The sequence below is a fragment of the Bacillus sp. MYb209 genome (genome assembly GCF_002975175.1).
Lineage (GTDB): Bacteria > Bacillota > Bacilli > Bacillales > Bacillaceae_G > Bacillus_A.
Genome location: NZ_PCNZ01000003.1, coordinates 170,840 through 226,332, shown reverse-complemented (window position 1 = coordinate 226,332; position 55,493 = coordinate 170,840). Strand labels below are relative to the sequence as shown.

Genomic DNA, 55,493 nt, shown 5'->3' with positions numbered 1-55,493 from the left:
GGTTAAACAGGGAGAGTAGAGAGATGGAAATTGGGGAACGTATTCGGCAAGTTCGTATGCATAAAGGATTAACACAGGGAGAGCTCGTATCAGGAATATGTTCAATAACATATTTAAGTAGAATAGAAAGCGGAAAAATAAAACCGTCATCTTCTTTTATAAAAAAAGTTTCTAAGAAGTTAGATGTTGATAGCGATTATCTTATAGATGGCAATTACGAGGAGATAAAGCTTACTATTCTTGAAATATGTAATAAATATAAAAAAGATAAAAGTATAAATGAAGCTGAATTATCTTTGTTAGAATTATACGTTCGTGAAGTGGATTCAATCCCTTTATTACTAAAGGTATATGGTGTACTTATATACTATCATGCCCGACAAAAAAAATTATTATATGTGAAGTCGCTTGTAGATCAAGCTTTGGAAATGATTCCCAGTCAGGTGAAAATGCAATATACTGAGGATTATATATTATTTAAAAGCTCGAGGTTTTTATTATTTTTATAAACAAGACTACATTGCTGCACATGATATTTATGTGCAGGCTGAGAGCTTACTTGGTGTAGAAGAAACTGAACAACATGCTCATATATACTATAATTTATGTCATGTATATAGGGAGCTTTATAAAGATAAAAGTATTAGTCGTTTGTATGCCTTAAAAGCTTACAACATATACAGAAAAAATGGTATGGAGAAAAACGTAATAAATACACTTTTAATGCTTGCAGTACTGTATATTATGGATGAGTTATATGAAAAGGCACTTGAAATCTTACAGCAAGTAGAGAATAGTGTGGATACTACTGTAGATTCAATGTATTTACCTATAATTTCTTATGATTATGGAAAAATTTATCAAGGTTTGAAAGACTATACGAATGCCATTAAATACTACGAAGAAACTTTGGAATTGAGTGAATTTTTATCGGAGAAACATCAAAAGGTATACACATTACGAAACATGATAGAGGTGTACATAGAACTTAAGGATTGGAAAAATGTTAATAAAGTTATGAATGAAGCATTTCATTTTTTATCGATTTATGATGTACCAATTGCATATGTGCAACTATATGGTTTGAAAGCTAAAATATTCAAAATACGTGGAGATTATTATGAATATGAGAAAAATATGCAAAAAGCAATTGAAGTGGGAGTAGAAAAAAAGCAACATCGCTTAGTTGCTGAATTATCCTTTGAATTAGGTAACTTTTATAATGAGAATCGCTCTTATAAATTATCTGCGAAGTATTTTAAAATATCAGCTGAAAATAAAATGGATTAACAGCAAAGTTTAGTCGAAAGCTTTCATGAATTTTAAAATTAAAGAGGTTATTCAAAAAGTAAAATATTTTATACTTTTTGGATACCCTCTTTTTATTTCTATTCCACAATAACTGGTCGATATGGTATCGGTGATGATAAAATCATCGAAGTTTTTACTGTACCAAAAGGTATAACGATATCAATTATTTCCTCTAATTCTTTCATTGAGTGAACCGCTACTTTTAAGTAATAGCTACTTTCACCTGTTACTCGGTGACATTCGAGTATCCTATGTTCCTTGTATATTTTCTCCTCAAACTTTTTGCATGGAATCTTTAAATTCTCGATTCTTAAAAATGCTTGAATTGATTTTCCAACTGCATCGAGTGATATTCGTGCTGTATACTTTTCAATTATTCCTACATCTTGTAACCTTTTTAGTCTTTCTGTAACACTAGGGCGGCTGAGGTGTAGATGCTCAGTCATTTCTGTAATTGTCATTCTGGCATCTTCTTGTAATAATAGGGTTATTTTCTTATCGATTTCATCCATAAATTATGCTCCTTTGCAAAATTGGAAGTAAATTTCTGAAATAAATACAAAATATAAAATCTCATGTTAAATTACATACACTTTTGAATGTCGAATAGACTGATAACTTTCTATAATTAAAATATAAATGGAGGTGCATGTAATGTCTAATCATTTTAATGAAACGATTTCTATTAAAAAGGGAACAGCTTTATACGTCGGAGCGGTTTTAGGATCAGGAATTCTTATATTACCTGGTATGACAGCAAGTGTAGCAGAAGGGAATGCGATTATTTCTTGGTTAATTATGATTTTACTAAGTGTTCCACTTGCATTTACGTTCGCTTTTTTATCGATTGAATATCCGAGTGCAGGTGGAATCGCGACTTTTTCAGAAAAGGCTTTCGGTAAAAATGTAGGAGCAATGATAGGTTGGTGTTTTTTTATTGCGGGTAGCGTTGGGCAAATTGTTGTATCAATGACTGTTGGAATGTATATAGTGAAAGTATTTGCTTTACCATCATATTACACTTACATTATTGCACTAATTATATTGATTATTTCTATTGCTTTCAATTTATGTGGATTAAAAATGAGCGGATTGTTTCAAGTATGTATTGGTGTATTAACTTTTTTGATTTTATTCGTAACAATTATAAGTTCACTACCTTATATTGATATGAGAAATATTAATATACATATTTCATTAAACAACATACAGCCAATTTTAGAGGCGTCTTTGTTAATATTTTGGTCGTTCTTCGGTTGGGAAGCTATTGCAAGTTTAGCTCCAGAATTTAAAACGCCCTAGAAAAAGAAATATTATTTTGTCTACGGGATTTGCGATTATTATTATTGGAGTTTTATATATTGGTATTGCATTATCAGTAATCGGAACGAAATCGTATCATATTAATGCTGATAATACTACAGCTCTAGTGCTTGTAATCAAGCAAACATTAGGTGACCAATTTGCATGGTTAATTGGATTTGTAGCTTTTATTATTTGTTTAGGGACAACAAATGCATTTATCGCAAGTATGGGGCGTTTAGGCTATTCACTAGGAAAGGAAGAAGTTGCACCTCGTTATTTAGCATGTATTAATGAAAAAAGAGCAGCGCCAACAAATGCAGTAAAAGTTGTAGGTTTTATTGCGATAATAGGTTTGTTAATAAGTTTCGTTTTTCATATTAGTATAGATAGAATCGTATTAATACCGAATTCGTTAGGGATTGTTACATATATAGTCGGTACTGCGGCCGGAATTAAGTTAATAAAGAATAGGTTAGGTAAAATTTTTTCTATAATAGCTTTTACATGTTGTGTAGCGGTTTATCCCTTTATTGGAGGAGTCATACTTATTCCAATACTTGTAGCTTTAGCGTCTTTATGCTATTTACATTTCATAAAAGGTAGACTTGTAAATGGGAGGGAGCAGAATAAGGAATGTTAAAATGCATTCGTTTAAGTTTCAATATTTAGATATATCTAAATATTGGAGATTCATATATAATTATGGAGGGATTAAATTGTTGTAACTATTTGTAAAAATAGGAGGCTATTAAAAATGAATAAGCTTATACATGCTCCAACTAACTGGGATTTATGCAGGCAATATTCCAATGAACAGGCCCCTATGTTTTCTATAGAACAGCTAAAAGTAGAATATAAAGCAACAAAAGACTCAGTAATCCTTTCACAACTTATACAGGCTATCGAAAACTGACGAACAATAATACGCTAGTCCCAAGCATTACATGGTATTAATTGGTCGGAACTAGATCATAGGAAAGGCAGGGATAGGTATGATATTATGGTTTCGAAATTTGCCACAGTCAATTGTGGATTTGTCGGAATGGAAACCTTTCATTCAAAATACTTGGTTTCGAAAGCATTATATGAAGTTTGTTTACCTATTAACGGTTACTTTTTTTCTAGTACCAAATTGGTTTGGGGTAAGTTTTAATCATATGACAAAATTCCCCCTTATTTTAATCATTTTTTTTGTTTTTTTAATACACGAAGCTCTTCATATTCTTGTAATAAACAATAAAGGTGATATTAGCTTAACGTTCAGAGGACTATATTTTTGGCTCAATACAAATGCAATTCTTTCTAAGAAGAGATTTTGGCTCTTTATGAGCTTACCTTTTATCGTATTATCGGTAATCCCAGCTATTATTTCGTTCTTTGTATCTGGTGATATCAAATCACTCATTTTACTTATTAGTTGGATAAATTTGATAATCTCCGCCTCCGATATTGTTAATTCATTTTTAATCCTAATTAAACCAAATAAATCTGTATTTTGCAGAGGCTACTGCCGAGTAAAATCATAATCCAGCAGATTAACAAGTTCGACCTCACCAATTAATGGCAGGATTGTTCAGGCCATTCAAATGTTGTGGTATATGGAGAGTGCTTGGTGGATTCATACCAATATGGATCAACATAGTATACCACCGATGCGTTTTGCAGAAGAAATGATTTGGTTAGCTGAAAATTATGGGGAACTACATAATATGCTAGCATACTTATGAATAAAAAAAGGGGACTACATACATGAACAGAATCGGTATTATCGGAGCAATGCAAATTGAAATAGACTTACTTTTAGAAAAACTACATATAAAAGAGGACCATACAATTGCGGGAATGCCTTTTTATAAAGGAAACTACATGGATACAGAAATTATTATTACGCGATGTGGTGTAGGAAAAGTAAATGCTGCCGCATGTACACAAATATTAATTAATAAGTTTGATGTAGACACTATCATTAATACTGGAGTTGCGGGTGGATTGCATCCTGATGTGAAAGTTGGCGATTTAGTTATTTCTACAAATGTTACTCATCATGATGTTAATAAAAATCAAATGAAGAATCTATTTCCGTTTCAAGAAGAGTTTCATGCAAGCGAGGAATTAAGAGATTTAGCCCGAAAAGCTGTTAATAGTAGTAGTTTAAATATTACTGTTCATGAAGGAAGAATCGTCAGCGGAGAATGCTTCGTCGAGGATTCAAAATTAAAGGAGCAATTAGTCACTGAATATGCACCACATTGTACTGAAATGGAAGGGGCAGCAATTGGGCATGTCGCTCATATAAATGACATACCATTTCTCGTTATAAGAAGTATTTCTGATAGTGCAGATGATGAGGCACAAGTTTCATATGATGATTTCGCGAAAACTGCAGCGAATTATTGTTCAGAAATTATTGTTGAGATACTTAAAAATATTTCGAGTAAAAATGTATTGTAGTTCATAATTAAAGAATGGGAGAGAATATCATGTTACAAGCACTAATTTTCGATATGGATGGAACTTTATTTCAAACAGACAAAATTTTAGAGTTATCACTAGATGATACATTTGATCATTTACGGTCACTACAATTATGGGATGCAGTAACACCAATTGATAAATACCGTGAAATTATGGGTGTACCTTTACCGAAAGTTTGGGAAGCACTGTTACCAGATCATTCAAATGAAGTAAGAAAACAAACAGATGCTTATTTTTTAGAGAGATTAATTGAAAACATAAAGAGTGGAAAAGGGGCTTTATATCCGAATGTAAAGGAAGTTTTCAATTATTTAAAAGAAAGTGGTTGCTCAATTTACATAGCTAGTAATGGTTTAACAGAATATTTGCAAGCAATCGTATCTTATTATGATTTAGAGCAATGGGTTACTGAAACGTTTAGTATCGAACAAATACAAACGCTTAATAAAGGAGATCTAGTTAAAGGCATTATAGGAAAATATAATATAAAAACTGCAGCAGTAGTTGGAGACCGTCTATCTGATATAAATGCAGCTAAAGATAATGGTCTAATTGCAATTGGATGTAATTTTGATTTTGCACAAGAAGATGAACTTGCTCATGCTGATTTTGTAATAGATGATTTGATGGAGTTGAAAGGAATATTACCCGAATTGAAGAATACTTACATAACGAATTGAATAAGTGAACAGACAAATGAATGCCCAGAATAATATATTCTTGGGCATTTTTATTTTTTCAAAAAGATACATTTAGATAGAGAAAGTAGTTGATTAAACTGGAAAATATACAAATTAAACAAATTGAAGATTTGCTAAAATATGAGATGAATCACCTTGTCGAAGAAAGTAAAGAAGAACGATTTAACTTCTTAATAAAACTAATAAATGAATATGAAAGTAAAAGAAATACATTTAGTAAAACGGGCGAATGTTTATATGGCATTTTTCGAGGTGAAACATTAATTGGAATCGGGGGATTAAATCAAGATCCGTATACGAAAGATAAAAAAATTGGTCGATTAAGAAGGTTTTACATTGCAAGAGATTACCGGCGGAAAGGATTAGGAAGGTTGCTGTTAGGGAGAATCTTAAGCGATGCAAAAACCTATTTTACTATTGTTGTCTTACATACAGATACAGAACAGGGGGATCAATTTTATACTTCGAGTGGATTTGTGAAAGGGACAATGTATGTAGGAACGAGCCATTATCTAAACTTAGATAAAAGGATGTAGTGAATTATTCTTTATCCTTCGATAAGAACATTCGTTCCTATGCGTGTGGATTAATGGTATAATTTATCTAAATCTATTATTAGAATGGGGATTAGATGATGGGAGAAAATAAAATTATTAATGATTTTAAAGATTATTCAATGTGGATAACCACATTGAAAGTTATGAAAGAAGAATTGTGGACAGCGCCAATATCAAAGGGGAAATGGACTATTGGTGAGATTGTATCTCATATTATGAATTGGGATGACTATCTTTTACGTGAGACATTATCATCAGTGAGAGATGGACAGGGAATGGAGTTTCCTGACTTTGATACATATAATAAAATAGCCTCTAATTATGCAAAATCAGGTATCTCTAAGATAAAACTTATTGAAGAAGCACAAGCTAAAAGAGATTTACTTGTTCAAGAGCTTAACCGACTGTCTATTGGAAAGCTAAAGGAACATTTAACTGCCAATGGAGTATCATATTGTCCTCATACTGGAATGCCGTACTCTCTAATATATATTATTAAAGAATTCGTAGATCACGATAACCATCACAAAAGGCAGATTATTAATTTTTTAAATGAAAATCATATTAAAAAATCAACTTGTTAACTGATTAAGAAAAATCCCACGAATGATACTTGTGGGATTTTTCTTTAATTAATTACATCTTAACATTCATTTGTTTCAATAACCCCTTCGGATTCCCTTTTACATAATAAAAATGCGGATTATTCTCATCATCGTAAAGCATAATATAAGGTTTTTCATTAAGTGGAAGAAGGATGAGGACTTCATCAATTGTTGTATGTAACCATTGATTTGTAATAGGAACAGGTTTAGATAAAGGGATTTTTATCATATGGCCATCTTTCGGAACGACATTTAAGTTTTTGAATGGACCGGTAATTGATTTTGCAAATTGAACTGCTTCTTTTTGAATGGTTGCATCTAAAGATTGTTTTTGGACTACCATTTCTTTTTTGCAATCAAATACTTCAATTTGTTTATTTGTATTTGCGAACGCATTTGTTGATAATAAAAAGAAAAACAAAGTAATGACTCCTATTTTTTTGAACATAAAACAACACCTCACACTTACTATACCCTCAAATGTTGTAAATATTTTTCTGTCACATTCATGTAACAAAGAAGTTGTATGATAAAATTGATATTTGTTTATAGGTAACGGAGGAAATGTAATGAAAGTATTAATCGCAGATGATGAACAAGATATGCTGAAAATTTTAAAAGCATATTTTGAAAAAGAAGGCTTCGAAGTTTTATTAGCAAAGGATGGAGAGGAAGCACTTCAAATATTTTACGATGAGAAAATTGACTTAGCTATTTTAGATTGGATGATGCCGAAAAATAGTGGTATTACTGTCTGTCAGGAAATCAAAAAGAATTCAAGTGTGAAAGTATTAATGCTTACTGCGAAAAGTGAAAGTGAAGACGAATTAGCAGCTCTTCAAAGCGGGGCAGATGAGTACGTGAAAAAACCATTTCACCCAGGGGTGCTAATAACCCGAGCGAAAAAGCTTGTGCAGCATGAAGATGTTATTCAAGTTCAAGATGTAAAAATAGATTTCACCAAAAATAAAGTATATAAAAATGAGAAAGAATTAGAAATTACAAAGACAGAATTACAATTAATAAAGTGCTTTTTAAATCATAAAGGCACGATTTTAACGCGGAAAAAGTTGTTAGATATCGTCTGGGGATTTGATTATTTTGGGGAAGAGCGAACGGTTGATACGCATGTAAGAAGGTTGCGTAAAAAAATAGGAGAAAATATTATAAAAACGCATCGCGGTTTAGGATACAGTTTGGAGGAAGAGTGTGAATAAGCTCGGTAAAAAGTTATTTTTCAGCATCTCTTTAACAGTCATCCTTATTTTTGCCATCTCTTTATTATTAATTAACTATTTTTTACCAAAATATAATGTGCACAAAACACGTGAAAGCTTAGAAGGCATTACAGCGCAAATACAGTCGATACCGCGTGAAGAACTTGATGATGCTATAAATCGCATTGAAAATGAAGGTAATGTTACGATTGCTTATACATCAATAAATAGTTCAGAAGATGCTATTAATGAAGAATTACGCATGCAACTTACAAAAAAGAGAGTTGCATTGAATAAACTTTGGATTACAAAAGAAGAAATTACGAAAGTGAAGAACCTCGGACAATCGAATAAAATATATGATCAAGAAAAGATAAAATCTAGTTTTTTTGCGAAATACATTGCGAAAGATGATATGTTGATTTTAGTAGGAGTTTCTATCGCACATTCCAATGAAGTAATTAAAACGCTTAACTCATTTTATTTATACATTTTGGGGTTCTCACTATTTCTTATTATCGTGCTCGTCTGGATTTTTTCAAAAACAATCACTACACCACTAAATGAATTGAGTGATGTCGCAGAAGAAATTTCACGTCTGAAATTTAAACGGACGAAAGTTAAAACGAATGATGAAATAGGTGATTTAGCAAATAGTATTAACATCATGAGTGATAAATTACATGAAGCACATCAAGATTTAACAGATCGAAATGACCACTTAAAACGATTTATGGGCGATGTAACTCATGAATTAAAAACACCAATCGCATTAGTAAAAGCATATTCTATGGGAATAAAAGATGGTTTAGATGATGGCACATATGTTGATACAATCATTAAACAAACAGATCAAATTTCAAATTTAATTGAAGAGTTATTGCGATTTTCTAAACTAGAAAGAGATATTTTACAAAAAGAAGAATTCCCTATTGAACCACTAGTCCAAAATATAATAGATAAGCATAGAATTGAACTGGAGTCGAAAGAAATCAAGTTGCAAGTGAACTATAATGCTGGTGATGCGATTGTTTATGCTGATTTAAATAAAATGAGAATGGTCTTTCAAAATTTAATCTCTAATGCGATAAAATATACAACGAATCAAAATATAAAAATCACATTAGAAGAGAAAAATGACATTGTGTATTTTCAAATTCAAAATGGTATTGCTGCTGAGGGAATTAAAGAGATAGATAAAATTTGGGAGCCTTTTTACGTATTGGAATCTTCACGTAGTAAAGAAAAATCAGGTACTGGGTTAGGACTAGCGATAGTAAAAAGTATTTTAGAAAGGCATGGATTTGAATACGGGGTTTCGGTAGTAGGTGGGGAAATACAATTTTATATGTATATAGAAAGGAACTAATTGTTATTAGTTCCTTTTCTTTTATATAAACAAATTTGATAGTACTACAAATTTCTCAATTTTTTATACAAAACATAAACTGAATTTTCTGCATTTTTAATGTATAGTAAAAGAAGGAATATATGGGGAGGGAAGGGCATGAAGAAAAAGAAATTAGTAATTACACTATCGACTATATTATCTTTAACAATTACTTCAGGAGTTTCTAGTATGACTGTACATGCAGAAAATAAAGAAGGGACCTCTGTAAAAGAGAATGGTGTTAAGTTAAATGGACAAGTTTCAGAAGCTTTAACTCCAAATACGAAAATTCAATTGGAAAATGGGATGACGAAACCAATCTATTCACTTGATGAAGCCATTGTAGAAGATCTATTTGTAGAGACAGAAGTTGATAGTGATCGAGATGGTAAAAAAGATCGTGTATCAATAAAGGTTATGCGTCCAAAGACGAATCCAGACGTGAAAGTTCCTGTTATATATGAAATGAGTCCATATCGAGCTGGATTAAAAGATGTTCCTGTTTATAATGTTGATGAAGAATTGTATGCGTATGAAGGAAAACCGTATGGGGCAGTTAATCTTGGGTCGTATGGTAATTATTATGTTCCGAGAGGATATGCAGTTATTTTAGGCGAAAGTATCGGAACTGGAAAATCAGATGGATGTCCGACAACTGGAGATGAACAAGAAATACTAGGAACGAAGTCTGTCATTGATTGGGTGAATGGTCGTGCAAAAGCATATACAGAGGATGGTAAGGAAGTAAATGCAAATTGGTCTACGGGCAATGTAGGGATGACAGGAGCTTCTTATAATGGTACGTTACCAAATGCTGTCGCAACGACAGGAGTGGAAGGGTTAAAAACAATTATTCCAATCGCAGCGATTAGTAGTTGGTATGATTATTATCGTGCAAATGGGGCGGTCATTGCGCCGGGTGGTTATCAAGGAGAAGATACAGATAATATGGCTGAAGCAGTACTAACAAGAAAGAACCCAGAAGTTTGCGGTCAGATCATTAAAGAACTAACAGCTGGACAAGATCGTAAAACAGGCGATTATAACGACTTTTGGGATAAACGTAACTATGTAAAAGATGTTAAGAATGTGAAGGCTAGTGTGTTTGTTGTTCACGGTTTAAATGATTGGAATGTAAAAACGAAGCAGTTTTCTCAGTGGTGGGAAGCACTTGGTGAAAATAATGTTCCTCGTAAAATGTGGTTACACCAAGGTGGACACGGAGGAACATCAAGTAATAACTGGCAACAAACGCAAAATAAATGGTTTGATTATTGGTTATATGGAATTGAAAATGGGGTTATGGATGAACCGATGGTTGATGTACAACGTGAAAATAAGACGTGGCAAAAAATAAAAAATTGGCCAGATCCAGCGGCTGTACCGTCAAAAATCCGTATGTATTTAAGTAATAAAGCAGTCAATTTGCCATTAAGTATGGGATCAGTAAACAATGTTTTCTCATTAGTAGATGATGCTAAAATAAAGTCAAATCAACTAGTAGAAAACCCTGAGTTAGAAATAGCGAATCGATTAGTATATACAATGCCTGTACTGCAAAAAGATATGCGAATAAGTGGTACGCCGAAGATTTCGATAATAGGAAATATTGATCGGTCTGTTTCAAATTTAACAGCTTTACTCGTTGATTACGGCGGAGCGAAGCCTGAAATTGTAACGAGAGGTTGGATGGATCCGCAAAACTTAAATAGTATAGAAAATTCAACAGCGATTCAACCTGGTAAGGATTATACATTTACATGGGACATGCAGCCAGATGATTACGTATTTAAAGCAGGGCATCAAATAGGAGTCGTCTTAATCGCAAGTGACTACGATTATACAATTAGACCGAAAGCAGGAACAAAGCTTACGGTGAAATTGAGTGAAGTGACATTGCCGATTGTGAAATAGATTGGCTTAACCAAGTAACTGTATCATATTTAAAATATGAAAAATGGAGTAAAGGACAGTTAGTACAAACTGAACTGTAATGTTTTGTAATGCGGTGGTATGGTATAGCAGAGTTTAAACTCCTTTTAGAAAGTATAGGTTTCACTGACATTATTTGCTCTGCTGACTATGTTTATGAAAAGCAACCGTCAAATGCAGACCAAATTATTACTTTTGAAGCTGTACGAAAAGAATAGGGCGAATTTTCGGAAAGTAAGTATCAATAAAAATAAGGCAATCGATACAAAATCGACTGCCTTATTTTCTATTTTTATGTAATGGTTTGTAAAATGAATAAATAGATGGAGGGAAAAATTAATGAAATTCATTTTAATATTTGGTCCCCAAGCAGTTGGGAAAATGACAGTCGGACAAGAATTAGCGAAACTAACAGATTTGAAAATTTTTCATAATCACATGACCATTGATTTAGTAAGTCCATTTTTTGATTACAGTACGAAGGAAGCAAAAAGATTAGTAAGTTTGTTTCGTAATAAAATATTTGAAGAAGTGTCTAAAAGTGATTTATACGGAATGATTTTTACATATGTATGGGCATTTGACCTTCAATCTGATTGGGAGTATATACATCATGTAGTAAGTATTTTTGAATCAAAAGGTGGAACAGTATATTTTGTAGAGCTTGAAGCAGAACTAGGTGAAAGATTAGAGCGAAATAAAAGTTCACATAGACTAGAGCATAAACCGAAAAAAAAGATATTAAATGGTCTGAAAAAAATTTAAAAGAAACGATGAAAAAACATAGATTAAACTCACTTCATGGTGAAATTGATAAAGAAGAGTATATAAAAATTAATAATACTAATTTGAGCGCTCAAGAAGTAGCTGTAAAGATTAAGGAAAAATTCCGATTGTAATATATTTATATGCTGTTATGTTTTATTGTCCAAGCACTCTCCTAAAAACCACATATACTATTTATATTCAAGGTGGTCACTATTTTAATTGGGGCTTTTTTTAATATAAATGATACTTTAGGAAAGTAGGGAGAATAAATTTGGAAAACGAAGAACAAGGAAGAATTGAAAATCAAGTGTATTCTAATCGGGTTGTAAGATCAGAATTTGATAAGCATTGGGAAACTTGTATTTCCAAAAGTGGTTATGTAATCTATGTAGCGACAAGTGACCATGCTGAAGTAATAGTGCTACTTTCAGATGGTTCAAGTAAATTATTAATCTTCAAAAAAGGCGGTAAAGTAGTAGTAGGTGGCGGTGGAACGAGTCATTACAGCAAACCACATATTGCAAGAAATATTTAAGGTTGAGAATGTTAATTGAGAAGATGCTGGAAAACGGTTAGCCATTCATGTTTAGAACATGAATGGCTAACCGTTTTTATTTGTTGAAGGGATTTTAGAAGAACTTGAGTTAGTAGATAGATAGTTAAAAATGTAACTGCTTATGTATAATTAATATCATTTCGTCAAATGAATGTCACATAAGAGTCTTATAGTGTATGTAGGGAGTGAAACATACACCAAGTAGGAGATGGAATGATGAAAAAAGCGCTACAATATATATTCATATTACTTACGTTATTTACTTTAAGTTATGTAATTTATACCAACTATGAAAAGCAGAAACAGATTAAAAATAATAAACAAGTAATTAGTGAAGTGGCAATGAGGTATGGTATTCCAGATTGGATACCATTATCTATTGCTGATCATGAAACAAAGTTTAATCGAAAAGCGATAGGGGACAACGGAACATCTTTCGGATTATTCCAATTACATCGTGGTGGTTTAGCACCAGTACAATTATCGGAAGATAGCTTAATGGATTCACGAATAAATACAACAATAGCGATTTCTAATATGATTAAATCGTATGAGCGCGGTGTGAAAAAAGGATTGGTTGATTGGGATTTACTTAAATACGTTGCCAATACATCAGGATGGCCAGGAAACTTAGGGGGAGAATGGACGGATAATAATACAAAATATAATAAAGGGCTAGAACAATCGTATCAATTATATAAATAAAAGAGATACACAAAAAAGGCATTTCCAATTTGGGGAAATGCCTTTTTTATGTTATAGTATAATAGTGTTTAAATGATATGTTATTTAGATATATCTTTAATTTTGTTATGTAGTATTTTTATATTAAATAATTACTAAAATTATTTTTTTATATAAGGAGTAAGAAGTAGGAATATGAAAAATATAGATTTTATACTAGAAAGTGACGAATCATTAAAACCGTCAGAACGATTAGTACTATTATTATTAGAGAAGCATAGAATGTTATATACGAACGATCTATTAGCTCTTTCAAATTTATCATATAAAACATTAACGGATTCACTAACAGCACTCGTTTTAAAGTCTTATGTACTGAAAGATACAGGTAAGGGAAGAAGGCAGAATTGTTATAGATTAGTATGATAAGAGTAAGAAATAGCATAATGTAGTGATGTTTTTCATATGTAAGGTTATAGTGTGTTTTTGGTTTTCAAAAGATAAGAATTAAATAACGACATATATTTGTATTTTAATTTCATTTTCGTTAAAGATATTTGTACTTTAAATTTAAATACGAAAATATAATCATCATTATAAAAATGAAAATAAAAAAACAATCCGTTTATAAAGTGGATTGTTTTTTTATTGGAATAATATTTTTTTGAATGTATGTATTTATATTTCATTTCATTCTACTTCACTTGTATACTTTTCAGGTAATAATTCCATTACGTTACATTTTACAAGTTCACCATTATAAGAAAGTATAACTTTCGTATTTTTTCCGTAATCACTAATTAATTCTCGACACATACCACATGGAGCAACAACCCAACATTTTTCTATATCTTCATGAGGATGTGGGTGAGCAACTGCTACAATGGTATCAAATTCATGATCACCTTCTGAAATAGATTTTCCAATTGCCATTGCTTCACCGCATACTGTTATTCTTCCAACATTCGCTTCAACATGTACTGCTGCATACACATTACCCGTTTTGGTTCGTACAGCTGAACCGATATGATGACGACCATATTTATAGTTTTTTTCGATTACTTTTTCAGCAGCTCTAATTAAATCATAGTCTTCAGTGTTTAAAGGCATTACTTGTAACATAGTCTCTCTCCCTTATTAAGCATAATACGACCATTTTAACAGAATATTTTAATATTTAAAATAAATAATGAAGTTTACCCATTATTACCAATAAAATAATCAAATAACATTATTATGTAAACTGTTAATTTAAAAAGGAAAATATAATAATTAATAGAACATATAGAAAGGGATACTCAAATAGTCTGAAAACTGGGGGATTATTATGAAACATTTACAATCAATATCACAAGCTGTCATAAGCGGTGACAAGGAAAAAGTAGCGGAATTTGTAAAGATTGATCCAAGTGTTGTTAACGAATTTAGTGAAGATGGCTGGACACCACTTCATTTAGCAGCTTATTTTGGACAGAAAGAACTAGCAAGCTTCCTTTTAGAACAGGATGCAGATATACATATTAGGGCAAAAAACGAAAATGAAAATACGCCACTTCAAGCAGCAATTGCGAACAAACAAAGCGAGCTTGTAGCTTTCTTAATTGAAAAGGGATCAGATGTGAATGCAGTTCAAAGTGGTGGTTGGACAGGACTTCATGAAGCTGCTTTATTAGGAAATGAAGAAATAATTATATTATTACTTGAAAATCGGGCTAATAAAACGATTAAGAAAAATGATGGGAAAACAGCGTACGATATTGCATTAGAGAAAGGGCATGAGCATCTTTTACATCATTTGCAGGGGGAAGTAAGTTTATGATCAATCGCTGGAATGTAGGGATTTTTCTATTTAATGAAGTGGAAGTGTTAGATTTCGCGGGGCCGTTTGAAGTTTTTTCCGTTACTACAACGAATGGTGAACAACCATTTACTGTACATACCGTTAGCCAAGATGGGGAAATGATTATAGCGCGGAACGGATTAAAGGTACAACCGGATTATAGCATTGAAAACTTACCTCCAGTTGATATTTTAATTATTCCTGGTGGGTTAGGTGTTAGGGAAAACGAAGTGGAAAATGAAATTATAATAAATTGGATTTGCCAGCAAATGAAAGAAGTGAAGTTAATGGCTTCTGTTTGTACTGGAGCGCTTTTGTTAGCGAAAGCAGGTTTACTTGAGGAAAAACAAGCGACAACACATTGGGCTAGTATTGAAAACTTTAGAAAAGATTTTCCGAATGTTGAAATGTTAGAAAATGTAAAGTTTGTAGATGAGGGGCATATTATTACGTCTGGTGGAATTTCAGCCGGAATTAATATGTCATTTCATATTGTGAAAAATTTGTTAGGTGCTGAGGTTGCTGAAGAAACAGCGAAGAGAATGGAATATGATATAGATTTACAATATTAAAAGTAAAACAAGACCAGCATTTGGATATTTCCAACTGCTGGTCTTGTTTTATATTGAATGAATATACGCTAATTCCTCATCTGTAAGGATCGGACGGGTAGTTGCATCTGCATTTTCTTTCGCTTGTTTTTCTGTTTTTGCGCCAGGAATTGCGACCGATACTGCTGGATGGGAGAGGACATAGCGAAGTGCAAGTTGTCCTAATGTCTGATTTTTATTTGAGAGTAATCTTAATTTTTCTACTTTTTGTAAATCTTCTTGAAACCACTTTTCTTTTGGCCATTCTTTGCGTAAATCTTCGTCAGGAAAAGTTGTTTTATTTGTAAACTTTCCAGTTAATATCCCCATTTTTAAAGGTCCGCGTATAACAGCTCCTAAATTGTTCTCTTGTAGGTAGGGCAGTATGTCGTTTTCTGGTTTTCGGTTTAATATGTTGTAATCAAGTTGCACAACATCAATTTCATCGTTTTTATTGAAGTGTTTTATATATTGTAGGTCGTGAGTTGAAACACCAACAGCTCTTACTTTTCCGTCCCGTTTTAATATTTCAAATGCGCGTAAAAATGCTTCTGTTTCTTCTTGTTTATCCCACCAAATGTGACAGAAATAAACATCAATATAATCTGTTTCTAGGCGCAGTAAGCTAGTTTCAAAGACTGCGATCACTTTTTCGGCAGTATTATAAACAGGCTCTCCACTTGGATCATAGTGATGCCCAATTAAACCGCCTTTCGTTGATAAAATGATATTATTACGGTGCTCTCTTATCGCTTGAGTTACTAACCTTTCACTATGGCCTAATCCGTATACATCAGCAGTATCAATAAAGTTTACGCCGCATTCAATTGCTTTCTTCATAGCGGTAATAGATTGTTTGTCGTTAACAGGCCCCCATTCATCGCCGCCAATCGCCCACGCTCCAAAGCCAATTTCTGAAACAGTGATTCCAGTTTTACCTAATGTACGGTAGTGCATCGTTTCTTCCTTCTTGTAAGCAAGTTATAACATCGGTATGCAAAGGGAGAATTTATGTGAGTGAAAATGTTTTCTACAATAGAGGAAAAAGAATAACATAAACTACTATTTTATTGCAGCATAAATAAAAAATTTTACTTTAAATACAGAGATGTCGTCGAACGCTATCTCTAATTGGTTAATTTATGAGATTTTTTTGTGAAGGAGCTTATTTTATAAGAATAGAATTTAAGTTAGTAAGAGATCGTGCCGATGGTAGTGAAAAAATATGGGTTAGGGGGATTTGAAAATGAGGAAACTCAAAAGAGTAAATATTCCTAATATACCAGAGCAACTATCACAGCCTAACGACAATCGAACTATAAATAAGAAGAAGTTAAGGCGTTTTATTTTCATGTTCATTTTTATTGCTGCGACTACTTTGTACGTTCAATATATTTTAACGAAACAACAAGAAGTAATTAATGGCAAAAAAAATACAATAACGAACCAAAAGAAACAATTAGTTTCTTTAAAGAAAGATCAAGGTTCTTTAAAGACTAACATCGAGAATTTAACGGATAATGAAGAAGAAATTTTAAAGTTTGCGAGAAAAGAGTATCAATTTTCTAAGTCAAACGAAACAATATTCGTATTGCCAAAGTGAAGTGGTGGAACAGTTAGCGATAGCTAACTGTTTTTTGATGTATGGGGGAAAAAGGGGTTTGTAGTGTGAATGTCATGGTACAAGGAGTAATGACATATTGTAAAAATGAGAAGTTTGAGCCATTTTTAATTGTTTTAAGAGATTTTTATAATTATGGAATATATGTCAAAATAAATATTGTTAAAATTCTGTCAATTATATATAATACAAGATAAGCGGATATATTTTTTAATCAACGTTGAGTTAACAGCTCATACGTCTGTTAAGAAAACCGTTATCCTCGTATAAGAAAGGAAGATAGCTGTGTACGCTTCAAATACAATTTACATCGTAGGGGATGCGAAAGCACCTCAAAATAATCCCATTACCGAAAAGTACAAAAGCTATTTTGTAGCATTTGTACTTGAGAAGGATACAGGGGAAATTGTAGATGCAGATTGCTCAGCGACAATTGCATTAACATCTCAATTTGTTAAATATTTATTTCTACATAAAAATATTAATGATCCAGCGCTAGTAACAGAAATAAAAAATCGTTATTTCGGTTCGTCTCAAAAGGCGCTGCTTGTAGCACTGAAAGATGCACAAAAAAAATATAATCAGATCGCTGCTTTGTCTACCCACTCATAGACAAAATCCAGCCGTAAGAATCTTCTTATGGCTGGATTTTTTTGTTCCACATTAATGGCCGGATAAAGCCTCCTGCGGATTAAAGTTTCACTTTATAGACAATGAAAGGATGAACAAAATGAAAATAACCGATGTGAAGGTAAACCGCCGACATGTAAAGCTTCATACACCATTTAAAACAGCGCTTCGTACTGTAACGGAAATCGAAAGTATAGATGTGTTTATTCATACAGATGAAGGGATCGTTGGAAAAGGAGCTGCTGCAGCAACGCCGGTTATTACAGGTGATTTTGCCAACGGGATTGAGGAAGCAATATTAGGACCAATTCGTTCTGTATTAGTTGAAAAAGATGTACTGCAATTTCAAACGTTATTGTTACACATTCAAATGAGTTGTATAGGAAATACAAGTGCGAAAGCGGCGGTAGATATGGCTTTATACGATGTATATTGTCAATTTCACAACATACCGTTATACGCATTACTAGGTGGAAAGAAAGAGGTTTATACTGATATTACAGTAAGTGTGGATGAACCTTTATTAATGGCAAAAGAAGCGAAAAAGCATATCGAAAAGGGATTCCAAATATTAAAAATTAAGGTGGGTAAAGAGGCGCATTTAGATTTGGAACGCATAGAGGCAATTCGAAATGTAGTACCCAAAAATACGACGTTACGTTTAGATGCAAATCAAGGATGGAAACCGAAAGAAGCGGTTTCTATTATTAAAGAAATGGAGAATAGAAATTTAAATATAGAATTTGTAGAACAACCTGTTCATGCGAAAAATTGGGATGGATTAAAATACGTGAAAGATAATGTACAAACGCCTATTATGGCAGATGAAAGTATATTTTCAGCAAGGGATGCTTTAAAGCTTGTCCAAGGAGGATATGCAGACTTACTCAATATTAAATTAATGAAATGCGGTGGTATACGTGAAGCGTGGCGTATTGCAGATATCGCTGAAGCAGCTGGTGTGAAATGTATGGTTGGAAGTATGATGGAATCTTCACTCTCAGTTAGTGCTGTTGCACATTTAGCTGCATCTCATCCGAATATTCATTACTTTGATCTTGACGCACCATTATGGTTAGTAGAAGAGCCGGAAGGAATAACTTACACTGGACCAAAGGTAAACCTGCATTCTGCAGTGAATATACAGTCTTAGAAGTAGTGTCTAGCAAACTATCTTTTAAGGAGGATATGTATGAAAAAAATGGGGACTGCATTATTAACAACATTATTTATTTTTTCATCGTTTACAGCGGCAAATGCCGAAGAGAGGAAAGAAAATAAAGCGTATATAGACGTATCGGCTGCAACGTTATGGACTGCACCAGATTCACTTCGGCCAATCGATGAACCGAGTGCGACAAATCCTGTTAATTTATGGAAGTGGACGAAATCAATGACGCTAGATGAGAAGCTTTGGTTAACAAGTGCAAATAAATTAGAAACGCAAGCGCTACTCGGTCAAGAAGTAACGGTAATTGATAAACGAGGTGTTTGGGTAAAAGTGCTAGTGCATGGACAGCCAACGCCGCGAAATGAAGAAGGATACCCAGGGTGGATGCCCGAAAAACAATTAACGTATAATCAAGAATTTGCAGATAAGGCAGGACAGCCCTTCGTTTTAATTACAAAACCGACAGCAATTTTATATATTAATCCTTCTGAAAAACATAAATCGCTTGAAGTCAGCTATAATACGCGTTTACCGCTATTAAGTGAAGATACGATTTCATACCGTGTGTTGTTGCCAAATGGCCAGAAGGCGTGGCTACGGAAAAATGATGGAACTGTTTACCGTTCTCAAAATGATATTCCTACGCCAACAGCTGATGATTTAATAAACACCGGTAAGATGTTTTTAGGATTACCGTATATATGGGCTGGTACAAGTGGCTTCGGTTTTGATTGCTCAGGATTTACTCATACGATATATAAATCGCATGGTATTACAATCCCGCGAGATTCGGGGCCACAATCAAAAGCAGGAATTGCGGTTGATAAAGAAAACCTACAAAAGGGAGACTTAATATTCTTTGCACATAATCAAGGAAAAGGCAGTGTTCATCACGTTGCAATGTATATTGGTGATGGGAATATGATTCATTCACCAAGAGCTGAAAGATCGGTAGAAATTATACCGTTAAATACACCAGGATATATAGAAGAATACGCTGGCGCTCGTCGTTACTTACCTTAAAAAAGATAGGGGGGCTTTATATGAAAAAGGTTGTTCGCTATTCATTAGTTAGTACTCTACTTGTCTCTTCATTTTTAGTAGGCTGTGCGAAAGAAAAAACAGCTACGAAGCCGAAAGATGAGAAAAAAGTATTACAACTACTAGAAACGGGTGAAATTCCGTCACTGAATTCTGGAAAAGTAACAGATGCAGTATCGTTTAATGTTTTAAACAATGTTATGGAAGGGTTATTCCGTTTATCGAAAAATGATGAAGTGATCCAGGCTGGGGCACAAAAATATGAAGTGAGTAAAGACGGAAAGACTTATACATTCCACTTGCGTGATGCGAAATGGTCTAATGGTGATCCAGTAACAGCTCATGATTACGTATATGCTTGGAAGCAACTTATTAATCCAGATACAGCCTCTCAATATGCATATATTGCGTACGATGTAAAAAATGCAGAAAAGATAAATAAGAAACAATTAGGATTAGAAGAATTAGGTGTGAAAGCAAAAGATGATAAAACGTTCGTTGTGGAATTAGAACATCCAGTACCGTATTTTACGAAACTACTTATTTTACCGTCTTTCTATCCAATTAATGAAAAGTTTGCGAAAGAGCAAGGTGATAAATACGGTTTAGAGGCAAATAAAGCGGTGTATAATGGGCCGTTTACGTTGTCGGAGTGGAAGCACGAAGCAAGTTTTACAATGAAGAAAAACGATAAATATTGGGATGGAAAAGAAGTGAAGTTAGATGAAGTAAACTACCAAATTGTTAAAGAAATTTCAACGGCGGTAAATTTATATGAAACAGATAAAGTAGACAGAGCGGTCATTTCTACAGAATTCGTAGATAAATATAAAAATAATAAAGAACTGAAACAATATACAGATCCAGTTATGTATTTCTTCCGTTTCAATGAAAATGTACCGATTCTTAAAAATAAAAATGCCCGTCTTGCACTTAGCACAGTTTTTGATAAGAAGGGGCTCGCGACTTCATTTTTAAATGATGGTTCGGTAGCTGCCAACTACTACGTTCCGAAAGGGTTTTTAAAAGGGCCAGACAAGAAAGACTTTAGAGAAACGGCAGGAGAGTTTAATAAGACGGACGTAAAAAAGGCAAAGGAATATTGGGAAAAGGCAAAACAAGAGACAGGCACGAATGAAGTGACGTTAGAACTATTAAACTATGACTTAGAAAACTTTAAAAAGGTAGGCGAATATGTTAAAGAGCAGCTTGAGAAAAATTTACCAGGATTAAAGGTAAATGTGAAATTACAACCACATACGCAAAAACTAGCGCTAGAGAAGAAAAAAGAATATGAAATGTCGTTATCACGCTGGTTACCTGATTATCCAGATCCAATGACTTACTTAGAAGTATTCCTTTCGGGAAGTACTGTCAATAATACAGGATATGCAAATCCAGAATATGATGCGTTAATTAAAAAGATTAAAACAGAATTAGGTAATGATGAAAAAGCTCGTTGGAAGGCATTGCAAGATGCTGAAAAAGTACTCCTTGATGATGCAGTAATCGCACCAGTATTCCAGCGCGGATTATCTTACTTACAAAAACCATACGTGAAAGATTTATATGTTCACCAATTTGGTCCAGCAACAAGCCTAAAATGGGCGGACGTGCAAAAATAAAGTGAGAGAACAAACAGACTTCACATATGTGGTAGTCTGTTTGTTCTTATTTAAAGCAGAATGATAGTTCATGCTTATAATTTATTAATCTGTAAACAGTATTAGGAGAGGGATTATGTCTGTATTTGCAATACATACGAAAAGGTTATTCGTGAGGAGACCGAATGTAGAAAATGTTAATCATAACGGACGTTTATTATCATATTTTGAATATCCTACAGCTCTAAATGAGTTATAGACATTTTATATGTTTTTTCATCGCTTAAAAATAAAATTATTACATAAATTCCAGTGTGAAATTTATGTAGAATCTTGTATAATTAACATGTTTCTTTGGAAACATTTTCTTGTGCTATAAATATAGGACTTAATAGCGCAACGGAAGGAAATACATACATGTAAATAATAGATAAATAGAATGGAACATGTATAGAAAAAAGGAGAAAATGATGGCGTGTCATAAACAAGGGTTACAATTTATTAGTAATAGAAAGAGGGATAACAGATGAAGATGAAGCATGCTTTTGGCCCCATTATTTTAGCGTGTCTACTCTTTTTCATTGTACTGCTTATCCCATCTAAAAGTTTAATATCACTTATTAGCGATAAGAAAGTTGAAGATGCAGCAACTTCCTTGCAAAAAGAGAAATTACAAAGTGTTTTCTTACAGCAGAAAATGTTAGAGAATTCGCAGTATTTACCGATGTACGGTTCATCAGAATTTTTACGAATGGATGCATATCATCCGTCTAATTATTTCAAAGTAAACCCTGCAGGTTTCACACCATTTCTAATAGGAACTGGTGGTACGCAAAGCTTGGCTCATATTTTAAATATGACGTCGACAATAGATGAATTAGAAGGTAAAAAGGTAGTCTTCGTTCTTTCACCACAATGGTTTACAAAAACCGGTGTATCACAAGGGGATTTTACAAATAATTTCTCCAAACAACAAGCCTATCACTTTATTTTTAATGACGAAATAAATCCTGAAATGAAGAAAAAAATTGCGAAACGTTTACTAGATTACAAAGTTGTTCGTAAAGATGCGATATTAAGTAGTTCGCTAGAAAGTATTGTATATAACGATACAAAACATAACATCAAAGCTGGACTAGCTAAACCGCTAGCATATATGTACCGGAATATTTTAGATCATCGAGATTTATTTAATTCTCTATTTAAGATCGAACCGGTGAAAGAGAAAACAAATACAGGACTGCGTTCAATTTCTTGGGAAGATGCACGTAAACAAGCGGAACAAGAAGGTAAGGCGGAATCCACAACAAATACATTCGGAATTGAAAATCCGTATTACTATAAACATAATTTAAAGAAAAAATTAAAAGTGTTAAAAAACTTTAGAGCAAATGAATCGTATGATGAATCACCAGAATATGATGACTTACAAATTGTTTTAGATCTTTTCAAAGAAAAAAATGTAAAACCACTCTTTATTTCTGTACCTGTAAACGGACCGTGGTATGATTACGCTGGTTTCCCGAAAGAACGCCGTGATGTGTATTATAATAAGGTTCGCGAGCAAGTCGAGAAAGCCGGATACCCAGTAGTCGATTTTTCTAGCCATGAATATGATAAGTATTTCTTAAAAGATACAATTCATTTAGGCTGGAAAGGCTGGATCTATTTTGATGAAGCAGTGCAGAAGTTTTACTCTGAAAAATAGCGTGAAAACAATAGAAACAGGAATGGCAATAAAGCCGTTCCTGTTTTTTTAGTATAAAGGATTTTGGTGTGGGCAATTTGGAAAGGTGTGTATATCTTGAATTTGTCTAAAGTCATAATGTTTCATTGCAAATTGGGCTTGGTAAAGGTATTCGTAAACAAATAATTGATTATTTTGGACGCCGCATAAAACGCCGGAAGTCCCTTGCCCATTTATGAGAGAAACACCAACAGGGTGTCCGATTAAGTATGGTACTTTTTGCTGCCAATGCATAGGGGAAACACTCCTTTTGAGTTACTATACGAATTTACAAATGAATTGTAACTTATCCACGTAAATCTTAAACTGGAGGGTTGTAATAAAATGTCTAGAAGTCATTAATATGAATGAATTATAAGTGTGAAAGAGGAAGGAATGAATTATGGAGAAAGAATGTATTCTAGAAAAAAAGTTAAGTCTAATAGAATGGTGCCAAACATTTAAGGGTGTAACAAATGATGTATGGTTTGAGTCTTTTAGAAAAGGTTCATGGGGAATTGCGGATGTGATTTCACATTTTATCGTTTGGGATGAGTTTTTAATGAAGTATAGAATTCCATACTTTATAAGTAGACAATCTGTACCAAATGTTCCAACAGATGTGGAAGAAATGAACAAGAGTGCAATGAGATATGCGAGGTCTGGTATTTCAAAAGAAGAACTAATAGATCAGTTTATATCCACCCGTAAACAATTAGTTGATCAAATTAATCAAATTCCTGCCCAGAACTTTAAAGATGACTATCAATTCGGCACGAAAAGAGTGAGATTAAACAATTATTTTTCATCACTCATTCAACATGATTTAAAACATAAAGAAGAAATTATACAATTTATAAAAGATAATCAAGTTAATAATAAAAACCGCTATAATTTCGATTGAATTAATAGCGGTTTTTATTTAGAAATTTAAGCGAGTTTTTTACGTTTTTTTGACCATTTTTTTATCATGAAATATAAAATAATAAGAACAACTCCGCCAACAGCGAACGATTTCACATATGGTCCAGCAACGTCATTTATATTACCCCAGTTTTCTCCAAGTTTTTCACCTAAATAAATGAAAATGATAGACCAAGGAATAATCGCAAGTCCTGTTAAAGTAATGAAGCGTAAAAGTGGCATTTTTGTAATCCCGGCAGGAATTGAAATCGCATGGCGAACGACAGGAATGAAACGGGCTGTGAAAATTACGCCAGTTCCATAACGATTAAACCAATCTTCAGCAGCATCAATTTGTTTTTTATGAATGAAAATATACTTCCCATAACGTTCTAAGACAGGGCGACCACCGTATCGTCCAATCCAATAAATAAAGACTTGGGCAATGATTCCGCCAATGGTACCGAATATAACTGCGCCTACAAATGAGATACTTCCAGTTGATACTAAGTATCCTGCATAGGCAAGGACAATCTCACTTGGAATAATCTCAATCATAAGTCCAAGCATAATGCCCCAATAACCTAATCCTTCAAAAAACGTTAATACTGAATGAATAAAACTACTTAACATTGTTGCACCTTCTAGTTCATAAATTTTCAATTACATGTCATTTTTATTTAACAACATAAAAAGTTCATCATATGCAAATTATACCTTATTTAATGAGCATATTGCCATTTCAATACTTTTTTATGTCTTGTATTTGTTTTCTTTGTATTTATAGTAAACGATATAAATTGAGTTTTCATGAAGAGATAATGAAAATAATATTAAAAATTTCTCATTTTAAAAGAGAAGGAAAGGGGTTAGTAGACTGAAAATTTTGTATAATGATGTAAGTGCTGAATTTACAAAGGGGGAGAAGTTATGCATTTTACAGATTCTATTTACGGGTCAGTTACTATTCAAGATAGAGATATCATACAATTGATTGATACTAAAGCATTTCGAAGATTGGCCTATATAAAACAGCAAGGGCATACATATTTTTTACATAAGAACGCAATACATACAAGGAAAGAACATTCGATAGGTGTATATGTACTGGTAAATAAAGTAATAGAACATCTTATTGAGATTGGTGATATTCATTTATCAAAATATGAACGGAAATTAGTCTCTACTGTAGCACTTCTACACGATATTGGACATGGTCCATATTCGCATTGCTTTCAGAAAATCTCAGGTGAGGATCATGGCGATTTGACCGTTCGAATTATTCAAGAGGATGATGAAATACGTACGATTTTAAATAAGACTACTGGATTATTAGAAGATGTAACGAAAGGTTTAACAGAAGATGGAGTTTTTTCGATTATAGATGAGCTATTATTTAATTCACTAGGAATGGATCAATTAGATTTTTGGAATAGAGATTTATATTATTCATCGCTTGAGTTAGAAGGTATTGAGATTAAAGCACTAATCTCGACTATGCGTTTTATAGATGGAAAGCTTGTAATTGAAGAGAATGGTATACCTTATATTGAACAGTTGATTCAAATGAAAAAAAATCTTTATAATCATGGATTTGGTCATCCATTTGTAGTAGGTAAAGACTTATTATTGCAATTCATTTTCAAAAAGATAGAAGAGAAACACATTTCGTTCCATACTCCGGAACTGCAAAATTTCTTTCGTAAAGCAGAGAGATTAGAAGTGAAGGACTTTCTTCCATTACAGGATGAAATAATTTCTAATGAAATAAAGTGCTTTGCAAAATCAAAGCACGTAGAAATAGCATCATTAATTCAGCTTTATTTTTCAACATCCAAAAGCTTATCATTTGAAACAGGACTAGAAGGTGATTTTAACGAGGAAAATAATAAATTAGCGATAATAACTGAGAAAAGGACTTACAGTTCATATGTAGGTGGTATTTATGTTTATAGGAATGGTCAGTTAGAAGATATTATTGAACAATCATCTTACATTCAGGACATAGTGAATTTGCCGAAAAAAGAATTTGTGTATTCAATTTAATTGACCAAGTAATTCGAAATTGGATGGGGTGAAAATATGGATTGGCATGAACGTTTATTAGAAATGGATGACTTACCAATTATATTAGAGTGGTATAATGACGAAGAATTACATAACATAGCGGACGTGAAACCATTCAAACGATATACAATAGAAGAACTTCGAAAGTATTGGACAGAAAAACTGTCTCGATCTTATGCAAGTTATCATGTGATCGTAGTAGAGGATGAAGTAATAGGGAGAGTTGGATTAAAAAAGAAGAGAAATGACGATATATATGTGATGGAGTACTCAATCTTGATTGGCGTCTCAAATTTATATTCAAAAGGGCTTGGAACAGAGATTACAAATTATTTTATCACTAAATCATTTTTAGACCCTGATATACAAGCGGTTGTATTGCAAGTTAGGGAAGATAATAAGAGGGCAATGCGATGCTATGAGAAAGCTGGGTTCAAAAAAACTGAATCGTATGTAGAGAATCATTTGAAAGTGTATGAGATGCAAAGAGTTAAGGAGTGCAAAATAGTATAGAAATTAAAAAATAGGAGCACTTCTGCTCCTATTTTTTACGGCTTCACATCTAAATTTTGTAAAAATAACGTTGCTGAAACGTAACGTTTTGCTAGCATTTGTACATAAGCGGTATGTACAGAAAGTGTGGCGATAATAATAGCGTTACGAATTGCTTCGCGTTGTTCGTTGTTGATTTGATCAAACTTGCTTGCGATTTTATCAGCTTTTTCTTTTACAATATTTTCGATCGTATGAATGGTATCTGTTGCATTTAGTTGTAAGCAATTCCCTTGATTCAGTTCTTCAAATAAAGAAGAATAAGCTACATATAAATGAACAGGGTTAATTAAATCATCACTTCGATCGGCCGGATCATTTACGATGAGTCGTAATAGTTTGCGAATAGATTCAAAATCAAGCGCTGTTTTTAAATCTTCGACAATGAATAGTAATGCTGCTTGTTCGATTGAGTATTTCTTCCCTTTTTGAGGGGAGCCAATCATTTCTTTTATATCTCGTTTCACCCAGTTTTGCATAGCAGTTACAGAGAAACTTGTGTTTTCAATCTGATTACCAAGCGCAACTATTTCATTTAAAGAAAAACCGACATCCGTATCATCGATTTTAATTAATTTTTCAAAAATAGGTGAAAGTGCGGTTGTAATAAAAGCTGTAACGCTTTGTCCGCTTTCAATATCTTTTTTATGTGACTTTGCCCAAGCTTCTTGTAAAATGCTAAGAGGCTTTTTCGTATTCCATCCTCTAAGTGATAGAAGGAGCGTTGCCATTTCGTTTCGTGTGAGATGAAATGTTTCCATCTTTTCACCTCCAAAATTATAAAAAGTTCTTATGAACTTATAATATGTTTTGTTTCATTTAAAGTCAATTCCGTTTTTCTTAATTTTTCCTTTGTTATGGAATTATTGTCGTAAGTAAATAATACTTGCATATTTCGACAAAAGTTCATATAATAAGTTCATAAGAACCTTTAAAATGGTTTTAAAATAAATCTATCATTCTTGTTTTAAAAGAAAGATAGATTTCACATATATCTATATAAAAGGAGAATGGATATAATATGTTGAAAAAACTTGTAGCAGTAATGACAGCATTCATGGTTATCTTTGGGGCTAGTAGCTTTATGTTCGTAAATCACGCGGAAGCGAAAAGTTACAAATCTGGTAAAAAATCATATACACCAAGTTCTGGTCAAAATTCAAAAGTTGATTTAAACAAAAAAGATTCTAATGTAAATTCACAAAAAACGACAACAGATTCAAAAACAAAAGCAACAAACACAGCACCAAAAAGTAATAAAGGTGGCTTTATGAAAGGCTTATTACTAGGTGGTCTTGGTGGTTTACTAATGGGTAGTTTATTTGCAAATATGGGAGCTCTTGGCTCTGTATTAGCGTTTATGGTAAATATGTTAGTAATGGCTGGTATCGTAATGTTAGCAGTTCGTGCATTTAAATACTTCAAAGATCAACGTAAGAAAAAGGCAGATGAAGTAGCATGGAAACAATAAAAATTTCTGAACAAGAATTAATAAATGCGCTTTGCATATATATCGCTGAAAAAAGACAAGTTGGTCCAGAAGAAGTTTCAGTTGAACTAATGTATGATGACGACTACGGTTTCTCTGCAGAAGTAGAGGTAAATGGTCGCAAGCAAATATTAATTCAAGCGAACTTAATCGAAGCACTACGCTTACTACTTGATCGAGAGTACAACGTCAATTCATTTGCAGCAAGATTGCAACTTGAATTAGATGATGAAGAAGGTATTTACGCATTAGCGAAATTTAATAACTCAGATGAGTAGTGAAAAGAGCTGTTGAGAATAATCTCAGCAGCTCTTTTTAGTATGTGCATATGTAGAAGAATAATCACACCAAAGTTCATTCATCTTCCGTCTACCAACATCAATCATTGGATTAAATTGAATCGCTACTTTTTGACGAACAGAGTGAACGTTTTGCATTGCTTGTTGTAATTGTTGGTCGACTGCAATTTCAGGTTTTTCACTTGCATGTTTAGCAATAGATAGACCCGCAACTGTTCCTTGCGCCATCGCGATTTTTCCGCTTTCAATGCCAGTAATATTTCCAGCAACAAATAAACCTGGAAGAGAGGTTTCCATTTCTTCTGAATGAAGCGGGACATGACCGCCAAGTTCAGGAATATAATGGAACGGACAACCAGCTACAGCGGCAAGCTCAGCAAGCGGATATAACCCTCCGGCAATACAAACGAAGTCAGCCTCATATATCTTTTCTGACCCATTAATAATATTTCCTTTAGAATCAATATTAGCAACACGAACACCTTCAACTTGATCTGTACCGATAATTTCAAGTGCAGCTTTTCGGAGATGAAGTGGTGTTCCGTTTATTTTCATTCCGCTATTTGGATAAAAGGTTAATCCGGCTTTTCGAATCCAATCATACTTCATAAAACGACTACCTATACGTAGGAAAGCGGATGGGGCAAGGTGAGCCGCATTTAAGAGTGAGTTTAAGACTTCTTCTGGTTCACTAGCTTTTCCGCTCAACTCACTTTTTTCAGGAAGTACAATATGTTCTACTTTAATTCCAGCTAATTGTAATTCATTTAAAATAGCGAATGACAAAATGTTAGCACCAATAATGATTCCTTTTTTCCCAACTTGAACCCGGTGAACATTTGTCATAACTTGAGCTGCTCCAATTGACATAACTTCTGGAAGTGTCCAGCCAGGAAGGGGAATAGAATACTCAGCAGCCCCGGTAGCAATTAGTACGAACGGTGCTTCTAACGTACCGATATTTGTATGTACGAACCAAGAACTTTCATCTTTATCTAAATTGTAGACGGAAACACCACATCGAATTTCGACTGAAAGTGCTTTTGCTTCTTCATGAAGGCGCTTTGATTCTTCTATTCCGTTCCACCATTCTCCAGTAGGCTCTTGATGCAACTGTCCTAACAATCTCCCGCCCGGCTTCATAAATTCATCTATAACAAGTACGTTAAGTCCAAAACGTGCACAGGAGATGGAAGCTGATAATCCTGCTGGTCCTGCGCCAATAATAATTACATCGATCATCGTTTTTTCACCATCTCTCTCACGATATTTGGATGCTGTTTTCCGCTTTCAACAACCATATCGTTTTCGGCAACAGTTAAGCACGCTCGTACGTTCGTTTGATTGTTTACAGTCACGCGGCATTCAGAACAATGCCCGATATTACAATAAATACCTCGTGGCGTCCCGCTATCTTCATGGACCCTTAACGTTCTTATTCCGTTTGCAAGCAGAGCAGCCGCTATCGTTTCATGTTCATACGCTTCGTATTCTTGACCGTTAAATTGAAAAGTGATGCGTTGACTACTATTTAAACTACCTAAAATAGGATGATGTGTAATTCTATTCATTTATTTTCACCTACCGATCCAAAGGTAACTGCGCGCACTGGTGGTTGATGTTTTAATGGAATTTCATTAGGAGTTATGTCAGGGTTTGTACTTTCAATCATTCGATCTATCATCATTCTACATGTGCGACCGCCGCAAAAACCCATACCAGCACGCGTTCTTAGTTTTAACTCACGAGCTGAGCAATTATATTCAGCAATTGTCGATTGAAGTTGTCCGTATGTAACTTCTTCACAACGACAAACAATTAAATTCTCTTTATTCGTCATATGTATTCCTCCTCTAGTTCGGTTTACACAAATTATTATGCAATAACTATGCCAACATAGAGGAGGAGAAGGGGTTATTGTAACCCAAGCCTTTTTAAACGGTTATATAAAGTGGCCCTCGTTACCCCGAGTTGTTTCGCACATTCTAATTTATTACCATCTAAAATATGTAAAGCCCTTTCAATTACCTTTTTCTCGTGCTCATCCATTTCTTCTTGTAAAGAAAGAATCATATTATTATTGCTGAGTAATAGGGAATGAGATGTTTTGTTCTCTAAAGTATCATTTGTATGAAACGGTAAATATTCTTGTTTTATAATGCCGTCTGTCGCAAATACGACGAGTCTTTCAACTACGTTGCGGAGCTCGCGAATATTACCAGGCCAATTGTAATGAAGCAGTTCATGCATAATACTTGAAGGTAAGTCGCGAATAGGCCTGTTATAGTTTATTGAAAAATCGTTTAAGAAGGAATAGGTTAATTCGATAATATCCTCTCGTCTTTCGCGTAGTGGCGGAATATGCAAGCTAACTACATTTAAGCGATAGTATAAATCTTCTCGGAAAGTTCCTTTTCCCATTTCTTCTTGTAAATCACGATTTGTAGCAGCGATAATGCGGAAATCAATATGTATTTCTTTTTCTCCACCAACTCGGTAATACTTTCGTTCTTGCAGTACACGCAAAAGTTTCACTTGCATATCGAGAGGCATTTCTCCAATCTCATCAAGGAATAAAGTACCGCCTTGCGCGAGCTCTATTTTCCCTTTCTTCCCTTTACTATTTGCACCAGAAAACGCCCCGCGCTCGTAACCAAATAATTCACTTTCAAATAACGCTTCAGGAATTGCACCGCAGTTAATTGAAATGAAAGGGGCATTCGCTGTCTCACTTGCTTCATGAATTGCTTTCGCAAACACTTCTTTTCCAACTCCGCTTTCGCCGAGTATTAAAACCGTGGATTTCACTGAACAAACCTTTCTAGCTAATTGAATCGTTCGTTGTATAACAGGGCTTTTTCCATTCATCGCAAGGAAAGGATCCGATGTATCTTTATATTTTGCTACTTCTTGTTCTAATCGGTGCATTTCATGCGACATATTAAATAGTTTTTCATTCAAAGCGACTTGATTTGTAACATCAGTTTCAGAAACGACTGCTCCTATAATTTCATCGTTACAATAAACTGGATTTGAATTAATTAATACGAACAAATCCGGACGAGGCTGATGGAACTGAGCGATTATGCTTTTTCCGTCATGTAATGATTGTAAAATTTCTAAATCTTTATAATTAAAAAACTGTGTAATGGGTTGTCCGATAATTTCGTTATGTTTGACTGAAAAGATTTTTTCAGCGCCATCTGTCCACGTACGAACGCATTCTTTCTCATCAATGACGGTAACAGAAGAATCAGTCGTTTGAATGACAGTGTTATAAAAAGCTAGCAAATCATTGTAAGAATTATAAAGAAATGGAATCATTTGTTGAGCAGTTACACAGCATATAGGATCTAGATTTTCGTTCACAATTACAACTGCCGAATTGTTAGAAAAAGCTTCGATTAACGTAGTGAAAGAGTCCTCTTCATAAATAACTGCGCAACTACATTCTTCAGTAGATGAAGGAAGGTAATAAAAATTTTTACCTTCCTGTTTCATGTGCTGAATGGTGCTTGTACGATCAATTGACAAAATTTTTATAAACTCTTTTATTGTTGGAAATGAAAATGTCATAGTGTCCTCCTGGTATGTATAAAAATTTAGACAGTGATAAAGAAATAATACACCTATTTACGATAAATTTAAAATATTTTTACAAATAAAAATTATTTCATATAAATAGTTCTGTATGTAGAGTTGGCACACCAATTGCATAAATAGAAAGTGAGAGATTTAGGAGAAAGGAGGGGTGATATGTGAGACACTGTGACGTTTTAATAATAGGCGGTGGTATTATAGGATGTTCTATCGCTTATTACACATCAAAATACGGAAGAGACGTAACAATCATTGAAAAAGGGGAATTTGTCAGTGGGACGTCTTCACGGTGTGACGGGAACATTTTGGCTATTGATAAAGACCCAGGGTTTGATAGTCAAATGTCGTTAGTAAGTCAAAAATTAGTAACTGAATTAAGTGAAGAGTTGGAGCACTCATTTGAATATAGGGCGCCAGGAAGCATTCTCGTTTGTGAATCAGACGAAGAAATGGAGGCAGCACAGCAATGGGTAAATCGTCAAAAAGAAGCTGGATTACCGTTTCGCATGCTTGACAGGCAAGATATAAGAGAGGAATCACCATTTTTTGCAGATGATTTATTGGGTGGTTTAGAATGCGCAACTGATTCGACTGTAAATCCATATCTTCTTGCTTTTTCACTTCTTGCAGCATCGAAGAAATTTGGTACGAAAGCTTTTAATCATACAGAAGTGAAAGAAATAAAAATAGATATAGACGGTTCCTTTATTGTAGAAACGACAAATGGAACGTTTACTGCGAAACAAGTGGTGAACGCAGCCGGTGTGTGGGCTCCTAAAATCGGACAGATGTTAGATGTAAATATCCCAATCGAACCGAGAAAGGGACATATTATTGTAGCTTCAAGGCAACAACACGTAGGTTGCCGTAAAGTAATGGAATTTGGTTATTTAATTTCTAAATTTGGCGGAAAACGAAAAGTGGATGCTTTAACTGAAAAATACGGAGTAGCTCTTGTATTTGAGCCGACAGAAAGCCAAAATTTTTTAATTGGTAGTAGTAGAGAGTTTGTAGGGTTTCATACGAAGATAAATAACGAGGTTATTAAATGTATTGCGAACAGAGCAATTCGTTTTTATCCGAAAATGGCAGATATGATGGTGATTCGTTCATATGCTGGATTACGCCCGTGGACAGAAGATCATTTGCCAATCATTTCAGGAGTGGAACATATTCCGAACTACTTTATAGCAGCAGGACATGAAGGTGATGGAATTAGTCTTGCAGCAGTAACTGGGAAAGTAATTGAAGAGTTATTAAATGACAAAGAAACAATCATTCCTATTGAACAACTTCGTTTGAGTCGTTTTACAGAAAGGGTGTTAAACGGATGAGGTCACAAAGAGTCTTTACGACAATTGATACACATACGGGTGGGAATCCAACGAGGACATTAATTAGCGGACTTCCAAAGTTAAGTGGAGAGACGATGGCAGAGAAGATGTTACATATGAAAAGAGAGTATGACTGGATCCGGAAATTGCTAATGAATGAGCCACGTGGTCATGATGTAATGTCAGGGGCATTATTAACAGATCCGTGTCATTCCGAAGCTGATATAGGCGTTATATACATAGAGACAGGTGGATATTTACCGATGTGTGGCCACGATACAATTGGTGTATGTACAGCTTTAGTTGAATCAGGTTTAATTCCAGTAGTTGAACCGATTACTTCCTTAAAGCTAGATACGCCAGCTGGCTTAGTTGAAGTAGATATTTCTGTTCAAGATGGGAAAGCGAAAGAAGTCTCTTTCTGTAACATACCAGCTTTTTTACTGAAAAATATTTCTGTACACGTCGAAGAAATTGGAACTGTAGAGGCTGATATTGCGTATGGAGGTAATTTTTATGCCATTATCGATGCGAAGTCAGTTGGTCTAGAGCTAGTGCCAGAAAATACTTCTACAATCATTGATAAGGCGATTCATATTAGAAATACAATTAATGAGAAATTTGAAATCATTCATCCAGAGTATTCGTTTATAAGAGGATTAACACATATTGAATTTTACACAGATCCTACTCATGAAAGTGCGCATGTGAAAAATACAGTTGTTGTTCCGCCAGGAGGAATTGATCGATCTCCATGTGGTACAGGAACATCAGCGAAGTTAGCTGTATTATACGCTCATAAAAAAATTGACATCGATGAAGAGTTCGTTCATGAGAGTATTGTAGGTTCTCTATTTAAAGGGTGTGTCATGAATACAACATATGTCGAAAATATTGAAGCTGTAGTAACGAAAATTACGGGATCAGCTTGGCTTATGGGCATGCATAGATTTTTTTACAATGAAAAGGATCCACTTAAAGAAGGCTTTTTGCTAATTCCGCCGATGGAACATGAAACGGAGGATGTAAAATGAACATTCAAAAAATGTATACAGCAGTAGACGTACACGTAAATGGCGAAGCATTTCGTGTAATTAAAGACGTACCATGCAAATACTACTACAGTTTGGAGCAATTAAATGAACAATTTTCAGGCGAATTAGCAGAGGAAATGAAGCTCTTATTAAATGAACCACGTGGTTTTATCGGCTTAAATGGATGTATTGTCGTTCCTTCTATTCATAATGAAGTTGATGCAGCTGTATTGTTTTTTAATCATGAAGGATCAATCCCTCTTCATTACGGCGGCATTGTCGCGGTAATAACGATGTTACTAGAAAGTGGATATTTAAAAAAGAGAGATTCCAATCAATATAAAATTGAAACGTTATCTGGAATTTTTTCAGTGGATGCATATGTAGAGAATGATGAAGTTGTATCTGTTTCGTTTGAAAGCAAACTATGTTATATGGTTGAGAAAAATTTAAAGGTTGGTAATATAAGTTACTCTCTCATACAGGCAGATAAAGTATATGCAGTTGTAGAAAAGGATACGTATTCGCCAGAAATCAGTATTGAAAACATCTCTAAATTAAAAAAATGGGGTGAAGCTACACTTCAAGCTATACAAAAACAGTCATTAATAAAAAGACTTATTTTAGTAGATTCTATGCAAAAAGAAAAGAACCATATAAAGTCGATTACATTTCATGAAGATAGCTTTATAGTACGTTCGCCGGGTTTTGTTTCTACTATTGTGTCTTATGTTCATACATTATTTAAAAATGATTATATAGCGGATAAACCTTTTAGAAATGAAAGTATTTTTAATAGCTTTATAACAGTGGAACAAGTGAAGAAAGAAGAACTAGGATACATTTTTCGATTTGAAAGTAGAGGGTTTATTACAGGAATGCAGACGTTTCTATTAGACCCTACAGATCCGTTTCCAACAGGATTTTTATTAAAATAAAATGTTAAAGGGAGAGATAAAGATGCAAAAAATTAAAGGGGCATTTCCAGTATTAATAACACCGATGGATGAATTTCAAGAAATTGATTGGAAAGGTGTAAAACAAAACGTAAACTACTTTATTGAGCAAAAAGTAGCTGGAATTATTATTAATGGAAGTACGGGAGAATTTGTTAGTTTATCAAAAGAAGAACGATTTAACATGGTAGAAACAGTATTAAAAGAAGTTGATGGCCGTATTCCAGTCATTGTTGGGACTGCTGCGGAGACGACGAAAGAAACGATTGAATATACGAAACATGCAGAAGCGCACGGAGCAGATTGTGCATTAATCATAAACTCGTATTATTGTAAACCGAAAGAAGAGGAAATCTATTTTCATTTTAAAGAAATCTCAAACGCTGTGAATATACCAATTATGTTATACAATAACCCATTTACTTCCGGTGTTGATATGAGTACAGAACTAATGCTCCGTATTGGAAAAGAGTGTGAAAATGTTACACATATTAAAGAATCTAGCGGAGATATTCGAAAAGCGAGAGATTTAGTAAGACAAGGCGAAGGTGCTTTTCAAGTCTTCTGCGGATCTGAAGATTTAGTTATGGAATCTTATTTAGTTGGTGCAACAGGATGGGTTTCAGTAGCAGGAAATATCGTTCCAGGACTCGTTACGAAAATGTATGAGCATTTTCAAAATGGTGAATTAGAAAAAGCGTGGGAAATGAACGATGCTATTTTACCTCTTTGCGAGTTTCTTGAAGGATCAGGGAAATATGTACAAATCGTTAAACGCTCAATGGAATTACACGGGCAAGTCGGAGGACCTTCACGTTATCCGAGATTAGGATTAACGATAGAAGAAGATCAAAAACTTCAAACGATTTTATCAGAAATTGCAGCTCATGCAGCTGTTTAAATAAGGAGGAGAGCATATATGTTAACAACAAACATTGAGCTGAAACCAAAAGTGAAAGCGTTTTTAAATGAAGAAATTAAAATGTTTATTAATGGTGAATTTGTTTCTTCAATAAGTGGAAAGACGTTTGAAACATACAATCCAGCAACAGAAGATGTTCTAGCAGTCGTATGTGAAGCGCAAGAAGAAGATATTGATGTCGCAGTAAAAGCGGCAAGATCTGCATTTGAATCTGGCCCTTGGGCAGAAATGACTACCGCTGAAAGAGCGCATCTTATTTATAAATTAGCAGACTTAATTGAAGAGCATAGAGAAGAATTAGCACAGCTGGAAGCTTTAGATAATGGAAAACCATATCAAGTAGCACTTGATGATGATATTTCAGCGACTGTAGAAAATTACCGCTATTACGCGGGATGGGCTACAAAAATTATCGGGCAAACAATTCCAATTTCAAAAGATTATTTAAATTACACACGCCATGAACCTGTTGGCGTTGTAGGTCAAATTATTCCGTGGAATTTTCCGCTCGTTATGTCTTCTTGGAAAATGGGAGCCGCTCTTGCGACAGGTTGTACGATTGTATTAAAACCAGCAGAGCAAACACCTTTATCTTTACTATATACAGCGAAGCTTTTTAAAGAAGCTGGTTTTCCAAACGGTGTTGTAAACTTTGTACCAGGTTTCGGTCCTGAAGCAGGATTGGCAATTGTAAACCATCATGATATTGATAAAGTAGCTTTCACAGGTTCAACAGTTACAGGAAAATATATTATGCGTCAATCTGCAGAAACAATTAAACATGTAACATTAGAACTTGGTGGTAAGTCACCAAACATCATTTTAGAAGACGCTGACTTAGAAGAAGCGATTAACGGTGCGTTCCAAGGAATTATGTATAATCATGGTCAAAATTGTAGCGCAGGATCTCGAGTTTTCGTTCATCGGAAACATTATGAAACAGTCGTAAATGAACTTGTGAAAATGGCAAATAACGTGAAGCTAGGGGCAGGTATGGAGGCGGAAACTGAAATGGGACCGCTCGTATCTAAAAAACAACAAGAGCGTGTGCTAAATTACATTGAACAAGGAAAAGCTGAAGGTGCTACTGTTGCAGCTGGCGGTGAACGTGCATTTGAAAAAGGTTATTTTGTACAGCCAACAGTATTCACAAATGTTACTGACGATATGACAATTGTTAAGGAAGAAATTTTTGGACCAGTTGTCGTTATACTTCCATTTGATTCGACAGAAGAAGTAATTGAAAGAGCAAATCGCTCTTCATATGGGCTTGCTGCGGGTGTATGGACACAAAATATTAAAACAGGGCATCAAGTTGCCAATAAATTAAAGGCAGGAACAGTGTGGATTAATGATTATAACCTAGAAAATGCTGCTGCACCATTTGGTGGATATAAGCAATCTGGTGTTGGACGTGAATTAGGTTCATATGCACTTGATAACTATACAGAAGTGAAAAGTGTTTGGGTAAATATCAAGTAAAATTATATTCAGTGTGGAGTCTTTTCATCACTGTAGAATAGTATTTGAACCAATAGGGCATTTACGGTAGGTGATTTTCCACCTTACTTCCTTTGTGTTCAACGCATGAGGTGGGAATCATACTACCCACAAATAGCGGGATAAAAGAATGATGAAATATAGTAAGAGATGCGGACAACTGGTAGGTAGGATAAAGGTTGTCCGTTTTCTTATATATAAAATTGCTTTTTCAAAAGAATTATAAGGGGGATTTGGATGGAGAAATTAGTAGAATGGTTAGTAGGGCAAGTATGGAGTATCGGCTTAGTTATTTTTGCATTAGGAGCAGGAGTGTATTTCACAATTGCGACTCGCTTTTTACAAATTCGTTATTTTAAAGAGATGATTAAACTATTATTTGAAGGGAAAAGCTCAGAGACGGGAATATCATCCTTTCAAGCATTTTGTTTGGCGCTATCAGGTAGGGTTGGAATAGGGAACATCGCAGGAGTAGCGACAGCTATCGCTTTTGGCGGGCCTGGAGCTGTATTTTGGATGTGGGTGATGGCGCTATTAGGAGCAGCTAGTGCATTTGTTGAATCGACATTAGCACAAGTATACAAAAGTAAAGTAGGCAATGAATATCGAGGTGGTACGCCATACTTTATTGAGAAGGGCTTAAAAATGAAATGGTTTGCGGTCATTGTAGCAGTGGTTGTAACACTTTCATATGGCGTTTTATTACCAGGTATTCAATCAAGTAGTATCGCGGTTGGATTTGAAAACTCTTCTGGCATTAGTAAATATGTAACTGGTATATTTTTAGTTGTATTATTGGCAGCGATTATTTTTGGTGGAGTAAAGAGAATTGCAGGCGTTTCACAAATGTTAGTTCCATTTATGGCAATTGGTTATGTAATTGTTACATGTATCGTCTTAATTGCAAATATAACAGAAATCCCTAATATGTTTGGTCTTATTTTCTCAAGTGCATTTGGTGTGAATGAAATGTTTGGAGGAATCGTTGGGGCAGCTATTGCATGGGGAGTAAAGCGTGCAGTATTTTCAAATGTCGCTGGTGTTGGAGAAGCAACGTATAGTTCTGCCGCTGCTGAAGTATCTCATCCTGCAAAACAAGGATTAGTTCAAGCATTTTCTGTTTACATTGATACAATTGTTGTATGTACAGCGACAGCACTTATGATATTAATTACAGGTATGTACAATGTTATACCTGAAGGGAAAAGCGCTATTGTACAGAACATAGGCAATATTGAAGCTGGTCCCATTTATACACAACAAGCAGTTGAAACCGTTATGACAGGATTTGGTCCATTATTTATTTCAATCGCAATTTTCTTCTTCGCATTTACAACTTTACTCGCTTACTATTATATCGCTGAAACGACGCTTACTTATTTAGATCATCAATTAAAATATAGCTGGTTAAAACCAGTTTTAAAAATTGGATTTTTAATTATGGTTTACATCGGTAGTGTAGAATCAGCTTCACTTTTATGGAATCTAGGAGATTTAGGAATAGGTAGTATGGCATGGTTAAACCTTATAGCGATTCTACTATTAAGCAAAACAGCATTAAAAGTGTTAAAAGATTATGAAACGCAGAAAAAAGAAGGGAAAGATCCGGTTTTTGACCCTAAAAAAGTAGGGATTGAAGGTGTACCGTTTTGGGAAGAGAGGAGCAAAGAGTTGGAAAGGAAAAGCTCTAAAGAAAAAGTGTCAGTGGATGATAGTGTTAAATTTTAAAAATAAAAAACTGAAAATTCAATCTTTTTTGTGGTTTTATAAGTTTTTTCTAAAGCAAAGGGCCGAATAGATTAAGCTTATAAATTTGCAAAGCAATGATTTTAATGCAAGAATGTATGTTGGTATTGAAAAATTAAAGTTATAAAATAAAAAAGTTCTCCTTTGAATATTATTGTAAGGAGAACTTTTTTATTTTAGCCTAATCTTTTTGAAAGAGTTTCAATTGTTTCATATAGTCAATAGCCTTTGTTTTATTCTTTTGCTTAGAAACATAGTGTAATTCGTTTAAATCTCTATAATAACTATTAACTACTTCTTCAGAAAGAATGCCGTCAGAGATGGCTTTTTTAACTGCACAGTGTGGTTCATTTGTATGTGAGCAGTTAGAAAATTTACATTTCCTAGATGTATTCATTATATCTTCATATCCAAAATTAAAGTTGCCTTCATGAGTTATTAAGTCAAATCCCATTTTACTAATAAGTAATCCCTCCACTTTCGAAAGAGTTTATAAGAATCTTACATATGTACTCTATCGTTCTTAATCTGTAGCTACTATTAAACGCCAGTTGTTACAATGCATTAAGTTACCTGGTGGGTATTCAAATTCGCAGTCAGAAATAAACGCAAAGTTAAGCTTCCGACAAACCGCATTTGAAGCAGGATTATGAATGGAAGGAAAAGCGTGTATATATTTATATTTGTTTTCTTTCATTGCTGCATCAATTGCTAGTTTAATTGCGAGAGTTGCTATTCCTTGCCCTTGAAATTGTGGTAGTACACTCCATCCAATTTCATAAACACTTTCATCATTCCAAGTAGTTTTCCAATACCCAACGGAGCCAATCTCCACAAAATCAGGAGATTGAGTAATGCTAAACATTTGCCCGTCATCACCAAGTTCAAGATATCGTTTGTGGCGTTTTAAAATTTGTTCTTTCGTTTCAGGGCCTCCTAGATGTTCCATCATTTCTGGGGTATTTATTTTATGAAGTAGATCAAGATTTTTATCATTCCAAACGTGAATTTGTATTTCGCGTTCTCCAATTTCTCCGAAAATATACACCATCTCCTTAAACTGCACTTTTCATTTTAATTCTTTTATTGATGGGCTATTTCCTTCATGAATAATTCAACCTTTCTTATTGAAGAAAGGTTACATCTTACTATTCAACATTTTTATAAATTGATTTCTCTACATCAGGGAGAAGTGTGTATATGCTTTTACCGATTAAAGATTCTAATTCTTTCTTAATTGTATAGAATCCCTTCCAATGTAAAGATGTATGGGCGGTTGTTCCGTGACGTAAACCAACTGAAATCAACCTTCTTTCAAGAGTAGTAAAGCCATCTGCGTCAGCTAGAGCGTCGCAAAGGGTAATTACTTTGTTATATAAGTCGTAGTTACTATGTTCGTTCAATATTTCAACTAACCGGCTTTCCGTATAATCGGGAACAAGACTCCACTCCGCTGCAATATCTATATGTTCATTTTTGCAAGGGAATGAGTGTGTCACACAAATAATGGCGTTTCCTGTAAACCCTAAATCATTCATATACATATAACCATCATAGGAATGAATAACCGATTTGGTAAAACCTTTATATCTTCCTATATCATGCAAGAGAGCGGCATTGTATGCTATGTCAACATCTAGGTCATGCCCATTTTTAATAAGTTCGACAGTGATGTTCTCTGTTGCATGGGCAACATGAATTGAATGTTCGAACCAAGGACCTGGGTTTTGTTGATTAGCCCATTCAAGTAATTCTTTTGCGTATGTCCTGTCTAAAATATATTTCATAAAGCCATCCTTTCTAAAAAAATCATATCTTAAATAATTTTAACTTAATATTCAGTTATTCCTCCTTTAATTTTTCTCTTATAATTAGTGGTAATATACAAGTGTATATTGAGTGAACAAAAGGGGGAAAAGGAATGCAAAGTGTAGTAATAGAAGAGATTAAACGACTTGATGAAGACATTGAAGAACTTTCTGAATTGTTGAAAACTGTAGTAGATGATGGAGCTTCAATAGGATTTCTACCGCCACTGGAACGAGAAGAAGCGACACTGTATTGGCACACTGTATTAGCACCAGAAGTGATATTATATGTTGCTAAAATAAACAATAAAGTGGCGGGCAGTGTTCAACTACATTTAATTACAAAGCCAAATGGAATCCACAGAGCTGAAATTTGCAAGTTAATGACCCATCCAAACTTTAGACGTAACGGTATTGGACGCTCACTTATGCAAAAAGCAGAAGAAAGAGCGAAACAAGAAAGTAGGTCTCTTTTAGTATTAGATACTAGAGAAGGAGACCCTTCAAATAGATTGTACAAGTCATTAGATTATCAAGAATCCGGCAGAATACCGAGGTATGCAATTTCTCCGAATGGTGAGTTAGATGCAACGGTTATTTATTATAAAATGATTTAGTTTTTTATTTGAAAAGAGAGAGATTTTCAAACGACATATTTGTTATTATGTCTGTGTGTTAATTTATAAAAAAGATTGATAAAACCCTGTATAATAGGGTTTTTCTTTTGACCCTTTAACTTCATCTGGAATGTTTTATTAAAGGACCAGTTTGTGGAAGGTTTTAACAGGTTTTTTAGAGTTATTATTAAATAGGGATTTTGAAGTCTTTTGGTGAATATTAAATGTTAATCTAAAAGATGGAGGTTGCTGTCATGTTGAAACTGTTTCAATATAACTGGCAAGTTCGTGATGATTGGTTTACATTGTGCGAAGACATGTCGGATGAAGAACTATTAAAGAAACGAATCGGTGGGTTCGGCAGTATCCTACATACTCTATTTCACATTGTAGATGTGGAATATATGTGGATCTTAGGTTTGCGAGGTGAACCAGTGCCTGAGGAGCCATTGTTTGAAGAATATGCCAGCTTGCAAAAAGTGAAAAATCTTTCGGCTCAATACCACGAGAAAGTGAAGCCATTTGTGACATCTTGGACAAATGAAATGGATTCTCGGAAACTTTCAGAAACTGATTTCAATGAAGAACCGATTAGCTCTAGAGACGCACCAATTAGGCGCCGAGTCATTGAATGTACACACGGAGAGATAATACGTCATGTCATTGTCCACGAAATCCACCATATCGGCCAGTTATCTATAAGGGCACATGAAATAGAAAAGGAGCCTGTTTCCGCAAATCTGAGAGGAAGAGGGCTATTTGATAATTAGACTGCCTTTGCCAATTTCGTAATTGGGCGCTTTAATGGCACAAGGATCAAGAATGGAAATACTACATTACGAAAAAAGATTGGAATCCAAATAAACCATTAACACGATCGGATTTAGATTTAGTGCCGTTCTATGTGAAAGATGATGGTGGAGTTAAATCAGGGATAACAGTAACACATGAAGCAAATGTACCAACTGACCGTAGTGGATATCATCTTATTGTAGCTGTTTGGGAGATTGCAGACACTGGAAATGCATTTTATCAAATTATTGATGTGAACCTTGTGAATAATGGTTTAGCCTCCAATTTCGCATTTAACAACGTAGTGCAAGTACCATCTTTATTTTAACGAAAAGATAACCTTTGACCATCTAAATTATTTTAGAGGGTCTTTATTTGTGAAAACAATGAAAAATATAGAAGAAAGTGCAATAATTTATAAAAAAATACGCTTTAAATATTGTCATATTTGCTTCTTTAAGATATCCTTTTCATGAAGAGGTGGAAAACATGGAAAAAGTACTAGTTTTCGGGCATAAAAACCCAGATACAGATGCAATTTGTTCTGCGATTGCTTATGCAGAATTGAAAAAAGAATTAGGAATGAATGCTGAGCCTGTACGTTTAGGCGAAATCAGCGGTGAAACTCAATTTGCGTTAGACTATTTTAAAGTAGAAGGACCGCGTTTTGTTGAGACAGTAGCAAACGAAGTGGACAACGTTATTTTAGTTGACCATAACGAGCGTCAACAAAGTGCTAACGATATCGAATCTGTTCGTGTGTTAGAAGTTATTGACCATCACCGTATTGCTAACTTTGAAACAAGCGATCCTATATACTACCGTTGTGAGCCAGTTGGCTGTACAGCTACAATCTTAAACAAAATGTACAAAGAAAATGGTGTTGCAATTCGTAAAGAAGTTGCAGGTTTAATGTTATCTGCAATTATTTCAGATTCTTTACTATTCAAATCTCCAACTTGCACAGAACAAGACGTAGCAGCAGCTCGTGAATTAGCGGAAATCGCTGGTGTAGATGCAGATAGCTACGGCTTAGAAATGTTAAAAGCTGGTGCTGACTTAAGCGGAAAAACAATGGAGCAATTAATCTCTCTTGACGCTAAAGAATTCAAAATGGGTAACGCAAAAGTTGAAATCGCACAAGTAAACGCTGTTGATACAAACGACGTTCTTGTACACCAAGCGGAACTTGAAAAAGTTATCTCTGCAGTAGTAGAAGAAAAAGGTTTAGACCTATTCTTATTCGTTGTAACTGATATCTTAACTAACGATTCTGTTGGTCTTGCGATCGGTAAAGCAACAAACGCTGTTGAGAAAGCATACAACGTAACATTAGAAAACAACACAGCTACTTTAAAAGGTGTTGTATCTCGTAAAAAACAAATCGTACCAGTACTAACAGAAGCATTCCAAGCTTAATATTATTGAGTACGGATAAACAGGAAGGACAAGTAGTCAGATTGGCTGCTTGTCTTTTTTTATTATAAAATTACAGACGAGCCTATTGGATGGAAATAAAAAAGGATAGCAATAGCTATCCTACTTATCGTTTATTCATAAGATCGTTTCTTATTTATATAAAATGTAATAATAGCAGCAATAATGAAAATAGGTATTGCGTACGCTTGCCCAACAAAGAATTTCCAACCTACAGTATTATAGCCCTCAGATGCTGGAATGATAATCGCGATGATACAAACAATAATATAAGCTAATAATGCTGGGAGTATATTTTTCATAGTTGTTCACCTCCTTTTCATACTACATTTATATATTGTACTATTGAATAGCGATTGGGAGATTAAGTATGCTTGATTTTACGAAATCTTCACAAATTCACTAAAGGATGAGGTATATGCATGCTGTATGAAAGTGACTTTAGTACGGTGTGTTTATGTAATAATATATATACTTAATCGACTGTTCTAAAAGAAATTAAACCAAATATAGAAGATAATGTAATTTTATCTTTCAAGATTATTATATAGTATTCTGTAAAAAAATGTACTGGGAAATTGATATTTCATAAGAAAGTTAGAAGTGAGGTAAGAAATAACGATGAAAAGATTATGCATTATTCCATGCGGAAAAAAGAAAATTTGGGATAAGTACCCAGATTACGGAGAGGCAGAGGCAAAAAATGTATATATTAGCCCGTTCGGAAAAGCATGTCAGGCATACGCAGCGGAGTTTTTCGAGAACTGGGTTATATTATCAGCAAAGCATGGATTTTTAAGACCAAATGATATTGTACAGGAAAACTATGATCTTGCATTTGATTCAAAGAGTAATGAGATTATTAGTATAGAACAATTACAAAAACAGATGATTGAAAAAGACTTACTTCAGTTTGATGAAATTGTCTTACTTGCAGGCAAGAAGCATAAAAAAGTAGTGACGAAGCTATATCCAGAAGAAATCATTACATATCCGTTAGAAGGATGTAGAGGGATTGGGTATATGTTGCAAAGGTTGAAGGGTGCTGTGGAAGCGCAGCAGGATATAACGGAGAGTTAAAAAGTAAAGTAGGATTCCTATACGCTCTAACGGGACAAACTGTTGGGGATGGTGGAGAAAACGGCGGTTCTAATGGTGGTATGAATATATCAAAGTTAGATAATAGTTGAAGCCGTCCTTAATCGGACGGCCTCAACTATTATCTAAATGCTTCCTTAGCTTTCTCTATTGAGTTTGTATTCGATAACCAAAACAGACAGCCCAAAACATAAACAAACAGCCTTTATCTTGCTAACTCTCACAAGAACTTACACTTTTGCTCTGTCTGTATTTAACTTAGAATACAAGATTCTTTCATTTTTATTCCCGGTTATATTTGAAAAAACTGTATGTTTTTTATCTCAAATCAATTATATCTATAAATTTAAGGAAGATTCTGTTATAAGATGCATCAGTGCAAGTTATTAAATTCTTTATCGGATTTATGTCAGTTACAGTCATATATCTAGTAAGCAAATGACCATCTCTATAATAAGTAATCAATATCTTCTCTTCAGAAAGAAATGAACATAATAACTTGTTTTCAATAATTTCTTGTTCGTCTTGGGTTAATGTAGGGCGCTCCACTTTTGTTTGTTTTTTAACAATCTTACCAATACCGTTGAATTTCTTCGGTACCGAAGCGAATGGAGTCCGCTTAACCATGCCTATTCTTTTTGGTATATTTGTATAGTTCATGCTGTATATCTCCCTAATTGCTATTAATAACTGTATCATTATATCAATTTTTGGAGATGTTAGGATTATTTATGTAATAATAAAATAAACATTTAGAGGTTTTTGGCTCCTTATAAAATCAAACCAATTTAACTAAGCATGATATATATATCATAGGAGAAATTACTGTGGAGTCCCTTTTCCCAATTAAAATTATGAGATAAAAAGAAAAAATGTAAACACAGAAATTTTAGATTAGTATATTGATCTTTATATAAAATAAAATCTGCTTAATTGTAAATAAAGCCTATGTACATGTGGGGTAAAATGGAAATAATCATGTCAAATAGCAAATTATTATTTGAATAGCGGTCATATTTTGGTCACAAATCCTATAATTTTACCTTAGTTAACCCCCCCTCCATAAACTTTGTAATAAAGCCATTTCTCATTACATATCCGTTAGAAGGATGTAAAGGAATTGGTTATATGTTGCAGCGGTTGAAGGGGGCTGTGGAAGCACAGCAGGAAATATAGGCATGAATTAGTACTTGATTCAAATTACATCACATTTATACATTTAAAATAGACTATTAAACAAGCCTTTTTACGCTTTTAAACATAGAATATGATGAATTCTAATATGTATTAGGGGGGAGTCATATTCATGGGAAATAATTGTCGTTGTAGACATTTCCGAGATTGTAATAGATTTTGGGATGATTTAATGTTTGGAAGATGTAGACGCAGAGATTGTGATGATTGTCGTTGCAATCGTAAACGTCATTGTGATTGTGATGAATGCCGTTGCAATCGTAAACGTGACGATGATGATGATAAATGCCGTAAGTGGTAATTTTCTTTGAAAGAGTACTTTGAAGTAAAGTACTCTTTTTTTGTATGAACCTTTTAGATTCCATTTTGAACTGATTTTTTTACAATTTCCCATGTATCTTGCTTTTTAATCTTTATAGCTACATTAGTTCCGTTAGATTCCTTATAAAAGATATAACCATTGTTTGAGTTCACATATGTTATGGGTTCACCTATGCAATCTCGTGAACAAGATTTATTGATGAGCTCAATTAATGATAGTTCGCTCAGATCGGTTTTACTTGCATTTATTACGATATCAAGGCTCGTTTTACGATAACCTTGTAAGTTTACATGAAAAGTGTTTTCAATTTCTCCTGTAATGCTAGTATGCATTACTTCAACTGAATTTTTCTTTTCTTGAAGAAATCCGTTTTCATAAAGTAATTTTGTATATCCAAGCCATGCGATTAAAACTAGCATGAAAAATATACCAGACATTTTTAGTGTTCGAAGCCGTTTACTAACAATTGTTTCTGAGTATTTCATTCAGTCTAATCCTCCAATGTTTTTAATTTAAAGTATGCCTGGATACATACATTTAGAAGAGGATGAAAGGTAACGAGTTCTTGATTCAAAAAAGAAAACATCAAAAATTAGATGCTTTCTTTTTGAATGATTATTGTTATCTGTTAGTTACTTGTTTCATAAGCGGTCTTATTTCTTTAACAGGTGGTTTTTTATCATAGGCATCAACGTAAGAAAAGTAGTAATTTAAGTTTCTGAGAAGTCCTTTTCCTATTTTTGCGCTTAAGAAGGGGAATACTTGTCCAGTATAATCATCGAGAGATTTACAATAGTATTTTTCATCTAAGTATATGCTGTATTTACATGTTAGTTCTACTAATGAGTTACCTTCATCATCAAATACTTCTTTAGAATCAATAATGTCTATTAATGCGAATTTTTCATTCAGATAAACTTTCTTCTTTTTCTCGTGCTTATTTGTGAGGATAAATACGAGACCAATTGCGTTAATCAAACTATTTCCTCCTATAAAAAACGGATATTAATAAAATATATCGATATAAGCTAAATGTAAAGAGGAGAGGCGTAAAATGTGAACTAGATAGAAACAATAATAAGCCGATTTGAAGACAAATCGGCCCATTATTATTGAAATACTTGCGGAAATTGTTTTACGATTGCATCTGTTATAGTATCAGCCATTTCTAATGCTTCTTTTTCAATTTTATCGTATAGTTTTACACTGGCATCATAATCCTTATTTAGGAAGGCAAGTGCTTCCGCTTTCGTTAACGCTAAATGCTCATAAAACATTTTTCTAAATTCTTCTTTTTCTATATATGGGTTGATACTGGTTAGAAACTCAACAATTTCATCTCCATTAGCGTACCACTTCTTTTCTATAGCGGTAGCTGCGTTTTGATCACCAGCTTTCGCGGCTTTAACAAGATCAGCAGCGATTGTTAAGTGGTCTTTAATTAATGCACTATATTTTTTTACTGCATTTTCTCCGTAGAATGGTTCAAGTGATAGCCCCATGTGTGTTGCATTTTGTAGAAGACGTCCAACAGTAACGTTTACGTCTGGCAAGTTAAAGATGATGCCTATAATGGCTAATCGCGTCCAAGTGACGTGTTGTTCCCATAAAGAACGCATATATCCTTTTAAAAAGTTTTCGTTTTTACTAACTCGGTAATTTCGTACAAATGAATCGAAGTTTCCATTAGTGATATGATAAGGGGAGTAATACGATTGCCAATAAGTATACATAAATAGTTACACTCCTTTGAACATGTATATCTCACAATATGATAAACGTTATTTTTAAGTTACGTGTCCAAGAGTTTTTTTGAGAGTTGGAAAAGGAGAAAGTTGAAGGTTGAAGAGGAATAAAAAACATACTTATGATATATATGAATCAAAAGAATTTTAAAATAATAGAGGTCCTGCAAGGGAAATTGCAGGACCTCAAAAGGGTATTGCCGAGATGTCGGACTCGACTACGTAATATTAGCACAAAATTCTTTCAAAATAACCTGGTAAATGTGTCCAAATGAGAAGGGTACTTTTTAATAAAGTTAAAGGGATCTGCTTCCCGCGGCAGACCCCTTTAACTAGATAATGTTGATGAGCAAAAACTCATCTAGAGTACCTTCATAATAACAAATGAAATTCACTTTGTGTATTGAGAAAAAATGAATTACTTATATGAATGTAACGGATTTATATTTTACTTTTTGGAATTATAATCATTTGTGGAGAGCGGAATAGGGTTCTAAAATGGAGAAAAGACTTTTCAGCCAGACTACGATACATTGCAATATGTAATTATAAAAAAGACCTGCTAATTTAAGCAGGTCAACATAAGGGGTTTATCTAACAGATTATTATATATGGTAACAACTGTATTGTAGTAAGTCTATAAGTTTTATGTTGAGAAAATTTGTTTGAATGATATATATTTGGCACATGTATTAACGTTTAAAAAGTTGAGAAAGGAAATTCATAAGCTTGCTATAAGAAAATAAGGGCTGATACTTATAAAATGATTCATATTTCCATGCATCATTATTAGAGAATTGGAGTTGTTTCTTTTCTGCTTTAGACTTGCTGGAACTATTGTATCGTTGTTTCATAATTTAACCTCCTCAAATTCACATGTATACGATTAGTAGTATTCTAGGAAGGCGAATAAAATGAATATTTATATTGAAATTCTAACTTCATGTGTACTAGATTTGTGTTTTATATGCTGTAAAACGTAGAAAGCAACTAAAACGCCGATACTAATTAATATCCATAACGAAGAGAAACTTAGAATAATGAAAAAGCATGCTATTAAGCTTAAAGAGAGTGCTTTGTTAAAGAATCCAGGTAATAGTTTGTATGCAGCGAAAACTTCACAAATCGCATATCACAAAAACAAGTGGATTTCTCCAGCTTTACAAGAATTATTAACAATTGTTCGTGGATCATGCAAAAGGATGGCGAGAATCAGTTTGATGATAGATTATATATAACTCTTTCATTCAGCACTTTCATGACGCATAAGTGATGATATAATAGGAATAGATGAAAGATATAGAAAAGCAGGTGACTCTTTTTTGTTTACAAAAGCACAAGAACTTTTAGCGTCTTATTTCGGTTATTCGTCATTCCGAAGAGGACAAGATGAAACAATTAAAAATGTATTAGATGGGAAAGATACAGTTTGTATTATGCCTACGGGCGGTGGTAAGTCAATTTGTTATCAAATTCCCGCATTAGTATTCGAAGGAACGACATTAGTTATCTCACCTTTGATTTCACTTATGAAAGATCAAGTAGATACATTAATACAAAACGGTATTTCCGCTACATATATTAATAGTTCTATTTCTATTACAGAAGCGAATCAACGAATTCAATTGGCGAAACAAGGGCATTACAAGTTGCTTTACGTGGCGCCTGAGCGTCTTGATTCTATGGAGTTTGTTGATCAACTTATGGACATGAAAATCCCGATGATTGCAATTGATGAGGCGCACTGTATTTCGCAGTGGGGTCATGATTTCCGCCCGAGTTATTTACATATACATCGCATATTAGATTATCTTCCAGAAAAACCGCTCGTTTTAGCATTAACAGCAACAGCAACACCACAAGTACGTGATGATATTTGCAATACGCTTGAAATTAATCAAGAAAATACAATTATGACAACGTTCGAGCGCGAGAACTTATCGTTTTCAGTAATTAAAGGACAGGATCGTAATGCGTATTTAGCAGATTATATTCGTCAAAATCAGAAGGAATCTGGGATTATTTATGCAGCTACAAGAAAAGTAGTCGATCAGTTATATGAAGATTTAGGGAAAGCAGGAGTTTCGGTATCGAAATATCATGCTGGTATGAGCGATCACGATCGAAATGAACAGCAAGAACTCTTTTTACGAGATGAAATCAGCGTTATGGTAGCGACATCAGCGTTTGGAATGGGGATTGATAAATCGAATATTCGTTACGTTATTCATTATCAACTTCCAAAAAATATGGAAAGTTACTATCAAGAAGCAGGACGTGCTGGTCGTGACGGATTAGATAGTGAATGTATTTTGTTATATTCTTCTCAAGATGTGCAAGTACAACGCTTTTTAATCGATCAATCAACTGGAGAATCACGTTTTTCAAACGAACTTGAAAAACTCCAAAATATGACCGATTACTGTCATACAGAACAATGTTTACAATCATTTATTTTGCAATACTTCGGAGAAGAGCCGAAAGAAGATTGTGGTCGCTGCGGTAATTGTACGGACGACCGTGAAAGTATTGATGTGACGAGAGAATCACAAATGGTACTATCTTGTATGATTCGAACGAACCAACGATTCGGAAAACAAATGATTGCACAAGTATTAACTGGATCTAAAAATAAGAAAGTCATTGAATTTAATTTTCATACTTTGCCAACATACGGTCTTTTGTCAAACCGTAGTGTAAAAGAAGTTAGTGAGTTTATTGAGTTTTTAATTTCAGATGAGTTAATTGCAGTTGAACATGGTACGTATCCGACATTAAAAGTAACGGGAAAAGGAAAAGAAGTATTACTTGGTAAAGAGAATGTTTTACGCAAAGAACGAGTAGAAACGAGACAAATTGTTCAAGACCATCCTTTATTTGAAGTGCTTCGTGAAGTGCGTAAAGAAATTGCGCAAGGAGAAGGTGTACCGCCGTTCGTTATTTTCTCTGACCAAACGTTAAAAGATATGTGTGCGAAAATGCCACAAAGTGACTCCGAACTCCTAACTGTAAAAGGAATCGGAGAACACAAACTTGTGAAGTACGGGTCTCACTTCTTACAAGCAGTTCAGCACTTTATTGAGGATAACCCAAACTATGCGGAAACAATTAAGACTGAAGTTGTTTCAGAGAGTAAAAAATCAGGAAAAGCGTCAGCGAATTCTCATATAGAAACATATGAAATGTATAAACAAGGCATTGATTTAAATGAGATTGCGAAAGATAGAGGTCTATCAAGACAAACGATTGAAAACCACTTAATCCGTTGCCATGAAGATGGTATGGAAGTAGAGTGGCAAAGCTTTGTTCCAACAGAGTATGAAGCTCTTATTGAAACTGCCGTACAAAATGCAGAAGGTGGTTTGAAATCTATTAAAGAACAGCTTCCAGGTGAAGTGAGTTACTTTATGATTCGTGCATATTTACAAATTAGAAAGTAAAGAGCAATAAAAAGGGGATAGGGACATATGCATCATGTTTTCGTGTATGGCACGTTAAGAAAAGAGCAAACGAATGCTCATTATATGCAAGGTGCAACATGCATCGCAGACGGAGCATGGACGTATGGCAAATTATTTGATACAAACGAAGGGTATCCTGCAATGATTTGTTCAAACGGGGAAAAGGTATACGGGGAAGTTTACGAAGTAGATGATGAGGTTTTGCAAAAGTTAGATGAACTCGAAGAATATACAGGTAATGCAGAGAGTGATTTATATGACCGGATAACGCAAACAGTATATTTTGCTGATAAAGAAATACATACATATGTGTATGTTGCTCAGGATAAAGAGATGTTAAAGAAAATCATTGATTCTGGGGATTGGCTCGTGTATCAAAAAGTATAATAAAAGCAGCTAAGGATAAATTGGTAAGCAGATAATGGAATAATTCATTATCTGCTTTTTATTTTGTTTTCAGTTGAAATTCTCAAATCAATAGAGAATAAAATACATTTGAATATTCTGTTTAATTTGATAATATAGAATTGTAGGCGATAAATAAGGGGGATTTTTAATGGGTATCAGAAATTTAGTTTCTAACCTGTAGTAGAAAAAACTATTACAGGAGGAGAATAATAATGAACGAATTAAATGTGAAGGAATTTTACAAAAAACAATTTGAACTGTCGAATTATGATGTAAATACAGAAAGCTGGATAGAGCAGGTTGCTAAAGAGGTGCAAGAACAAGTTGGATATCCGTTTCAAACGATGTTGGAACTTGGTGCAGGGAATGGTGGATTTGCCAGAGCAATGTCAAAGCTAGATATAACAATGACAACTGTAGAGCTTGTATCAGAATTAGTTGAATTTGCAAAAAGGCATTCTAGTAACGATATTATGATTTATCAAGGCGATTTCTATCAAATTGATATTCCAAAAGAATTTGATGTAGTAAGCTATTTAGACGGATTTGGTGTAGGAACAGATAAAGAACAATTATTTCTATTAAGTAGGATTAAAAAATGGATGAAAGATGATGGTTATGCATTAATTGATATCTATCAACCATTGTATTGGAAAGCAGTGAATGGGAGAGAAATGTCACTTGGTACAGCGATGCGAAAGTATGAATATGACAGTATAAATGAAAGAATGCTAGATCATTGGTGGAATCCTAATCAGCCTAATGAGATTGTAACACAGTCTTTACGTTGTTATACAGTTGAAGAGATTAGTGATTTATGTGCTAAAGCAGGTTTAAGTATTGTAGGATTCTTCCCAGGGGGAGCATTTGATTTTGAAAAATTGCGATATAAAGAGCAAGCTTCACTACATGAGTGCTTATCTTATCGTATAAAAGTAAAAAAGAAATAAAGAAATAAAGAAATAAAGAAAGAAAAGGTAGGGATTATCCCTCATACACATCAAGCTAAGTTTATGTGAGGGGAATTTCAAATTTGTAGAATCTAATAAATAAATGCAACGAAAATAGTTGGTATACATCGTTGGTTGAGTGCTTCTGGATTCATAGAAATATCAGTGTTGGCTTCTAATCGACTACAAGGTTGAGTTAATGAAGTATGTGCTATGTTTTTGCTTAATCAAACACATAGGGCTACTAGTTCTTGTGTACCTTATTCCCTTGATTGTTAAATGAATCAAATCATTCCAAAGTATTAGGTGATATATATCATCTAATACTTTGGAAACTAATTTTAGTTCATCAGAAATCGATAAATTCATATTAAAAACGCCATCCTTTTTGTATATTTCTATAAAAAGAATAGCGTTTTTTTCGTTATATGGATACAAATTTACATTATTTTGATAATAGTAATAGGGCGAGAACCTATTATGTTTAACCAATAATAAAATGACACAATTGACAAAATATGCATCGGTGTTATAATGATACATTGTTATCAAGGTAACAAAATATTATTTTTTTGCGGTAAGGATGTGGAATTATGAAACAAAATAATGAACAAGTAAATGGAAAAAATCAAAAAATTAAAGTTGAACGTGTACAAACTGGAATTAGAATGGAAAAAAGAATGGTGAAGGTTTTGAAAGCGATGGCAGAGTATCATGATATTTCACTAGGCGTTCTTCTTGAAAGAATCGTTCTACATTCTTTTGAAAATAAACCTGTGTTTAGCGATGAAAGTCTTGAAAAAGTTAAAGCTATAAAAGAAGTTTACGATATGGATTATGGGCTAGAAATAAGTCGTCAGTGGAATGATTCGGATAACTAGAATGATTATTTTCAAATACAGTACCATCTAGATTTTTTGTAAGCAATCTATGAAGGGAAGAAACTAAATAAAATTATCAGGAGCGATATCAAATGAAATTCAGTACATTGACAATATTTGATAATTACCCCAATCAATTATCCCGAACTCCTAAACAATTCTATAATGAGGTATTGGAGCAAGCCGTTCGGGCTGAAGAAATGAATTTTGATGGGGTATGGTTTGCAGAACATCATTTCTCAGATTTTGGTGTTAATCCCTCTCCAGCAGTTCTGCTCGCTGCGGTATCTCAAAGGACGAATAGAATTCGTCTTGGTATGGGTGTTTCAGTACTGCCATTACACAACCCTATACGAGTTGCTGAAGATTATGCGGTGGTTGATCTTTTATCAAACGGAAGATTAGACTTGGGGCTAGGTAGTGGATATGCACAGAAGGAATTTGATGGTTATAATATTTCATTGGAGGACAAAACTGAGCGTTTTAACGAGTCTCTAGAAGTGCTACGTAAGGCATGGTCAGGCAAGGTTTTTTCTCATCAAGGGAACTTTTTTCAATACAAAGACCTTAGGCTTAATGTTCAGCCAACACAAGCTCCGTTTCCGCCTCATTGGATTGCAACCTCTAGTGAAAAAGGTGTTAATCATGTTGCTA

63 protein-coding genes and 8 pseudogenes (1 of these 71 cut by a window edge) are annotated in these 55,493 nt (G+C 34.0%); 50 read left to right on the top strand and 21 right to left on the bottom strand.

The genetic code is table 11. The features are described from left to right. Positions 1-23 precede the first annotated feature (23 nt). A pseudogene (locus CQZ94_RS08180) lies at positions 24-1,290 on the top strand (helix-turn-helix domain-containing protein). 98 nt (positions 1,291-1,388) lie between these two features. On the opposite strand, the gene CQZ94_RS08175 reads toward CQZ94_RS08180, so the two are convergent. Next, positions 1,389-1,823: an Lrp/AsnC family transcriptional regulator gene (locus CQZ94_RS08175; RefSeq protein ID WP_105584982.1), complete on the bottom strand. Its 435-nt coding sequence runs from the start codon at positions 1,821-1,823 to the stop codon at positions 1,389-1,391. Positions 1,824-1,965: 142 nt separating this feature from the next. Here CQZ94_RS08175 and CQZ94_RS08170 point away from each other — a divergent pair. The 8 genes and pseudogenes from CQZ94_RS08170 to CQZ94_RS08140 all read left to right on the top strand — a co-directional run bounded on the left by CQZ94_RS08170 (position 1,966) and on the right by CQZ94_RS08140 (position 6,933). Beyond that, positions 1,966-3,256, top strand: a pseudogene (locus tag CQZ94_RS08170) (APC family permease). Between the two features lie 114 nt (positions 3,257-3,370). After that, positions 3,371-3,529: a hypothetical protein gene (locus tag CQZ94_RS31150; protein WP_181149467.1), complete on the top strand. Its 159-nt coding sequence runs from the start codon at positions 3,371-3,373 to the stop codon at positions 3,527-3,529. Between the two features lie 73 nt (positions 3,530-3,602). After that, positions 3,603-4,142: a DUF3267 domain-containing protein gene (locus CQZ94_RS08165; RefSeq protein ID WP_142395791.1), complete on the top strand. Its 540-nt coding sequence runs from the start codon at positions 3,603-3,605 to the stop codon at positions 4,140-4,142. 36 nt (positions 4,143-4,178) lie between these two features. Continuing rightward, positions 4,179-4,343: pseudogene (locus tag CQZ94_RS08160) on the top strand (homoserine kinase); the annotation flags it as partial. A 22-nt stretch (positions 4,344-4,365) separates the two neighbouring features. Beyond that, a complete protein-coding gene (locus CQZ94_RS08155) occupies positions 4,366-5,067 on the top strand; it encodes a 5'-methylthioadenosine/adenosylhomocysteine nucleosidase (RefSeq protein ID WP_105584980.1) in 702 nt (233 codons plus the stop codon). Between the two features lie 29 nt (positions 5,068-5,096). After that, positions 5,097-5,771, top strand: coding sequence for an HAD family hydrolase (locus CQZ94_RS08150; RefSeq protein ID WP_105584979.1), 675 nt, complete (start codon positions 5,097-5,099; stop codon positions 5,769-5,771). A gap of 146 nt (positions 5,772-5,917) precedes the next feature. After that, complete coding sequence (locus tag CQZ94_RS08145) at positions 5,918-6,328, top strand: GNAT family N-acetyltransferase (RefSeq protein ID WP_374954545.1); 411 nt, start codon at positions 5,918-5,920, stop codon at positions 6,326-6,328. A gap of 98 nt (positions 6,329-6,426) precedes the next feature. Then, positions 6,427-6,933 (top strand): DinB family protein, encoded by a 507-nt coding sequence (locus tag CQZ94_RS08140; RefSeq protein WP_105584978.1) that lies wholly within the window; start codon positions 6,427-6,429, stop codon positions 6,931-6,933. A 52-nt stretch (positions 6,934-6,985) separates the two neighbouring features. Here CQZ94_RS08140 and CQZ94_RS08135 read toward each other — a convergent pair whose 3' ends face one another. Beyond that, the gene (locus CQZ94_RS08135; protein ID WP_142395780.1) at positions 6,986-7,402 is read right to left on the bottom strand and encodes a hypothetical protein; all 417 of its coding nucleotides are present in this window, start codon (positions 7,400-7,402) and stop codon (positions 6,986-6,988) included. Between the two features lie 121 nt (positions 7,403-7,523). Here CQZ94_RS08135 and CQZ94_RS08130 point away from each other — a divergent pair, with 121 nt between their 5' ends. The 8 genes and pseudogenes from CQZ94_RS08130 to CQZ94_RS08095 all read left to right on the top strand — a co-directional run bounded on the left by CQZ94_RS08130 (position 7,524) and on the right by CQZ94_RS08095 (position 13,927). Further along, on the top strand, positions 7,524-8,171 hold the full coding sequence (locus tag CQZ94_RS08130) for a response regulator transcription factor (protein WP_105584976.1): 648 nt from the start codon (positions 7,524-7,526) through the stop codon (positions 8,169-8,171). Then, a complete protein-coding gene (locus tag CQZ94_RS08125) occupies positions 8,164-9,540 on the top strand; it encodes a sensor histidine kinase (RefSeq protein ID WP_105584975.1) in 1,377 nt (458 codons plus the stop codon). The genes CQZ94_RS08130 and CQZ94_RS08125 overlap by 8 nt, the downstream gene beginning before the upstream one ends. A 138-nt stretch (positions 9,541-9,678) precedes the next feature. Beyond that, a complete protein-coding gene (locus CQZ94_RS08120) occupies positions 9,679-11,475 on the top strand; it encodes a Xaa-Pro dipeptidyl-peptidase (RefSeq protein ID WP_105584974.1) in 1,797 nt (598 codons plus the stop codon). Further along, positions 11,469-11,711 (top strand): annotated as a pseudogene (locus CQZ94_RS08115) (class I SAM-dependent methyltransferase); the annotation flags it as partial. The gene CQZ94_RS08120 and the pseudogene CQZ94_RS08115, both read left to right, overlap by 7 nt. Before the next feature lie 121 nt (positions 11,712-11,832). Continuing rightward, positions 11,833-12,392: pseudogene (locus CQZ94_RS08110) on the top strand (AAA family ATPase). 140 nt (positions 12,393-12,532) lie between these two features. Beyond that, positions 12,533-12,796 (top strand): hypothetical protein, encoded by a 264-nt coding sequence (locus CQZ94_RS08105; protein WP_105584973.1) that lies wholly within the window; start codon positions 12,533-12,535, stop codon positions 12,794-12,796. A 234-nt stretch (positions 12,797-13,030) separates the two neighbouring features. Then, complete coding sequence (locus CQZ94_RS08100) at positions 13,031-13,522, top strand: transglycosylase SLT domain-containing protein (RefSeq protein WP_105584972.1); 492 nt, start codon at positions 13,031-13,033, stop codon at positions 13,520-13,522. A gap of 174 nt (positions 13,523-13,696) precedes the next feature. After that, the gene (locus CQZ94_RS08095) at positions 13,697-13,927 is read left to right on the top strand and encodes a hypothetical protein (RefSeq protein WP_002136784.1); all 231 of its coding nucleotides are present in this window, start codon (positions 13,697-13,699) and stop codon (positions 13,925-13,927) included. 264 nt (positions 13,928-14,191) lie between these two features. Here the strand turns inward: CQZ94_RS08095 and CQZ94_RS08090 are convergent, their stop codons facing one another. Further along, a complete protein-coding gene (locus CQZ94_RS08090; RefSeq protein WP_105584971.1) occupies positions 14,192-14,623 on the bottom strand; it encodes a cytidine deaminase in 432 nt (143 codons plus the stop codon). 205 nt (positions 14,624-14,828) lie between these two features. Here CQZ94_RS08090 and CQZ94_RS08085 point away from each other — a divergent pair, with 205 nt between their 5' ends. Further along, positions 14,829-15,320: an ankyrin repeat domain-containing protein gene (locus CQZ94_RS08085; RefSeq protein WP_105584970.1), complete on the top strand. Its 492-nt coding sequence runs from the start codon at positions 14,829-14,831 to the stop codon at positions 15,318-15,320. Continuing rightward, the gene (locus CQZ94_RS08080; protein ID WP_105584969.1) at positions 15,317-15,913 is read left to right on the top strand and encodes a DJ-1/PfpI family protein; all 597 of its coding nucleotides are present in this window, start codon (positions 15,317-15,319) and stop codon (positions 15,911-15,913) included. The genes CQZ94_RS08085 and CQZ94_RS08080 overlap by 4 nt, the downstream gene beginning before the upstream one ends. A gap of 48 nt (positions 15,914-15,961) precedes the next feature. Here CQZ94_RS08080 and CQZ94_RS08075 read toward each other — a convergent pair whose 3' ends face one another. Beyond that, positions 15,962-16,888, bottom strand: a complete 927-nt coding sequence (locus CQZ94_RS08075; protein WP_105584968.1) for an aldo/keto reductase — start codon at positions 16,886-16,888, stop codon at positions 15,962-15,964. Positions 16,889-17,177: 289 nt separating this feature from the next. Here CQZ94_RS08075 and CQZ94_RS08070 point away from each other — a divergent pair, with 289 nt between their 5' ends. The 7 genes from CQZ94_RS08070 (at position 17,178) to dltD (ending at position 23,706) form a co-directional block, all read left to right on the top strand. Further along, positions 17,178-17,534 (top strand): FtsB family cell division protein, encoded by a 357-nt coding sequence (locus CQZ94_RS08070; RefSeq protein ID WP_105584967.1) that lies wholly within the window; start codon positions 17,178-17,180, stop codon positions 17,532-17,534. 303 nt (positions 17,535-17,837) lie between these two features. Then, positions 17,838-18,164: a DUF3870 domain-containing protein gene (locus tag CQZ94_RS08065; RefSeq protein ID WP_070143408.1), complete on the top strand. Its 327-nt coding sequence runs from the start codon at positions 17,838-17,840 to the stop codon at positions 18,162-18,164. A 109-nt stretch (positions 18,165-18,273) separates the two neighbouring features. Continuing rightward, complete coding sequence (locus CQZ94_RS08060; protein ID WP_181149456.1) at positions 18,274-19,335, top strand: dipeptide epimerase; 1,062 nt, start codon at positions 18,274-18,276, stop codon at positions 19,333-19,335. Positions 19,336-19,374: 39 nt separating this feature from the next. Continuing rightward, entirely contained in the window at positions 19,375-20,376 is a 1,002-nt protein-coding gene (locus CQZ94_RS08055; protein WP_105584965.1) for a C40 family peptidase, read from the top strand. A gap of 20 nt (positions 20,377-20,396) precedes the next feature. Continuing rightward, entirely contained in the window at positions 20,397-22,019 is a 1,623-nt protein-coding gene (locus tag CQZ94_RS08050; RefSeq protein ID WP_105584964.1) for a peptide ABC transporter substrate-binding protein, read from the top strand. A 115-nt stretch (positions 22,020-22,134) separates the two neighbouring features. Then, positions 22,135-22,257 carry a hypothetical protein gene (locus CQZ94_RS31670; RefSeq protein WP_255833131.1) on the top strand — a complete coding sequence of 41 codons (123 nt, stop codon included), beginning with the start codon at positions 22,135-22,137 and terminating at the stop codon, positions 22,255-22,257. A 267-nt stretch (positions 22,258-22,524) separates the two neighbouring features. Next, positions 22,525-23,706, top strand: coding sequence for a D-alanyl-lipoteichoic acid biosynthesis protein DltD (gene dltD / locus CQZ94_RS08045; RefSeq protein WP_105584963.1), 1,182 nt, complete (start codon positions 22,525-22,527; stop codon positions 23,704-23,706). A gap of 48 nt (positions 23,707-23,754) precedes the next feature. On the opposite strand, the gene CQZ94_RS08040 is transcribed toward dltD, so the two are convergent. Next, complete coding sequence (locus CQZ94_RS08040; protein ID WP_105584962.1) at positions 23,755-23,979, bottom strand: hypothetical protein; 225 nt, start codon at positions 23,977-23,979, stop codon at positions 23,755-23,757. A gap of 148 nt (positions 23,980-24,127) precedes the next feature. Between CQZ94_RS08040 and CQZ94_RS08035 the strand changes: the two genes are divergently transcribed. Then, complete coding sequence (locus CQZ94_RS08035) at positions 24,128-24,628, top strand: DinB family protein (protein WP_105584961.1); 501 nt, start codon at positions 24,128-24,130, stop codon at positions 24,626-24,628. Positions 24,629-24,654: 26 nt separating this feature from the next. On the opposite strand, the gene uptA is transcribed toward CQZ94_RS08035, so the two are convergent. Continuing rightward, on the bottom strand, positions 24,655-25,260 hold the full coding sequence (uptA, locus tag CQZ94_RS08030; RefSeq protein WP_105584960.1) for an undecaprenyl phosphate transporter UptA: 606 nt from the start codon (positions 25,258-25,260) through the stop codon (positions 24,655-24,657). A gap of 297 nt (positions 25,261-25,557) precedes the next feature. Between uptA and CQZ94_RS08025 the strand changes: the two genes are divergently transcribed. Together CQZ94_RS08025 and CQZ94_RS08020 are read left to right on the top strand one after the other, a co-directional pair. Then, entirely contained in the window at positions 25,558-26,673 is a 1,116-nt protein-coding gene (locus CQZ94_RS08025) for an HD domain-containing protein (protein WP_105584959.1), read from the top strand. A 36-nt stretch (positions 26,674-26,709) separates the two neighbouring features. Next, positions 26,710-27,207: a GNAT family N-acetyltransferase gene (locus CQZ94_RS08020; RefSeq protein WP_105584958.1), complete on the top strand. Its 498-nt coding sequence runs from the start codon at positions 26,710-26,712 to the stop codon at positions 27,205-27,207. 35 nt (positions 27,208-27,242) lie between these two features. Here CQZ94_RS08020 and CQZ94_RS08015 read toward each other — a convergent pair whose 3' ends face one another. Beyond that, positions 27,243-28,007 (bottom strand): DUF1836 domain-containing protein, encoded by a 765-nt coding sequence (locus CQZ94_RS08015; RefSeq protein ID WP_105584957.1) that lies wholly within the window; start codon positions 28,005-28,007, stop codon positions 27,243-27,245. A 260-nt stretch (positions 28,008-28,267) separates the two neighbouring features. Between CQZ94_RS08015 and CQZ94_RS08010 the strand changes: the two genes are divergently transcribed. After that, positions 28,268-28,717 (top strand): hypothetical protein, encoded by a 450-nt coding sequence (locus CQZ94_RS08010; RefSeq protein WP_002012966.1) that lies wholly within the window; start codon positions 28,268-28,270, stop codon positions 28,715-28,717. Then, on the top strand, positions 28,705-29,013 hold the full coding sequence (locus tag CQZ94_RS08005) for a YxcD family protein (RefSeq protein ID WP_105584956.1): 309 nt from the start codon (positions 28,705-28,707) through the stop codon (positions 29,011-29,013). Before CQZ94_RS08010 ends, CQZ94_RS08005 begins: the two co-directional genes overlap by 13 nt. A gap of 24 nt (positions 29,014-29,037) precedes the next feature. Here CQZ94_RS08005 and CQZ94_RS08000 read toward each other — a convergent pair whose 3' ends face one another. The 4 genes from CQZ94_RS08000 to CQZ94_RS07985 all read right to left on the bottom strand — a co-directional run bounded on the left by CQZ94_RS08000 (position 29,038) and on the right by CQZ94_RS07985 (position 32,610). Continuing rightward, positions 29,038-30,276 carry an NAD(P)/FAD-dependent oxidoreductase gene (locus CQZ94_RS08000; protein ID WP_105584955.1) on the bottom strand — a complete coding sequence of 413 codons (1,239 nt, stop codon included), beginning with the start codon at positions 30,274-30,276 and terminating at the stop codon, positions 29,038-29,040. Then, positions 30,273-30,605, bottom strand: coding sequence for a (2Fe-2S)-binding protein (locus tag CQZ94_RS07995; protein ID WP_105584954.1), 333 nt, complete (start codon positions 30,603-30,605; stop codon positions 30,273-30,275). The genes CQZ94_RS08000 and CQZ94_RS07995 overlap by 4 nt, the downstream gene beginning before the upstream one ends. Continuing rightward, a complete protein-coding gene (locus CQZ94_RS07990) occupies positions 30,602-30,874 on the bottom strand; it encodes a (2Fe-2S)-binding protein (RefSeq protein ID WP_105584953.1) in 273 nt (90 codons plus the stop codon). Before CQZ94_RS07990 ends, CQZ94_RS07995 begins: the two co-directional genes overlap by 4 nt. 74 nt (positions 30,875-30,948) lie before the next feature. Beyond that, complete coding sequence (locus tag CQZ94_RS07985) at positions 30,949-32,610, bottom strand: sigma-54 interaction domain-containing protein (protein ID WP_105584952.1); 1,662 nt, start codon at positions 32,608-32,610, stop codon at positions 30,949-30,951. 182 nt (positions 32,611-32,792) lie between these two features. Here CQZ94_RS07985 and CQZ94_RS07980 point away from each other — a divergent pair, with 182 nt between their 5' ends. The 6 genes from CQZ94_RS07980 to CQZ94_RS07955 all read left to right on the top strand — a co-directional run bounded on the left by CQZ94_RS07980 (position 32,793) and on the right by CQZ94_RS07955 (position 40,108). Continuing rightward, on the top strand, positions 32,793-33,968 hold the full coding sequence (locus CQZ94_RS07980) for an NAD(P)/FAD-dependent oxidoreductase (RefSeq protein ID WP_105584951.1): 1,176 nt from the start codon (positions 32,793-32,795) through the stop codon (positions 33,966-33,968). Next, positions 33,965-35,002: a proline racemase family protein gene (locus CQZ94_RS07975; RefSeq protein ID WP_105584950.1), complete on the top strand. Its 1,038-nt coding sequence runs from the start codon at positions 33,965-33,967 to the stop codon at positions 35,000-35,002. The genes CQZ94_RS07980 and CQZ94_RS07975 overlap by 4 nt, the downstream gene beginning before the upstream one ends. Continuing rightward, positions 34,999-35,940: a proline racemase family protein gene (locus CQZ94_RS07970; RefSeq protein WP_105584949.1), complete on the top strand. Its 942-nt coding sequence runs from the start codon at positions 34,999-35,001 to the stop codon at positions 35,938-35,940. The genes CQZ94_RS07975 and CQZ94_RS07970 overlap by 4 nt, the downstream gene beginning before the upstream one ends. 22 nt (positions 35,941-35,962) lie before the next feature. Continuing rightward, positions 35,963-36,859 (top strand): 4-hydroxy-tetrahydrodipicolinate synthase, encoded by an 897-nt coding sequence (dapA, locus tag CQZ94_RS07965; RefSeq protein WP_105584948.1) that lies wholly within the window; start codon positions 35,963-35,965, stop codon positions 36,857-36,859. A gap of 18 nt (positions 36,860-36,877) precedes the next feature. Then, on the top strand, positions 36,878-38,362 hold the full coding sequence (locus tag CQZ94_RS07960; RefSeq protein WP_105584947.1) for an aldehyde dehydrogenase family protein: 1,485 nt from the start codon (positions 36,878-36,880) through the stop codon (positions 38,360-38,362). Positions 38,363-38,617: 255 nt separating this feature from the next. Beyond that, positions 38,618-40,108 (top strand): alanine/glycine:cation symporter family protein, encoded by a 1,491-nt coding sequence (locus tag CQZ94_RS07955; protein WP_105584946.1) that lies wholly within the window; start codon positions 38,618-38,620, stop codon positions 40,106-40,108. A 199-nt stretch (positions 40,109-40,307) separates the two neighbouring features. Here CQZ94_RS07955 and CQZ94_RS07950 read toward each other — a convergent pair whose 3' ends face one another. The 3 genes from CQZ94_RS07950 to CQZ94_RS07940 form a co-directional block, all read right to left on the bottom strand. Next, entirely contained in the window at positions 40,308-40,580 is a 273-nt protein-coding gene (locus CQZ94_RS07950; RefSeq protein ID WP_105584945.1) for a P-loop NTPase family protein, read from the bottom strand. A gap of 69 nt (positions 40,581-40,649) precedes the next feature. Then, positions 40,650-41,177, bottom strand: coding sequence for a GNAT family N-acetyltransferase (locus tag CQZ94_RS07945; RefSeq protein ID WP_181149454.1), 528 nt, complete (start codon positions 41,175-41,177; stop codon positions 40,650-40,652). Positions 41,178-41,274: 97 nt separating this feature from the next. Further along, on the bottom strand, positions 41,275-41,913 hold the full coding sequence (locus CQZ94_RS07940; RefSeq protein ID WP_105584943.1) for an HD domain-containing protein: 639 nt from the start codon (positions 41,911-41,913) through the stop codon (positions 41,275-41,277). Positions 41,914-42,047: 134 nt separating this feature from the next. On the opposite strand from CQZ94_RS07940, the gene CQZ94_RS07935 reads away from it, so the two are divergent. The 4 genes and pseudogenes from CQZ94_RS07935 to ppaC all read left to right on the top strand — a co-directional run bounded on the left by CQZ94_RS07935 (position 42,048) and on the right by ppaC (position 44,762). Next, positions 42,048-42,551: a GNAT family N-acetyltransferase gene (locus tag CQZ94_RS07935; RefSeq protein WP_105584942.1), complete on the top strand. Its 504-nt coding sequence runs from the start codon at positions 42,048-42,050 to the stop codon at positions 42,549-42,551. A gap of 254 nt (positions 42,552-42,805) precedes the next feature. Beyond that, positions 42,806-43,321, top strand: coding sequence for a DinB family protein (locus CQZ94_RS07930; RefSeq protein WP_105584941.1), 516 nt, complete (start codon positions 42,806-42,808; stop codon positions 43,319-43,321). Between the two features lie 38 nt (positions 43,322-43,359). After that, a pseudogene (locus tag CQZ94_RS07925) lies at positions 43,360-43,671 on the top strand (lytic polysaccharide monooxygenase); the annotation flags it as partial. A 161-nt stretch (positions 43,672-43,832) separates the two neighbouring features. Further along, positions 43,833-44,762, top strand: a complete 930-nt coding sequence (ppaC, locus tag CQZ94_RS07920; RefSeq protein ID WP_105584940.1) for a manganese-dependent inorganic pyrophosphatase — start codon at positions 43,833-43,835, stop codon at positions 44,760-44,762. 131 nt (positions 44,763-44,893) lie between these two features. Here the strand turns inward: ppaC and CQZ94_RS07915 are convergent, their stop codons facing one another. Beyond that, positions 44,894-45,082: a DUF4017 family protein gene (locus CQZ94_RS07915; protein ID WP_002012993.1), complete on the bottom strand. Its 189-nt coding sequence runs from the start codon at positions 45,080-45,082 to the stop codon at positions 44,894-44,896. Between the two features lie 319 nt (positions 45,083-45,401). Here CQZ94_RS07915 and CQZ94_RS07910 point away from each other — a divergent pair, with 319 nt between their 5' ends. Continuing rightward, the gene (locus CQZ94_RS07910; protein WP_105584939.1) at positions 45,402-45,860 is read left to right on the top strand and encodes a DUF6884 domain-containing protein; all 459 of its coding nucleotides are present in this window, start codon (positions 45,402-45,404) and stop codon (positions 45,858-45,860) included. 336 nt (positions 45,861-46,196) lie between these two features. Here the strand turns inward: CQZ94_RS07910 and CQZ94_RS07905 are convergent, their stop codons facing one another. After that, complete coding sequence (locus CQZ94_RS07905; RefSeq protein ID WP_105584938.1) at positions 46,197-46,538, bottom strand: YolD-like family protein; 342 nt, start codon at positions 46,536-46,538, stop codon at positions 46,197-46,199. A gap of 426 nt (positions 46,539-46,964) precedes the next feature. On the opposite strand from CQZ94_RS07905, the pseudogene CQZ94_RS32550 reads away from it, so the two are divergent. Both CQZ94_RS32550 and CQZ94_RS31665 read left to right on the top strand, forming a co-directional pair. Next, positions 46,965-47,054, top strand: a pseudogene (locus CQZ94_RS32550) (DUF6884 domain-containing protein); the annotation flags it as partial. Between the two features lie 130 nt (positions 47,055-47,184). Beyond that, positions 47,185-47,373, top strand: coding sequence for a hypothetical protein (locus tag CQZ94_RS31665; RefSeq protein WP_258166011.1), 189 nt, complete (start codon positions 47,185-47,187; stop codon positions 47,371-47,373). 53 nt (positions 47,374-47,426) lie between these two features. Here the strand turns inward: CQZ94_RS31665 and CQZ94_RS07900 are convergent, their stop codons facing one another. The 4 genes from CQZ94_RS07900 to CQZ94_RS31145 all read right to left on the bottom strand — a co-directional run bounded on the left by CQZ94_RS07900 (position 47,427) and on the right by CQZ94_RS31145 (position 49,993). After that, positions 47,427-47,879: a hypothetical protein gene (locus tag CQZ94_RS07900; RefSeq protein ID WP_105584937.1), complete on the bottom strand. Its 453-nt coding sequence runs from the start codon at positions 47,877-47,879 to the stop codon at positions 47,427-47,429. 136 nt (positions 47,880-48,015) lie between these two features. Then, the gene (locus CQZ94_RS07895) at positions 48,016-48,372 is read right to left on the bottom strand and encodes a hypothetical protein (protein WP_000606233.1); all 357 of its coding nucleotides are present in this window, start codon (positions 48,370-48,372) and stop codon (positions 48,016-48,018) included. 131 nt (positions 48,373-48,503) lie between these two features. Beyond that, positions 48,504-49,127, bottom strand: coding sequence for an acetylglutamate kinase (locus tag CQZ94_RS07890; protein ID WP_105584936.1), 624 nt, complete (start codon positions 49,125-49,127; stop codon positions 48,504-48,506). Positions 49,128-49,831: 704 nt separating this feature from the next. Then, complete coding sequence (locus CQZ94_RS31145) at positions 49,832-49,993, bottom strand: hypothetical protein (protein ID WP_181149452.1); 162 nt, start codon at positions 49,991-49,993, stop codon at positions 49,832-49,834. A gap of 186 nt (positions 49,994-50,179) precedes the next feature. Between CQZ94_RS31145 and CQZ94_RS07885 the strand changes: the two genes are divergently transcribed. From CQZ94_RS07885 to CQZ94_RS07870, 4 genes are all read left to right on the top strand, one after another. Beyond that, positions 50,180-50,377 carry a hypothetical protein gene (locus tag CQZ94_RS07885; RefSeq protein WP_105584935.1) on the top strand — a complete coding sequence of 66 codons (198 nt, stop codon included), beginning with the start codon at positions 50,180-50,182 and terminating at the stop codon, positions 50,375-50,377. Positions 50,378-50,461: 84 nt separating this feature from the next. Then, a complete protein-coding gene (recQ, locus tag CQZ94_RS07880) occupies positions 50,462-52,579 on the top strand; it encodes a DNA helicase RecQ (RefSeq protein WP_105584934.1) in 2,118 nt (705 codons plus the stop codon). 27 nt (positions 52,580-52,606) lie between these two features. After that, positions 52,607-52,987: a gamma-glutamylcyclotransferase family protein gene (locus CQZ94_RS07875; RefSeq protein WP_105584933.1), complete on the top strand. Its 381-nt coding sequence runs from the start codon at positions 52,607-52,609 to the stop codon at positions 52,985-52,987. Positions 52,988-53,220: 233 nt separating this feature from the next. After that, the gene (locus tag CQZ94_RS07870; protein ID WP_105584932.1) at positions 53,221-53,958 is read left to right on the top strand and encodes a class I SAM-dependent methyltransferase; all 738 of its coding nucleotides are present in this window, start codon (positions 53,221-53,223) and stop codon (positions 53,956-53,958) included. A gap of 69 nt (positions 53,959-54,027) precedes the next feature. On the opposite strand, the pseudogene CQZ94_RS31660 reads toward CQZ94_RS07870, so the two are convergent. Further along, positions 54,028-54,327: pseudogene (locus tag CQZ94_RS31660) on the bottom strand (IS4 family transposase); the annotation flags it as partial. A 224-nt stretch (positions 54,328-54,551) separates the two neighbouring features. Here CQZ94_RS31660 and CQZ94_RS07860 point away from each other — a divergent pair. Next, a complete protein-coding gene (locus tag CQZ94_RS07860; RefSeq protein ID WP_071746176.1) occupies positions 54,552-54,839 on the top strand; it encodes a hypothetical protein in 288 nt (95 codons plus the stop codon). A gap of 92 nt (positions 54,840-54,931) precedes the next feature. Continuing rightward, positions 54,932-55,493 carry the 5' portion of an LLM class flavin-dependent oxidoreductase gene (locus CQZ94_RS07855; RefSeq protein WP_105584930.1) on the top strand. The gene runs 425 nt beyond the window's last position, so 562 of the gene's 987 nt are visible here — the first part of the coding sequence; its start codon is at positions 54,932-54,934; its stop codon lies off the right edge, out of view.

What these genes read in the sequence shown, in the direction of transcription:
- CQZ94_RS08175 (WP_105584982.1), bottom strand. Translation starts at nt 1,823, where the DNA reads ATGGATGAAATCGATAAGAAAATAACCCTATTATTACAAGAAGATGCC.
- CQZ94_RS07995 (WP_105584954.1), bottom strand. Translation starts at nt 30,605, where the DNA reads ATGAATAGAATTACACATCATCCTATTTTAGGTAGTTTAAATAGTAGT.
- CQZ94_RS08140 (WP_105584978.1), top strand. Translation starts at nt 6,427, where the DNA reads ATGGGAGAAAATAAAATTATTAATGATTTTAAAGATTATTCAATGTGG.
- CQZ94_RS07930 (WP_105584941.1), top strand. Translation starts at nt 42,806, where the DNA reads ATGTTGAAACTGTTTCAATATAACTGGCAAGTTCGTGATGATTGGTTT.
- CQZ94_RS08145 (WP_374954545.1), top strand. Translation starts at nt 5,918, where the DNA reads ATGAATCACCTTGTCGAAGAAAGTAAAGAAGAACGATTTAACTTCTTA.
- CQZ94_RS07875 (WP_105584933.1), top strand. Translation starts at nt 52,607, where the DNA reads ATGCATCATGTTTTCGTGTATGGCACGTTAAGAAAAGAGCAAACGAAT.
- CQZ94_RS08005 (WP_105584956.1), top strand. Translation starts at nt 28,705, where the DNA reads ATGGAAACAATAAAAATTTCTGAACAAGAATTAATAAATGCGCTTTGC.
- CQZ94_RS08025 (WP_105584959.1), top strand. Translation starts at nt 25,558, where the DNA reads ATGCATTTTACAGATTCTATTTACGGGTCAGTTACTATTCAAGATAGA.
- CQZ94_RS07945 (WP_181149454.1), bottom strand. Translation starts at nt 41,177, where the DNA reads ATGGTGTATATTTTCGGAGAAATTGGAGAACGCGAAATACAAATTCAC.
- ppaC (WP_105584940.1), top strand. Translation starts at nt 43,833, where the DNA reads ATGGAAAAAGTACTAGTTTTCGGGCATAAAAACCCAGATACAGATGCA.
- CQZ94_RS08035 (WP_105584961.1), top strand. Translation starts at nt 24,128, where the DNA reads ATGGAGAAAGAATGTATTCTAGAAAAAAAGTTAAGTCTAATAGAATGG.
- dapA (WP_105584948.1), top strand. Translation starts at nt 35,963, where the DNA reads ATGCAAAAAATTAAAGGGGCATTTCCAGTATTAATAACACCGATGGAT.
- CQZ94_RS07970 (WP_105584949.1), top strand. Translation starts at nt 34,999, where the DNA reads ATGAACATTCAAAAAATGTATACAGCAGTAGACGTACACGTAAATGGC.
- CQZ94_RS08070 (WP_105584967.1), top strand. Translation starts at nt 17,178, where the DNA reads ATGAGGAAACTCAAAAGAGTAAATATTCCTAATATACCAGAGCAACTA.
- CQZ94_RS08085 (WP_105584970.1), top strand. Translation starts at nt 14,829, where the DNA reads ATGAAACATTTACAATCAATATCACAAGCTGTCATAAGCGGTGACAAG.
- CQZ94_RS08050 (WP_105584964.1), top strand. Translation starts at nt 20,397, where the DNA reads ATGAAAAAGGTTGTTCGCTATTCATTAGTTAGTACTCTACTTGTCTCT.
- CQZ94_RS08090 (WP_105584971.1), bottom strand. Translation starts at nt 14,623, where the DNA reads ATGTTACAAGTAATGCCTTTAAACACTGAAGACTATGATTTAATTAGA.
- uptA (WP_105584960.1), bottom strand. Translation starts at nt 25,260, where the DNA reads ATGTTAAGTAGTTTTATTCATTCAGTATTAACGTTTTTTGAAGGATTA.
- CQZ94_RS08000 (WP_105584955.1), bottom strand. Translation starts at nt 30,276, where the DNA reads ATGATCGATGTAATTATTATTGGCGCAGGACCAGCAGGATTATCAGCT.
- dltD (WP_105584963.1), top strand. Translation starts at nt 22,525, where the DNA reads ATGAAGATGAAGCATGCTTTTGGCCCCATTATTTTAGCGTGTCTACTC.
- CQZ94_RS08080 (WP_105584969.1), top strand. Translation starts at nt 15,317, where the DNA reads ATGATCAATCGCTGGAATGTAGGGATTTTTCTATTTAATGAAGTGGAA.
- CQZ94_RS31665 (WP_258166011.1), top strand. Translation starts at nt 47,185, where the DNA reads ATGGGAAATAATTGTCGTTGTAGACATTTCCGAGATTGTAATAGATTT.
- CQZ94_RS07950 (WP_105584945.1), bottom strand. Translation starts at nt 40,580, where the DNA reads ATGGGATTTGACTTAATAACTCATGAAGGCAACTTTAATTTTGGATAT.
- CQZ94_RS08015 (WP_105584957.1), bottom strand. Translation starts at nt 28,007, where the DNA reads ATGGAAACATTTCATCTCACACGAAACGAAATGGCAACGCTCCTTCTA.
- CQZ94_RS08095 (WP_002136784.1), top strand. Translation starts at nt 13,697, where the DNA reads ATGAAAAATATAGATTTTATACTAGAAAGTGACGAATCATTAAAACCG.
- CQZ94_RS08120 (WP_105584974.1), top strand. Translation starts at nt 9,679, where the DNA reads ATGAAGAAAAAGAAATTAGTAATTACACTATCGACTATATTATCTTTA.
- CQZ94_RS08060 (WP_181149456.1), top strand. Translation starts at nt 18,274, where the DNA reads ATGAACAAAATGAAAATAACCGATGTGAAGGTAAACCGCCGACATGTA.
- CQZ94_RS08040 (WP_105584962.1), bottom strand. Translation starts at nt 23,979, where the DNA reads ATGCATTGGCAGCAAAAAGTACCATACTTAATCGGACACCCTGTTGGT.
- CQZ94_RS07910 (WP_105584939.1), top strand. Translation starts at nt 45,402, where the DNA reads ATGAAAAGATTATGCATTATTCCATGCGGAAAAAAGAAAATTTGGGAT.
- CQZ94_RS08155 (WP_105584980.1), top strand. Translation starts at nt 4,366, where the DNA reads ATGAACAGAATCGGTATTATCGGAGCAATGCAAATTGAAATAGACTTA.
- CQZ94_RS07890 (WP_105584936.1), bottom strand. Translation starts at nt 49,127, where the DNA reads ATGTATACTTATTGGCAATCGTATTACTCCCCTTATCATATCACTAAT.
- CQZ94_RS07960 (WP_105584947.1), top strand. Translation starts at nt 36,878, where the DNA reads ATGTTAACAACAAACATTGAGCTGAAACCAAAAGTGAAAGCGTTTTTA.
- CQZ94_RS07860 (WP_071746176.1), top strand. Translation starts at nt 54,552, where the DNA reads ATGAAACAAAATAATGAACAAGTAAATGGAAAAAATCAAAAAATTAAA.
- CQZ94_RS07885 (WP_105584935.1), top strand. Translation starts at nt 50,180, where the DNA reads ATGAAAAAGCATGCTATTAAGCTTAAAGAGAGTGCTTTGTTAAAGAAT.
- CQZ94_RS08135 (WP_142395780.1), bottom strand. Translation starts at nt 7,402, where the DNA reads ATGTTCAAAAAAATAGGAGTCATTACTTTGTTTTTCTTTTTATTATCA.
- CQZ94_RS07935 (WP_105584942.1), top strand. Translation starts at nt 42,048, where the DNA reads ATGCAAAGTGTAGTAATAGAAGAGATTAAACGACTTGATGAAGACATT.
- CQZ94_RS08020 (WP_105584958.1), top strand. Translation starts at nt 26,710, where the DNA reads ATGGATTGGCATGAACGTTTATTAGAAATGGATGACTTACCAATTATA.
- CQZ94_RS08130 (WP_105584976.1), top strand. Translation starts at nt 7,524, where the DNA reads ATGAAAGTATTAATCGCAGATGATGAACAAGATATGCTGAAAATTTTA.
- CQZ94_RS07955 (WP_105584946.1), top strand. Translation starts at nt 38,618, where the DNA reads ATGGAGAAATTAGTAGAATGGTTAGTAGGGCAAGTATGGAGTATCGGC.
- CQZ94_RS08100 (WP_105584972.1), top strand. Translation starts at nt 13,031, where the DNA reads ATGATGAAAAAAGCGCTACAATATATATTCATATTACTTACGTTATTT.
- CQZ94_RS07990 (WP_105584953.1), bottom strand. Translation starts at nt 30,874, where the DNA reads ATGACGAATAAAGAGAATTTAATTGTTTGTCGTTGTGAAGAAGTTACA.
- CQZ94_RS08075 (WP_105584968.1), bottom strand. Translation starts at nt 16,888, where the DNA reads ATGCACTACCGTACATTAGGTAAAACTGGAATCACTGTTTCAGAAATT.
- CQZ94_RS31670 (WP_255833131.1), top strand. Translation starts at nt 22,135, where the DNA reads ATGTCTGTATTTGCAATACATACGAAAAGGTTATTCGTGAGGAGACCG.
- CQZ94_RS07905 (WP_105584938.1), bottom strand. Translation starts at nt 46,538, where the DNA reads ATGAACTATACAAATATACCAAAAAGAATAGGCATGGTTAAGCGGACT.
- CQZ94_RS07975 (WP_105584950.1), top strand. Translation starts at nt 33,965, where the DNA reads ATGAGGTCACAAAGAGTCTTTACGACAATTGATACACATACGGGTGGG.
- CQZ94_RS07915 (WP_002012993.1), bottom strand. Translation starts at nt 45,082, where the DNA reads ATGAAAAATATACTCCCAGCATTATTAGCTTATATTATTGTTTGTATC.
- CQZ94_RS07900 (WP_105584937.1), bottom strand. Translation starts at nt 47,879, where the DNA reads ATGAAATACTCAGAAACAATTGTTAGTAAACGGCTTCGAACACTAAAA.
- CQZ94_RS08150 (WP_105584979.1), top strand. Translation starts at nt 5,097, where the DNA reads ATGTTACAAGCACTAATTTTCGATATGGATGGAACTTTATTTCAAACA.
- CQZ94_RS07870 (WP_105584932.1), top strand. Translation starts at nt 53,221, where the DNA reads ATGAACGAATTAAATGTGAAGGAATTTTACAAAAAACAATTTGAACTG.
- CQZ94_RS08055 (WP_105584965.1), top strand. Translation starts at nt 19,375, where the DNA reads ATGAAAAAAATGGGGACTGCATTATTAACAACATTATTTATTTTTTCA.
- CQZ94_RS07940 (WP_105584943.1), bottom strand. Translation starts at nt 41,913, where the DNA reads ATGAAATATATTTTAGACAGGACATACGCAAAAGAATTACTTGAATGG.
- CQZ94_RS08010 (WP_002012966.1), top strand. Translation starts at nt 28,268, where the DNA reads ATGTTGAAAAAACTTGTAGCAGTAATGACAGCATTCATGGTTATCTTT.
- CQZ94_RS31150 (WP_181149467.1), top strand. Translation starts at nt 3,371, where the DNA reads ATGAATAAGCTTATACATGCTCCAACTAACTGGGATTTATGCAGGCAA.
- CQZ94_RS07985 (WP_105584952.1), bottom strand. Translation starts at nt 32,610, where the DNA reads ATGACATTTTCATTTCCAACAATAAAAGAGTTTATAAAAATTTTGTCA.
- CQZ94_RS31145 (WP_181149452.1), bottom strand. Translation starts at nt 49,993, where the DNA reads ATGAAACAACGATACAATAGTTCCAGCAAGTCTAAAGCAGAAAAGAAA.